The organism is Streptomyces sp. H27-D2 (assembly GCF_035828615.1).
Lineage (GTDB): Bacteria > Actinomycetota > Actinomycetes > Streptomycetales > Streptomycetaceae > Streptomyces.
Window position 1 is genome coordinate 1 of the sequence record NZ_JAYMZR010000064.1, and the last position, 44083, is coordinate 44083.

Genomic DNA, 44083 nt, shown 5'->3' on the forward strand with positions numbered 1-44083 from the left:
CCCAGCGCACCATGGCCCGCAGTTGCGCCCTGGTCTGCCCGACGGCGCGGCGCGGTTCGCGCCGGCTCGCTCACCGGCGGATGCGCCGGTGCGGCGGTCGCCGCTCATGACGGTGCTCCCTTCGTGTCGAAGGCCTTCAGCCGGTCGAGGACGCGCTCGGCGGTGGGGCCTGCCATCCGGTCGACGAGGCGGCCGTCGGCGAGGAAGACCACCTCGTCGGCGTGGGCCGCCGCCACCGGGTCGTGCGTGACCATGACGACCGTGCGGCCCATCTCCCGCACGGCCCGGCCGAGCAGCCGGAGCACTTCCGCACCGGAGCGCGAGTCGAGGTTGCCGGTCGGTTCGTCCGCGAAGACCACGTCGGGCCGGCTCGCGAGGGCGCGGGCGACGGCGACGCGCTGCTGCTGGCCGCCGGAGAGTTCGCTCGGCCGGTGGTGCAGCCGGTCGCACAGCCCGACCACGTCGATGAGCGTCTGGGTCCACTCGGGCTCGCCCCGGCCCCCGGCGAGGTCCTGCGGGAGGGTGATGTTCTCGGCGACGGTGAGCGTCGGGATGAGGTTGAAAGCCTGGAAGACGAAGCCGATGCGCTCGCGGCGCAGCAGGGTCAGCCGGCCGTCGTCGAGGCCGCTGAGCTCGGTCTCGGAGATGAAGGCGGCGCCCGAGGTGAGGGTGTCGAGGCCGGCCGCGCAGTGCATCAGCGTCGACTTGCCGGAGCCGGACGGGCCCATGATCGCGGTGAAGCGTCCGACGGGGAAGTCGACGCTCACCCCGTCCAGGGCCCGCACCTCGGTGTCGCCGCTGCCGTAGACCTTGACGGCGTCGACCACCCGGGCGGCGGTCACGGTATCGGTGACCGCGGCCCCGGCGGTCGTGGTGCCGGCGCTCATGCCGCACCGCCCTTGCCCTCGCGGCCGAACTCCGCGTCGAGGACGGAGAGCCGGCGCCAGTATTCGTCCTCGTCGATCTCACCGGCGGCGAACCGTCGGCCGAGCACCGCGACCGGTGACTGCTCGCTGTATCCGGCGCGCTGCTGCCGGGGGCCGCGGTTCCGGCCGCGCCATACGGTGCGGCGCAGCACGGTGACGACTCCGATCACGACCGCGGCCCAGATCAGCGGGAAGAAGATAATCCACGGGCCGGGCCCGTGTCCGTCGTTCCAGGCCAGGTTCAGCGTGTCCATCGTGGTTCAGCTCCTCGGTAGTGGGCTGTTCTCTGCCACTACCGAGCGTCGTCCTCCGCGCCGTTCAGGTCGTCGTACAGCCAGCGGCAGTGCGCGTACCACCGGGGAAGTACGCGCGCCGCCCGCGACTACCTCCGGTGCCCGCGGAGCGCCGGTCGGGAGGGCGCGCGGGGACCGGCCGTGCGCCCCGGCGCGCACGCGGCAGCCGGCTCAGAGCGTGATGGCGATGCCCACATGCGGTCGCTTGCCGAGCCGCATCAGCGCGCCGCCCGAGTCGATGATCCGGAACCTCAGGCCGTACTTCCGGGCCAGCGTCTTGCGCACCTGGGGAATCTCGGCCGCTCCCAGCAGCCGGGCGGTCCCCTCCGCGCTCACGGCCCCGTCCTGGATTCCGCCGCGTACGTCGCACACGGTGACCGTGACCCGGTCGTCCTTGCGCAGCCGCTTGACCTTCCAGCTGTCGTCCCTGGTCCACACGATCAACTCGGCGCCGTCCGAGGCCGCCCAGACGGGGGTCGGCACGGGGGTGCCGTCGCGGCGGAAGGTGACCAAGCTGATGTACGGGCTGCGGGCGATCTCATCGGGGATCATGGAGGGGAAGCCTAGTGGACGCGTTCGCACACCTCCTTGGGTAGCTATACACGCCATGTATACGTCGCATGTATAGTACTGCTCATGCCATCACCCTCGCCCTGCTCGGGGTGTTCGCTCGCGTCCGGTGCACGCCACGGACCAGAGCTACGAGCCTGCCTCGACCACCGGGACCGCCGGCCCTGACGGCCTAGAAGTCGGACCCGGTCCCGACCTCGACCTCGGCGCTCACAGCCTCCGGCCCAACCAGCGGTAACGCCACCACTCGTGCCGCCCATCGGCACATCCGACGCTTCTCCCTGCCGCAAAACAGGGCGCGGGCTCCAGCGCATCAGGCCGCCGCCGGGCCGCTTTTCCCCACCAACGCCGAAAGAAGACGCCACCATGCCCAAAAACATGTCCGCACGCCGAATACGGCTGGCAGCCGGCCTGCTGGCGGCCACCTCCCTGGCTCTCGTACTGGGCGGCTGCGCCTCGTACGAGAGCCACCTCCCCGCGCAGCGCCAGGGACGAGGCGTCGGACAAGGCCAAGGGCGGAGCGCAGGCGCTGAGCGACGGCGTCGACTGCGGCAAGGCCAAGTGCGTCGCCCTGACCTTCGACGCAGGGCCCAGCGAGAACACCCCCCGGCTGCTGAACATCCTCAAGAAGGAGAAGGTGCACGCGAGCTTCTTCATGCTCGGCAAGAACCACATCGAGAAGCACCCGGCCACCGTGCGCCGCATCGCGGCCGAGGGGCACGAGCTCGCCAACCACACCTGGTCGCACAAGATCCTGACCGATTCCGATGACGCCGAGGTCCGCGAGCAGCTCTCCCGCCCCCAGAAGGCCATTGAGAAGCTCACCGGCCGCAAGCCCGTCCTGATGCGCCCGCCGCAGGGCCGTACCGACGAACGGGTCACCAGGATCAGCCGCGAACTCGGCCTCGCGCAGGTCCTGTGGAGCGTGACCGCCAAGGATTACCGGACGAACGACTCCGCCCTCATCAAGAAGCGGGTGCTGGAGCAGACCGATCGCGACGGCATCATCCTGCTCCACGACATCTACAAGGGGACGGTGCCCGCCGTCCCAGGAATCGTCAAAGAGCTCAAGAAACGCGGCTACACCATCGTCACGGTGTCCCAACTGCTGGCACCGGCCAAGGCCGAGCCGGGCAAGGTCTACAAGCCCTAGAGGGTGACTGCGGGCGTCGGCCGCCCGAGCCCGGTCGGCCTTGGGACGTCAGTCCGGCGGCCGTGAACGCAGGGCTCCCCACGATCCCGCGCGCCCGCCCGCGAAGATCGCCGGGCAACGACGCTCCGCCCCCGCCGCCTACGATGGCCCCATGCGGCAGACGGAGCAGTGGCGGTGCACCGGGCTGCGCTGGCAGGACGGCGGCCCGGCATGGACCTGGTCGCATCCCGAGCACGGTGACCGCGAGAGCCCGATCCGGCTCGGCGAGCCGATGGCGCTCGCGGTCGGCCCCGAGGCGCGGCGGCGGTGCCTGGGCGTGCGGCGCTCGGGTCGCCTCACCCCGTGTCCGGACTCCGCCACCGTCCCGGCGCAGGCCCGCCGTGACCAGTGCGAGGTCTGCGCGGCCCTGGACCGCTCGCGGTCGGTGGCCGCCGACACCCAGTTGGACGACCCGCGCCCGTACGCGGTCTACCTCGCCTGGTTCGGGCCCGGCCTGTGCAAGGTCGGCATCACGGGGACGGCTCGGGGGCCGGCCCGTCTGCTGGAGCAGGCCGCCGTCTGCTTCACCTTCCTCGGCCGGGGCCCGCTGATGGCCGCCCGCCGGGCGGAGTCCGTCCTCGGCGGCGCGCTCGGCATCCCGGACCGCGTGTCGACGCCCGCCAAGCGCGCCGCCCGGCTCGCCCTGCCGGGCGTAGAAGACCGGGCGGCCGAAGTGCGCGCCCTGTACGAGGCGGCGGCCTCCGTGCCGGAGTGGACCGAGACCCTGAACCCCGACCCGTACGAACTCGTCGACCACGCTGAGCTGTTCGGCCTCGAACCGGACCCGCCGCGCCCCACCGGGCTCGTCACGGAGCTGGCTCCGGGCACCGGCGTCGGTGGCGTGCTGCGCGCGGTCGCGGGCACCGATCTGTATCTGGAACAGGGCTCGGGCGAGGGCCTGTTGCTCCTGGACGCCAAGCTCGCGTCCGGCTGGGTGCTCGGCAGAGCGGCTCCGGGCGAGCCGGCCACCGCGCCCGTCCGCGCGCTGGAGCAGCCGGCTGCTCCGCCGCAGACGCTGTTCTGAGCCGAGGGCCCGTCCGGGATCTGAGCCGAGGCCCGTCCGGGCGGACCGCCCCCGACCCGTCCCCGAGCTACCCCCCCAACGCGGCCAGCGGATCGTCCAGCACCGGCTGCCACGCCAACTCCGCCGCGCCGACCAGGCTGTTGTGGTCGAGCGTGCACGGCAGGATCGGCACGCTGCCGCTCTGCCCCCACAGGCTGCGGTCCGCGACGACGGAGCGCAGCCGGTCGGCGTCGGCGTCGAGCAGTTCGCGGTGCAGGCCGCCGAGGATGATCCGGTCCGGGTTGAGGATGTTCACCAGCCCGGCCAGTCCGATGCCGAGCCGGTCGATGAGGCTGTGCGCCGCGCTCCGTACGGCCGGGTCGGCGTACTCCGTGCGGAGCAGGTCGCGGGACTGCTGAAGCAGCGAGACCTCCGGGCCGGGTTCGCGGCCGGCGGCGGTGACAAAGGCCAGCGGGTCGGTCTCGACGTCGAGGCAGCCGCGGCTGCCGCAGTAGCAGAGCTGCCCCTCCGGGCACACGGTGAGGTGGCCGACCTCCAGGGCTAGGCCCGAACTGCCGCTGTGCAGCCGCCCGTCGAGGACGAGCGCGCCGCCGACGCCGCGGTGGCCGGTGGCGACGCAGAGCAGGTGCCGCGCTCCGCGGCCCGCGCCGTGCCGGTGTTCGGCGAGGGCCGCGAGGTTGACGTCGTTGCCGGTGACGCCGACGGCCGTCGCGCCGCCCGCGCCGGGGATGCCCGCGCCCGCGAGGCACTGGCTGAAGATCTCGCGGACCGGGGCTCCCTGGGGCCACGCGAGGTGCAGCGGGTTGAGCGCCTCACCCTCCGGTTCGGCGACCGCCGAGGGTACGGCGAGGCCCGCGCCGAGGCAGCGGCGGCCGGTCTCCCGCAACAGCGCGGCCCCGGCCGCCACGACCTCGGCGAGTACGTCCACCGGGTCGGCCGAGACCGTCACGCAGCCCGGCGCGGTCGCGACGATCGTGCCGCCGAGACCGACCAGCGCGGCGCGGAAGCCGTCGGCGTGCACCTGGGCGGCGAGGACGACGGGTCCGCCGGGCGCGACGGAAAGCCGGTGCGAGGGCCGCCCCTGCGATCCGGCGGCGGCGCCGGGCCGGGCGTCGACCTGGATGAGGCCGAGCGCTTCGAGTTCCGCGGCGACGGCCCCGGCCGTGGCGCGGGTCACACCGAGCTCAGCGGTGAGCACGGCGCGGGTGGGCGCGCGGCCGGTGTGTACGAGCTCAAGCGCCGGGCCGAGGGCGCCACGGCCTCTCTCCAGCCTTGTCCGAGTCAGGGTCACGCCCCTATTCTCACTTTGTGCCGACAATAAACAAACTCCGGACGGTCTTTCCCGGAGCGCGTCGCGGTGTGAGCGCCGACCCGGCCCTCTCCCGCCTCCGCCTCTCGCTGACCGCGTTCTTCGCCCTGGACGGCTTCATCTTCGCCGGTTGGGTGGTCCGTATCCCCGCGATCAAGCAGCAGACCGGGGCCGACACGGGCGACCTCGGGCTGGCACTGCTCGGCGTCTCCGCCGGTGCGGTGGCCACCATGATGGTCACCGGACGGCTCTGCCGCCGCTTCGGCAACCACCCGGTGACGGTCGTGGCCGCCGTTCTGCTGTCCCTCAGCATCGCACTTCCGCCGCTGACCCATTCGGTTCTCGCCCTGGGACTCGTGCTGTTGGTCTTCGGCGCGGCCTACGGCGGCGTCAACGTCGCGATGAACAGCGCGGCCGTCGATCTCGTCGCGGCGGTCCGCCGCCCGGTGATGCCGACCTTCCACGCCGCGTTCAGCCTCGGCGGCATGGTCGGCGCGGGGCTGGGCGGCCTGGTCGCGGGCGGCCTCTCCCCCGTCCGGCATCTGCTGATCCTCAGCGTCGTCGGCCTGGTCGTCACCGCGCTCGCCGGGCGCGTGCTGATGACCCGCCCCGCGCCGCGCCCCGGCGCCGCGCAGGACGCGCCGGTCGCTCCGGGAGCCGCCCGTACGACGGCCCGCACGACCCCCCGTACGGCAGCGGACCGGGCCGTGCGGCCCGCGCGGCCGGGCATGACCGGCCGGGCCCGCCGACTCGTCGTCATCTTCGGGCTGATCGCGCTGTGCACGGCGTACGGCGAAGGGGCGCTCGCCGACTGGGGCGCGCTGCACCTGGAACAGGATCTGCACGCGCACCCGGGGCTCGCCGCCGCCGGCTACTCCGTCTTCGCCCTCACCATGACCATCGGCCGGCTCTCCGGCACAGCGCTGCTCGAACGCCTCGGCCAGACCCGCGCGCTGGTAGCGGGCGGCTCGACGGCCGCCCTCGGGATGCTGCTCGGGGCCCTCGCCCCGTCCATCTGGCTCACCCTGCTCGGCTTCGCCGTCACCGGCATCGGGCTCGCCAACCTCTTCCCGGTCGCCGTCGAGCGCGCGGGCGCCCTGGCCGGGCCGAGCGGCGTCGCGGCCGCGTCCACCCTCGGCTACGGCGGGATGCTGCTCGGCCCGCCCTCCATCGGCTTCCTCGCCGACTGGTTCTCGCTGCCGGCCGCGCTCACCACCGTCGCGCTGCTCGCGGGCGTGGCCGCCGCCATCGCGTACGGCACCAGGCGCGCCACGGCGACGAGCCCCGGCTGACGCCCGGCAACCGCCTGTCGCCCCACCCCCGCACACCAACTGCCGCCCAGCGCTCCCCCATGCAACCGGCAGCGATGGAGTACCCGCACCCAGGGCCCGCACCGCCTCCGTTTACCATCCCTGACATGAAAACTGCCGACCACATCGGAAACCTGCGGCGGGACGGCCAACTCCTCGCCGACGCCGCACAGAAGGCCGGAGTCGAGGCCGAAGTCCCCGACTGTCCGCAATGGCGGGTGCGGGATCTGGTCGAACACACCGGTCTGGTGCACCGCTGGGCCACCCGGTTCCTCGTCGAGCGACTGACCGAACCGGTCCGGCCGCCGAGCGGCCCCGGTCTGGACGGCGAAGAGCTGATCAGCTGGTTCCGTGACGGACACGGCCTGTTGGTCGAGGCCCTGACCGCCGCCCCGCACGATCTCAACTCCTGGACGTTCCTGCCCGCCCCGTCGCCGCTCGCCTTCTGGGCGCGACGCCAGGCGCACGAGACGGCGATCCACCGGGTGGACGCGGAAGCCGCTCTGCGGACATCCCTCACCCCCGTCACGGCGGACTTCGCGAGCGACGGAATCGACGAGCTGCTGGTCGGATTCCACGGGCGCTCCAAGAGCAAGGTCCGCACCGATACCCCGCGCACCCTGCGCGTCCGCCCCACGGACGCGTCGGTGAGCTGGACGGTACGCCTCTCCGGGGAACCGCCGCGTACGGAACGCACGGAGCACCCGCGAGGGGCATCGGAGACGGATGCGGCACAGCGCGTGGACGCGAGCGCGGAAGCGGTCGACTGCGAGCTGAGCGGGCCGGCCGCCGACCTCTACTTCGCGCTGTGGAACCGCCTGCCGGTCACCGACCTCGCGGTCACCGGCGACCCTGCCCTCGCCCGGCTGTGGCTGGAGCAGTCGGCCGTCACCTGAGCCCGAGCCGCCGGCTGCGGGGCGGGGGCGCGGGCGAGCCCTGCCCCGCAGCCGAGCCTGCCCTGGTTCGAGAACGACATCATCGGCGCGGACGGCAAGGTCGTCGCGCGGGTGCGCAAGCAGCTCTACGTACGGCGCAAGCCCGCCAAGGACTAGGCGGGCAGCGGTGGCGAGGTGGCCTCGCGGGTCACATCGGAGACCAGTTCCACCACATCGGGGCCGTAGGCACGCGAGTTGACGACCTTGAGCAGCAGGCAGAAGGTGTCATCCCCGTAGCTGCGCGCCAACTTCGCGTGGTTGCGGGCCAGATACCGGACGGCGGCCTGATTGGCTATCGAGTGCTGTCCGCTGGAGAGGAAGACCGGGCGGTCCGTCGGCCCGGTGGTCAGCCGGGCGACGATGACGTGCTCGACCGCCCCCCGTTCCCAGCGGTAGCTCTCGCCGCCGACCCGGAACGCGCCTCGCTCGGGGCCCGGCCCGGAGTCCGTGTTGACTTCGATTCCGGGCAGCAGGGAGCGCAGATGGGCCGCCATCCGCTGGTTGGAGACGGGGCCGCCGACGCAGAACTCCGTCCGGTACCCGAAGCCCTGCTCGGCCGTGTCGTGCGCGACGATGCGCGCGTGCGCCCCGCAGTCCTTGATCAGCGCGGAGAGTTCCAACAGCGCGAACACGTCCCGCCTGGCGACGGTCCAATCACCGCCTCCGGCCGACCGGTTGACCACCAGCAGGCAGTCGGAGTGCGTGGGCAGGCCGAAGAAGCGCTGCTTACGGCGGAGCGTGCGCCGCCACAGGTAGGTCCGGGCGAACCAGCCCATCGCCGCGCTGATCCCGGCCGCGACCAGACCGAGGACGATGTTGCGCAGGTCGTCGTTCATGGAGAGGCATGCTAATGCCGTGACCGGCGAGGCTCATCCACCGGACTCCGTCCGGGAGGTGCCCCCAGGGTTACGCGCTCTTCGGCCGCGGTGTCCTCAATCGCCCGGGGTCCGGAGAGAACCTTGCCCGTCACGGCGCCAACGCGCTCACCGCAACGGTTGCCCCAGGCCATCCGGCGTCCGCCGCGCCGACACTCCGCCGCCCCCGCCAAGGGAATGGCAGACTGCGGGCATGTCCACCGCAGTCAGGCCGACCGCGACGTGATGACGGTCGAGATCATGTTCGCGGTCACCACCGGCGCGATACTGGCGGCCGTTCTCTTCCTCGTCATCGCGAGCCCCGTCTTCTTCGCGGACCTGCCCGGCACGACGGAGAAGCCGCTGCTCATGGCCGCCGCTGCTGCGGCAGCGCTGGGGTTCGTCGTACGGGTGGTGCGCGGGCTGTGGCGTCAGCCGAGCCAGCCGGGGCGGACCAGCCCCGACTCGTAGGCGAGGACGACCAGTTGGGCCCGGTCGCGGGCCGCTAGTTTGACCATCGTGCGGCTGACGTGGGTCTTGGCCGTGAGCGGGCTGACGACCAGCCGGCGGGCGATCTCCTCGTTGGAGAGCCCTATGCCGACCAACGCCATGACCTCGCGCTCGCGTTCGGTCAGCTGGTCCAGGCCCGCGACGCCGCTCGGCTCCTTGGAGCGGGCCGCGAACTCGGCGATCAGGCGGCGGGTGACGCCCGGCGAGAGCAGCGCGTCACCGTCCACCACGGCCCGTACCGCGCGGATCAGTTCCTCCGGCTCGGTGTCCTTGACCAGAAAGCCGGAGGCGCCCGAGCGGATGGCCTCGAAGACGTACTCGTCGAGCTCGAAGGTGGTCAGCATGACGACCTTCACCTCGGCGAGCTCCGGGTCCTCGGTGATGCGCCGGGTCGCGGCGAGTCCGTCGAGGAGCGGCATCCGGATGTCCATCAGGACGGCGTCCGGGCGCAGTTCGCGCACCAGCCGGAACGCCTGCTCGCCGTCGGCGGCCTCACCTGTCACCTCGATGTCGGGCTGCGCGTCGAGCAGCGCGCGGAAACCGGCGCGGACCAGCAGTTGATCGTCGGCGAGCAGGACGCGGATCACGGGCTCTCCTTCTCCGGGGTCTCCGGGGCGGGCCCCACCGTATCCGGAACGGGCGACAGTCCCGCTGAAACGGCCGGGGCCGCCGGACCTGTCGCGGTCACCGGCTCCACCGACTCGGTCGCAGGCTCGGTGTCCGCATCCGCATCGGCGTCCGTATCCGCGAGCGGGAGGCGGGCGAGCACCCGGAAGCCGCCGTCCGGACGCGGGCCCGCCTCGATCGTGCCGCCGAGCGCGGCGGCGCGCTCGCGCATGCCGACCAGGCCGTTGCCGCCGCCGCTCGGGCCGCCGCCGGTGGCCGGGCCGTCGTCGTCGATCCGGATGGCGAGCAGCCGGGGAGCGTAGTCCAGCCGGACCCGCGCGGCGCGCGAGCCGGAGTGCCGGACGATGTTGGTGAGCGCCTCCTGGACGATGCGGAAGGCCGCGAGGTCGGCGCCGGGCGGCAGTGCCGTACGCGCCCCCTCGACCGAGAGGTCCACCGACAGGCCCGCTCCGGCAGCCTGTTCGGTCAGCTCGCCCAGCCGGTCGAGGCCGGGCGCGGGCGAGCGGGGCGCGTCGCCGGGGGCGCGGAGGGTGTCGAGGACCTGGCGGACCTCGCCGAGCGCCTCCTTGCTGGCCGCCTTGATAGTGGTGAGCGCGGTGCGGGCCTGCTCGGGGTCCTGGTCGAGCAGCGCGAGGCCGACCCCGGCCTGCACATTGATCACGGAGATGCTGTGCGCGAGGACGTCGTGCAGCTCCCGGGCGATCCGCAGCCGCTCCTCGCCCGCGCGCCGCCGCTCGGCCTCCTCCTCTTCCGCGCGGGCACGGGCCAGTTGCTCGCGGCGTACCCGCGCCAGCTCGGAGGCGGCGAGGATCGCCACCACCCAGGCGGCGACCACCCCCTCCTGCCCCCAGGGAGCCGGCCCGTCGCCGGACGGCGGCAGCAGAGCGTAGAGCCAGTGCGCGATGAGCAGATGGCCGGTCCACAGCATGCCGAGCGCGCCCCAGACCGCTCTGCGGTGGCCGGACACGATCGCGGTGAAGGAGGCGATGACGACGCTGACCAGGACCGGGCCGTACGCGTACCCCGCGCCGAGGTAGACCATGGCCGCACCCGCGGCGACGAAGACCGTCGGCACGGGGTAGCGGTGGCGCAGCAGCAGCGCGGCCGGCCCGACGAGTACGAGCACCCGGGCGAAGGTGTCGAGCGGCTCCCGGTCGAGCTGGTTCTCGGAGGCGAAGTACGTGCCGACCATCTGGACGACCGCCACTGCCAGCGACGACATCCAGGGCAGTCCCAGCAGGGAGTCGCCGGAGCGGCCCCGCCGCCCCGGCGACGGCTTCCGGCCCAGCGGGCCCGCCCGGCGCGGGCCGGCGGCGCACCCCACCACCGGCCCCTGGCGCCCTCGCTCGCTCATTCCGTCTCACTCATACCGGCCACGCTAGCCCGCGACGGGCGCCGGGGCGTCAGCCCTGAGCTGCGATCGCGTCTACTCCCGCGGGAGTAGACAGCCCGATCTGCCGGGCCAGACCGGCGGCGGCGTGAGCGAACAATTCGGCGCGCGCGTCGACCACCCGGTTGAACTGGCCGAAGAGCTCGAAGTTGAGCAGCCCGAAGAGCTGCGCCCAGGCCGCGACCAGGGCCACGACGGCGGCGGCGGGCAACTCGGGGGCCAGTTCGGCCGCCAGTCGCGCCGCGTCCCGGTCGAGGCCGCTCGGCGGCGCGGCCCAGCCCGCCGGCACCCGCAGGACGCCCGCGGCGTGCGCGTCGCGCGCGACGCTGATCAGGGCGTGGCCGACGCGGGACGCGGGTGCGATCGTCTCGGCGGGGGCGGTGTAGCCGGGCACGGGCGAGCCGTAGATCAGCGCGTATTCGTGCGGGCGGTCCAGCGCCCAGTGCCGTACCGCCCGGCAGACCGCGAGCCAGCGGGCGGCTGGGTCGGTCCGGTCCGCCGTGGCCAGGGCGCGCTCGGCGGCCTCGCCGAGGGCGTCGTAGGCGTCGACGATGAGCGCGGTGAGCAGTTCCTCGCGGCTGGGGAAGTAGCGGTAGAGCGCGGAGGAGGCCATGCCGAGTTCACGGGCCACGGCCCGCAGCGAGAGCTTGGCCGCGCCCTCCGCGGCCAGATGCCGGCGCGCCTCGTCCTTGATGGCGGCGGTCACTTCTCTGCGGGCCCGTTCCCGGGCCCCCTTGATCGCGTTCATGCCGGACAGTCTGCCACCGAACGGAGCATCGACCAACAACGAGAGCACTGCTCTTGCTCCGACTCGCCGAGCGGTGGCACACTGCTCATGAGCGAGAGCACCGCTCTCGGTATCCGTGCGGGACCGCACGGCCGACATCGAGCACGACCCGGACCGGTGGGAGCCACCATGACGTACTACGCGAAGTCCAGCCGCCTCGCGACGCGGCTCAACGGCGGCATCGGCTGACTGGCCCGGCGCGGTGTCAGCCTCTACGGGTCCTCGGATCTGGCCGTGCGGGGCCGCAAGAGCGGCGAATGGCGGCGGGCGCCGGTCAACCCGATCACCTTTGAAGGCGAGCAGTACCTCGTCTCGGTCCGCGGCGAAGCCGAGTGGGCGCGCAACATGCGGGCCGCCGGCGGCGGCGAACTGCGGGTCGGACGCAGCCCAGCATTCGGCCGCGAGGTGCCCCCAGGCGCTTGAGGACAACGCGGCCGATCACTACGGCTTCTGCGGCTCCAACTCCGGTTCTGCCCGGGGCGCCTGCTTCGGCCGGTCCAGCGCTCCCAGCGCCCTCCGCGCCGCCGGATACGTGCGGACGATCTCGGCGAGGGTCGTCGTGCCGCGGGTGATCTTCGCGAAGGCGTTCCACGCGGGGCGGAAACCGGTCAGTACGGCGTGCACCACACCGGGCCGGCGCTCGAAGATGGCCAGCATCCGCCGGCCGACCCCCATCTCCACCCCGAGCCCCGCCTTGATCGCGAAGGCGTAGTTCAGGGCCTGGCGACGGGCGTCCACCGCGTCGTGCGCCTCGGCGACCCGTACCGCCCACTCCCCCGCCAGCCGTCCGGAGCGCAGCGCGAAGGAGATGCCTTCGCGGGTCCACGGCTCCAGCAGCCCGGCGGCGTCGCCGCAGACCATCACCCGGCCGCGGGACAGCGGCGAGTCGTCGGCGCGGCAGCGGGTGAGGTGTCCGGAGGAGATGCTCGGCTCGAAGCCGGCCAGGCCGAGCCTGGCGATGAAGTCCTCCAGGTAACGCTTGGTCGCGCCGCCCTCGCCGCGGGCGGAGATCACTCCGACGGTGAGCGAATCGCCCTTGGGGAAGACCCAGCCGTAACTTCCGGGCATCGGGCCCCAGTCGATGAGCACCCGGCCCGCCCAGTCCTCCGCGACCGTGGCCGGCACCGGGATCTCCGCTTCCAGACCGAGGTCGACCTGGTCCAGCTTGACGCCGACGTGCGCCCCTATCCGGCTGGCGCTGCCGTCCGCGCCGACCACCGAGCGCGCGAGGACGACCTCGTCGTCGGAGAGCACCACAGCGACGGTCCGCCGGTCCGGGACCGAGGAGCCGTGCTGTTCGACGCGGGAGACCGTCGCGCCGGTGCGCAGCACGGCGCCGGCCTGCTGGGCCGACTCGACCAGGGCCTGGTCGAACTCCGGCCGGTTGATCAGGCCGAAGAGCGTCTGCTTGGAGCGGCGGGTGCGGGCGAGCTTGCCGTTGAGTGAGAACGTCACGGCGTGCACCCGGTCGCGCAGCGGGAGTTCGAATCCCGGCGGCAGTGCGTCGCGCGACGGCCCGATGATGCCGCCGCCACATGTCTTGTAACGCGGTAGTTCAGCTTTCTCCAACAGCAGTACCCGACGGCCGGTGACGGCGGCGGCATAGGCGGCCGAGGCGCCGGCCGGGCCCGCGCCGACCACCACGACGTCCCAGACCGTCTCGTCGCTCGGATCTTCGTTGCTCCGGTCTTCGTTCTCGCTGCTCACGATGTTCTTCTGCTCCTGCTTCGATCACCGGCTACGGCTGCTGCCGCCCGCATCCTATGGCGCGCCGTACCGCGCTCCCGCTGTGGGAAGATCGGCCGTACATTCGTCTACCTGTACGAACTTAACGCCGCGCCGACAAGGAGCGTTCCATGGAGCAGAGCCGGCTCGCCGAAACCGTTGCCTCGCTGCAGTCCCGGGCCAGGACCGAACTGGCCGAGCTGGTCGCCTTCAGGTCGGTCGCGGACCCGGCGCAGTTCCCGAAGAGCGAGTGCGAGGCGGCCGCGAACTGGGTGGCCGAGGCGCTGCGCACCGAGGGCTTCGAGGACGTCGCGCTGCTCGACACCCCGGACGGCAGCCAGTCCGTCTACGGCTTCCTGCCCGGACCCGCGGGCGCCCCGACGGTGCTGCTGTACGCGCATTACGACGTGCAGCCGCCGCTCGACGAGGCCGCCTGGCTCTCCCCGCCGTTCGAACTGACCGAGCGGGACGGCCGTTGGTACGGGCGCGGCGCGGCCGACTGCAAGGGCGGCGTGATCATGCACCTGACCGCGCTGCGGGCGCTCAAGGCCAACGGCGGCGTGCCGGTCAACGTCAAGGTGATCTGCGAGGGTTCCGAGGAGCAGGGCACCGGCGGTCTGGAGCGGTACGCGGAGGCGCACCCCGAACTGCTGAGTGCCGACACCATCGTCATCGGCGACACCGGGAACTTCCGGGCCGGGCTGCCGACCGTCACCGCGACGCTGCGCGGAATGACCCTCGTCCGCGTCAAGGTGGACACTCTGGAGGGCAATCTGCACTCCGGGCAGTTCGGCGGCGCTGCCCCGGACGCGCTCGCGGCGCTGATCCGGGTTCTGGACTCGCTGCGCTCGGCCGACGGCTCCACGACGGTCGAGGGGCTCGACGCGGAGGCGAGCTGGGACGGTCTGCAGTACCCGGAGGACGCCTTCCGGCAGGATGCGAAGGTGCTCGACGGCGTCGGGTTGATCGGCTCCGGCACAGTCGCCGACCGCATCTGGGCGCGCCCCGCCGTCACCGTCCTGGGCATCGACTGCCCGCCCGTCATCGGCGCCACCCCGTCCGTACAGGCGGGCGCGCGGGCGCTGGTGAGCCTGCGGGTGCCGCCGGGCACCGACGCCGCCGGGGCGACGAAGCTGCTGACCTCGCACCTGGAGTCGGCCGCGCCGTGGGGCGCGCGGGTCGAGGTCGAACAGGTCGGCCAGGGGCAGGCGTTCCGTGCCGACACCGAGAGCCCGGCGTACGCGTCGATGGCGGCGGCGATGCGGGTGGCCTACCCGGGCGAGGAGATGCAGACCTCGGGCATGGGCGGCTCCATTCCGCTGTGCAACACGCTCGCCACGCTCTACCCGGAGGCGGAGATCCTGCTCATCGGGCTGAGCGAGCCGGAGGCGCGGATCCACGCGGTCAACGAGAGCGTCTCCCCGGAGGAGCTGGAGCGGCTCTCCTTGACCGAGGCGCTGTTCCTGACCGAGTACGCCCGCAGCAAGGCCTGACCCGCACACCTCCATCGGGCCGAGCGGCCCGCGCCGGTCAGCCGACCGGGACCCCCGCTTCGAGGTTGAGCGGGCGTCCCTGCTCGCGGGCCCGCAGCGCCCAGCGCAGCCGGTGCAGGCGTTCCGGGGGCAGCAGTTCGGCGGCCTCCTCCTCGGTGACGAAGCGCCAGCCGCGCAACTCCGCGCCGGGCAGCAGCAGGTCGCGGATCCGCGAGGCGTCGAGCCGGCCGCCGTCGAAGAGCAGCCGCATGCCGCCGTAGCCGGGCGGCCGGGGCGGCTCCCAGTCGATGACGAGCAGCCGGGGCGAGCCGTCCAGCCGTACGCCCAGTTCCTCGGCGACCTCGCGCACCGCCGCGCGGGCGGGCGGCTCGCCCGTCTCGACGACCCCGCCGGGGAACTCCCAGCCGGGTTTGTACGTGGGGTCGACGAGCAGCACCCGGTCCTCCTCGTCGAAGAGCAGCATCCCGGCGGCCAGCGTCTCGGCGGTCGGCTCGGGGGTCTGCACGATCTCGCAGGCCCCGGCCCCGGCACGGACGGCCGCCGCCACCCGCTCGGCGGTCTGCCGGGGGGTCAGCTCCGAGGTGTCCACGACGTGCGCGTCGGCGGTCAGCCACGGCAGCGCCGACCGGTACGGGGCGAGGTGATCGAGGGCCCAGTCGCGGACGGTTCCGGCGGCGGCCCCATCGGTGGCGCTCCCCCCGTGGCCGCTGTCGCCGTCCCGGTGACCGCCGCCGTCCCGGTCACCGCCGCTGCCGGCGGGTATCTCCCCGCGCCCGGCGATCCGGCCGCGCAGGATCGATTCGCCCGGGTGCAGCAGGACATGCCGCACCGCGATCCGCCGGGAGGCGAGGCCGCCGAAGATCTCGTCCCGGTACTCCTGCTTGAGCAGAGTCATCGGCACCACCAGCGGTCCGCCCGCCTCCGCGAGGAGGGCCGCTCCGGTCTCCACCACGAGCCGCCGCCAGGCCGGCAGGTCCTGGAAGTCCGGCACTTCGTCGAGGCGCTTGCTCGGGAGCATCGCGCGCAGGCCGTACCCGACCAGCTCCGGTTCGTATAGCACACTGCCCGGCAGCAGGTCCAGCAGTTCCCGCGCGGCGGCGCTCTTCCCCGCGCCGAACGCGCCGTTCAGCCAGACGATCACGGTTCCCCCTCTTCCGTAGCCCTCTGTGAGTTGCCCGGAACACCCTGCCACGGAAACCCGTTCGAGCGGCGATACGGCTCGCTGACGCGCGTACGTTCCGTCGCGGAGGGAACGGCGGGCGCGGGGAGACCGGTTCTCAGCCCTTGCTCGCTCCAGTTCTGTGCCCTCTCTACGGACTGAGGAGCGTGGGGAGTTCGGCCAGCGAGTCGATGCGCCAGTCAGCCTGGGTGGCGGCTGGGGTATCGGCCCAGAGGTGGCCCCAGGGTCCACGGCGGAGGTGTGCGGTGCGAAGTCCGGCTGCTGCTGCGGGGGCGACGTCGTTGGCGGGGTGATCGCCGACATACACGATCTCGTGGGCCGGTACTGCGGCGAGTCCGACGACCCGGCCGAAGAAGGCGGCGGACGGTTTGGCGACGCCCCATTCACCCGATGTGGCGATGGCATCCGCAGGCAGGTCGAGGTCGCGGAGAAGCTCACCGGCGCGGACGGTCTGGTTCCCGGCGACGATAACGCGGAACCCGGCGGCTCGGAGCGTGGTGAGGGTGGGGCGGACGTCGGGGTACAGGTTCGTGTCGTCGAGGGCTTCTCCGAGTCCTGCGGCTTCGCGGGCTGCGTATCCGGCGTCGACGTCGATGCCGGGTTTGAGGAGGCGGACGGCATCGGCGTTGTCGCGGCCTTGGGCGACGACGGCTCCGACGAGTGCGGAGAGCGTGTGCCGGGGGACGTCGAGCCAGTCTGCCCACGAGTTCCAGTAGCAGTCGTCGCGGGTGATTGTTTCGCCGATGTCGAGGGCTACGGTGCGGATCATGCGGTCAGGGTAGGGCGGGTATCAGGGGCCGCTTGTCGCCGTCCCCGGATACCAAGTGAGCCATGCCCCCTCCCCTCCCGCGTCTTGCTGCGGCCTGTCTCGCGATGAAGCGAACGACGCGATCCGCTTGTTTGTGCGGTCGCGTCGGGGGCTGGTGTGGACGGCGGAGGACCGCGCGGAGTACGCGCGCCTGCTGGAGGCGTGGTCAGCTGCGGCGCTCCGCCGCAACGCGTGTTCGGCCGCTTAAGATCTCGGCGGGACACAGCTTAGGCTGTGCCCGCCGGCGGGCAGATCCGAGGCCGCGGCGGCGGCTCCGACCAGGCCCGCGTCGGTTCCCATCCGCGCCGGGACCACGACCAGTTCGCGGACGAAGGACAGCGTCGCGTAGTCGCGCAGCGCACGCCGCAGCGGGTCGAAGAGGACGTCACCGGCCGAGGCCACGCCGCCGCCGATCACCGCGATCTCGATCTCGACCAGCGTCGCGGTGGCCGCGATGCCCGCCGCGAGGGCCCGCGCGGCCCGTTCGAAGGAGGCCAGCGCGATCGGGTCGCCGGCTCGCGCGCCCGCCGCGACCGCCGCCGCGGTGACGTCGCCGTCCGGGCCCGGCAGCCAGCCGTCCCGCAGCGCGCGCCGGGCGATGTTGGGGCCGCTCGCGATGCGCTCGACGCAGCCGCGTCCGCCGCAGGGGCAGGGGTCGCCGTCGAGGTCGACGCTGATGTGGCCGATGTGACCAGCATTGCCGGTGGGGCCGGGGTGCAGTTGGCCGCCGAGCACCAGCCCGCCGCCGACGCCGGTCGAGACGACCATGCACAGGGCGTTGTCCCGGCCGCGCGCCGCGCCGAGCCAGTGCTCGGCGGCGGTCATCGCCACCCCGTCGCCGACCAGCGTCACGGGCAGCCCGCCGACGCGCTCGCGGACGTGCTCGACGAGCGGGAAGTCGCGCCAGCCGGGGATGTTGACCGGGCTGATAGTGCCCCGCGACGCGTCGACCGGGCCCGCACTGCCGATGCCGACGGCGCTCGCCGCGGCCCAGCGCCCCGAGCGCGCGAGTTCGTCGAGCACCGAGGTGACCGCCCGCAGCACCGTCGCACCGTCCTCGCGGGCGGGGGTCGGCCGCTGGGCGCGTACGAGCAGTCGCCCGTGCCCGTCCACCAGAGCTCCCGCGATCTTGGTGCCGCCGATGTCCAGCGCGACGACGAGGTCGGTGTGCATGGGTGTGGAATCTCCTGGTGGGGGCGTAGGACCGTGCTCAGAGGGTCAGTCTTCCGTCTTCTGACAACGTTGTCCAGAGACTATGCTCGACGCCACTCCCCTTCTGCTGAGAAGTGGGCGCCGCACCCGTTCGACGACAGGACCCGCCACAGTGGCCGACACCGCCCGTACGCCCGAACGCCGTTACGGTACCCGGCCCACCATGAAGGACGTCGCCGCGCGCGCCGGGGTCGGTCTCAAAACGGTCTCCCGGGTGGTCAACGGCGAGACCGGGGTCACCCCGGACACCGAGCGGCGCGTGCAGGAGGCGATCACCGCCCTCGGCTTCCGCCGCAACGACAGCGCCCGCATCCTGCGCAAGGGCCGCACCGCCAGCATCGGGCTCGTCCTCGAAGACCTCGCGGACCCCTTCTACGCGCCGCTGTGCCGCGCCGTCGAGGAGGTCGCCCGCGCGCACGGCGCGCTGCTGATCAACGGCTCCAGCGCCGAGGACCCCGAGCGCGAACAGGAACTCGTACTGGCCTTCTGCGCCCGACGGGTGGACGGCCTGGTGATCGTCCCCGCCAGCGACGACCACCGCTATCTGGAGCCGGAGATCGCGGCCGGCATCGCCACCGTCTTCGTGGACCGCCCGGCCGGGCGGATCGACGCCGACGTGGTGCTCTCCGACAGCTTCGGCGGCGCCCGCGACGGCGTCGCCCACCTGATAGCGCACGGCCACCGCAGGATCGGCTTCATCGGCGACCAGCCGCGCATCCACACCGCCAAGGAGCGGCTGCGCGGCTACCGCGCCGCGATGGCCGAGGCGGGGCTCGACGTGGCCGACGCGTGGGTCTCGCTGGGCCCCACCGAACCCGAGCGGGTGCGCGACGCCGTGGTCACGATGCTCGACGCGCCCGAGCCGGTCACCGCGCTCTTCGCGGGCAACAACCGGGTGACCGTGACGGCCGTCAAGGTGCTGGCCCAGCGGACTCGCAAGGTCGCGCTGGTCGGCTTCGACGACTTCGAACTCGCCGACCTGCTCTCCCCCGCCGTCAGCGTGGTCGCCCAGGACGCCGTCCAACTCGGTCGCACCGCCGCCGAGATGCTCTTCCGTCGGCTGGACGGGGCGGCCGAGGCCCCGCGCCGGGTCGAACTGCCCACCCGGCTGATCGCGCGGGGCTCGGGCGAGTTGCGGCCCTGAGCCCGCGCGGCGCGGCTGGTGGGGTGACCGTGGTGGTCGATCAGCCCGCCGGTGGGGGGTGTCCTCAATCTCCCCCAGACTTCGTCCGGGGGTGCCCCCAACGGGCTGAATTCAGCCCCGCCCCGCAAGCGTGTCCAGATCCGCCCGTGTCATCCCCGTGAGGCGTGCGACCTCCGCGACGTCGACCGCGCCGCAGTCGAGCCCGCGCAGCAGATAGCCGCTGAGCGCCTTGGCCGTGGCGGGCTCGTCCATCACGGCGCCGCCCGCGCGGCCGACGTAGGCGGTCAGCCGGGCCGCGGCCTGCTCCAGGCCCTCGCGGTAGAAGGTGTAGACGGCGGCGTAGCGGGTCGGCAGGTGGCCGGGGTGCATGTCCCAGCCCTGGTAGTAGGCGCGGGCCAGCGAGCGCCGGACCAGGCCGTGGTGCAGCCGCCAGGCGTCGTGGACCTGCTGGGTCGGGCCGACCGGCAGCACGTTGGTGGAGCCGTCGGAGAGCCGGACGCCGGTGCCGGCCGCGGCGACCTGCATGACCGCCTTGGCGTGGTCGGCGACCGGGTGGTCCAGCGACTGGTACGCGGCGCTGACGCCGCAGTAGGCGCTGTAGTCGAAGGTGCCGTAGTGCAGGGAGGTGGCGCGGCCTCGCGCGGCCTCGATCATGAGGGCCACGGTCGCGCGGCCGTCGGGGCCCAGGATGGACTGGGTGGTCTCGATCTGGATCTCGAAGCCGATCCGGCCGGCCACGAGCCCGTGCGCCTTCTCGAACTCCTCGCACAATCGCACCATCGCGGTGACCTGCTCGGCGTAGGTGACCTTGGGCAGCGTGAGCACCAGCCCGTCGGGCAGTCCGCCGGCCTTCATCAGGCCGGTGAGGAAGATGTCGAGGGTGCGGATGCCGCGGTCGCGGACGGCGGCTTCGAGGCACTTCATGCGGATGCCGATGTACGGGGGCACGGAGCCGCTCCCGGCCCCCGGGGCGGCGCTCCCCGCGACGGCCTCGGCGACGAGGCGCGCGGCCCGCGCGGCGGCGGCGTCCTCCTCGGCGTCGGGGCGCGGCCCGTAGCCGTCCTCGAAGTCGATCCGCAGATCCTCGACCGGCTCGCGCAGCAGCTTGGCGCGGACGCGGTCGTAGACGGCCTCGGCGAGGTGGTCCGGCAGCCCGAGGACGCCCGCGAAGGCCTCGGCGTCGGGGGCGTGCTCATCGAGCGCGGCGAGCGCCTGGGCGCCCCACGAGCGGACGGTGCCGGCGGCGAAGACGTCGCCGGGTACGTAGACGGTGTGCACGGGCTGGCGGGTGCCGGGATCGCCCGGGAAGCGGCGCGCGAGCTCCGCGTCCACGCCCGTCAGCGACGCGCCGACACTCTCGCTCACCGCACCCGCAAGGGTTGTTGCCACCGTCTCCTGCTGCCCCATTCCGCACCTTCCTATTTTCCGCTTCATGGAATCAACTATCCGTAGAGCGAAGTTATCCGCGCCTCGTCCGCAGGTCAACACCCGTCCGGCACGTGCGAGGCCCCCGCATGACCGGCATGCGGGGGCCTCGGTGCGAGCAGGGCTCGTGAACCCGGCGCGGTCGGTCGACGGGGTCAGCCCTTGCGGGTCTTGACCTCGTCCGTCAGCTGCGGGACGACCGCGAAGAGGTCGCCGACCACGCCGTAGTCCACCAGGTCGAAGATCGGGGCCTCGGCGTCCTTGTTGATGGCCACGATCGTCTTCGACGTCTGCATGCCGGCGCGGTGCTGGATCGCACCGGAGATGCCCGCCGCGATGTAGAGCTGCGGCGAGACGGACTTGCCGGTCTGGCCGACCTGGTTGGTGTGCGGGTACCAGCCGGCGTCGACGGCGGCGCGGGAAGCGCCGACGGCCGCGCCGAGCGAGTCCGCGAGGCCCTCGATGACCGGGAAGTTCTCGGCGCCGTTGACGCCGCGGCCGCCGGAGACCACGATCGCGGCCTCGGTCAGCTCCGGGCGGCCGGTCGACTCGCGCGGGACACGGGAGACGACCTTGGTGCCAGTGGACTTCTCGTCGAAGGCGACGGCGAGCTGCTCGACCGTGCCGGCGGCCGGAGCGGCCTGCGGAGCGGTCGAGTTGGGCTTCACGGTGATGACCGGGACGCCCTTGCTGACCCGGGACTTGACGCTGAACGCGGCCGCGAAGGCGGACTGCGTCGCCACCGGGCCCTCGGCGCCGGACTCCAGGTCCACCGCGTCGGTGATGATGCCGGAGCCGAGGCGCACCGCGAGGCGGGCCGCGATCTCCTTGCCCTCCGCGGAGGACGGGACGAGCACCGCGGCCGGCGAGACGGCCTTGACCGCGGCTTCGACGGCGTCCACCTTCGGCACGACGAGGTAGTCGGCGAACTCGGCCGCGTCGACGGCGAGCACCTTCACCGCGCCGTACTCGCCGAGCACCGAGGCGGCGGCGTCCGCGCCCGCGCCGAGGTACAGGGCGACCGGCTCGCCGATGCGGCGCGCGAGCGTCAGCAGTTCGAGGGTGGGCTTGCGGACGGCGCCGTCCACGTGGTCGACATAGACGAGAACTTCAGCCATGGGATGGGTCTCCTGCGAGTGCGAAGAATCTGGGGAGGTCGGGAGGGGCGCCGGAGCCCGGAGGAGCTGCCGGCCCGCGAGGCGGAGCCGCTAGATGAACTTCTGGCTCGCGAGGAACTCCGCGAGCTGCTTGCCGCCCTCGCCCTCGTCCTTCACGATCGTGCCGGCCGTGCGCGCCGGGCGCTGGGTGGCCTCGTCGACCTTGGTCCAGGAACCGGCGAGGCCGACCTCGTCCGCCTCGATGCCGAGGTCCGACAGGTCGAGCGCTTCCACCTTCTTCTTCTTGGCGGCCATGATGCCCTTGAACGAGGGGTAACGCGCCTCGCCCGACTGGTCGGTCACGGACACGACGGCCGGCAGCGCGGCTTCGAGCTGCTCGGTCGCGCTGTCGCCGTCGCGACGGCCGGTGACCTTGCCGTCGGTCACCGAGACCTCGGACAGCAGCGTCACCTGCGGCACGCCGAGCCGCTCGGCGAGCATCGCCGGCAGGACTCCCATCGTGCCGTCGGTGGACGCCATGCCGCAGACCACGAGGTCGTAGCCGACGTGCTCGACGGCCTTGGCGAGCACCAGCGAGGTGCCCAGCGCGTCGCTGCCGTGCAGGCCCTCGTCCTCGACGTGCACACCCTTGTCGGCGCCCATGGACAGCGCCTTGCGGATCGCGTCCTTGGCGTCCTCCGGGCCGACGGTCAGCACGGTGATCTCCGCGTCATCCGCCTCAGCCGCGATCTGCAGCGCCTGCTCGACGGCGTACTCGTCGAGCTCCGACAGCAGTCCGTCCACGTCGTCGCGGTCGACGGTCAGGTCCTCGGCGAAGTGCCGGTCGCCGGTGGCGTCGGGCACGTACTTCACACAGACAACGATCCTCAAGCTCACGCCGGCTCTCCTACTGCATCGTCTTCGGGCCCGGGGGCGTCCCCGGTCAATCCTGCTGGCTGCGTTCTCTTGGCAGCATAGGCGTCCTGTTCGGCGATTCCCGGCCGGGACGGCCTGCGCTCCGACCAGAATATTACTCGCCAGTACATCCAGCACATTCCCCGGAATCAAGCCCGCGGAACTGTGATCTGGCCAACGAATCAAAAACGGGACGTCTCAGTCCCGCAGCTCGTTGAAACGACCCTGGTGGTAGAGCAGCGGCCGGCCGCCGCCGTCGGGGAGCGCGTCGAGCGAACCCTCGACGACCTCGGCCAGGACGACGCGGTGGTCGGCGGCGGGCACCCGGGCCACGATCCTGCACACCAGCCAGGCCAGCACGCCGTCGAGCACCGGGACGCCCTCGGGGCCGGTACGCCACCGGGTGGGCTCCGCGAAGCGGTCCGCGCCGCTGCGGGCGAAGGACGTGGCCAGCCTGCGCTGGTGCGCGCCGAGGATGTGCACGCCGATGTACTCGGCCTCGGCGATCACCGGCCAGCTGGAGGAGCCGGCGCCGACGCCGAAGGAGATCAGCGGCGGCTCGGCGGCGACCGACGCCAGCGAGGTCGCGGTGAAGCCGACCGGCCCCGAGCCGCTCGCGGTGATCACGGCGACGCCCGCGGCATGCTGCCGGAAGGCCGAGCGGAAGAGATCGGGGGCTGCGAGCGGTGGGGCGACGAGATCGTGGGCGGCCGTCATGGAGTTGTCCTCGCTGTGGGTACGAGCCGGTGCCGGGCTGGAGTCGTGGACGCTCAACAGCTCGGACAGCGCGCGCTCGCAGTCCGGACGAGGTCGACGTGCACCCGCCCGTACAGAAGGATTCCTGACCGCATCATGTCAGCCTGACGACACCCGGAGGGGGCCGTCAAGTGCTCTCCTGGAGATGGGAGATGCGTCACGCGACGATCATGAAATTTCCGTCGCTCGCGGGCTTATCGGCCCAAACGGCCCGCCTGTCACAGGGCCCCGAGCCTCCTGCGGCCCCGCCCGTCCCGCTTCCCCGCCGCTCACCCGGCCCCGGCCGCCGTACGACACCGCGTCACACGACCAGGCCGAGCGCCGCGATCACATCCGCGGTGCGCGGCTGCCCCTGGGCCCGGCGTACGACCCGGCCGTCGGCGTCGAGCACCATCACCGTGGGGGTGCCCTGGATCTCCAGCCGTCGGACCAGGTCCAGCTGCGCCTCGGCGTCGACCTCGATATGCGCGACGCCCTCCAGCATCCCGGCGACCTCCGTCAGGGTGCGCCGGGTCGCCCGGCACGGCTGGCAGAACGCGCTGGAGAACTGGACGAGCGTCGCCCGCTCGCCCAGCCGCTCGGCGGCCAGTTCACCGGCCGTCAGTCGCAGAGTCATCTCCCCAGGATGCCGCACCGGCCTGACCTGTGCGGACGCCCGCCGGTGTCCGCCGGGTGTCCGCCCGGCGGCCCGCGGGGGCCGCGAGTCGTGATGAGGATCTCGTCGTAGCACGCCGACGGGGGTAGCCGATAGGCCCGACATCAGGCACGATCAGCTGATAGCCGATACCTACGGCCGCGTAACTTGAGCTCGGAAATACCCATTCCCCCGGGCACAGAAGGGTCTCCCCCGACATGGCAGAGCTTGTCTATCCGCCGGTGATCGCTGTCGCCCGCACCATGTTCAAGGCGCTCGATCTGCGCTTCGACATCGACGGCACCGACAACATCCCGCGTCGTGGCGGGGCCGTCCTCGTCAGCAATCACGTCAGCTACCTCGACTTCATCTTCTGCGGCTACACCGCCCACCCCGCGAAGCGGCTGGTGCGCTTCATGGCGAAGGAGTCGGTCTTCCGGCACAAGGTGTCCGGGCCGCTGATGCGTGCGATGAAACACATCCCGGTGGACCGCACGCAGGGCGTGCACGCCTACGCGAACGCCCTCAAGGCACTGCGCTCCGGCGAGATCATCGGGGTCTTCCCCGAGGCGACGATCTCCCCCTCCTTCACCCTCAAGGGCTTCAAGTCCGGTGCCGCGCGGCTCGCCCAGGAGGCCGGCGTCCCGCTGCTGCCGATGGCCCTGTGGGGCACTCAGCGACTGTGGACCAAGGGCCACAAGCGCGAGATGGGCCGCAACCACATCCCGATCACCGTGCGGGTGGGCGAGCCGATCCCCGCCGACCCCGACGAGCCCACCAACACGATCACCGAGCGGGTGCGCGGCCGGGTGCAGGAGCTGCTGGAGGCCGCCCAGCGCGCCTACCCGGTACGCCCCAAAGGCCCGGACGACACCTGGTGGGTCCCCGCCCACCTCGGCGGCACCGCCCCGACCCCGGCGGAGGCCGCGGCCCGCGACCGAGGCTGAGGCTTACGGCTGCGGCCGACCCGTAAGCCCCGGCCGGGGGCCATTGCGCGCCGTGCGCGCCCCGGTCCCGCGCTAGTTCGCCTCGCTCATCTCATGAATCTCGATGCGCGCCTCAGGAACGGCCTTCGCCAGCGTTTCGGCGAGTTCGGCTGCCGCCGCCGCCAGTTCGTCGAGCGGCATCGGGTCCAGCCGCTCCAGCAGGAACACCGCGTTCACCGACTCCTCGGTCAGCCGGGTCCGTACGCCCTGTCGCCAGTTCCACCGCCGGCAGGTGACCCCCGTGTCGTCGCGCCAGACAGCCTCGCCCGCGTCCGGCCGCTCGATGACCGGCTCGCCGCCCGCGGCGGTCTCGAACGTCTCGTCGCCCACGGCCCGTACGAGCCGCATGGCGCCGTCGATCCGGTCGGTGTCCTCGCCCCCGACGGGGATGAGGTGCGCGACGCTGACCGCGTTGTAGAGGTCCACGAGCCGGTTGACGCGGGGCAGTCCGCCGTCGGCCAGCGCCCGTCGGGCGAGCGCCTCGGCCGAGTTGCGGGTACGGGAGGGCTTCGCACCGAACGCCGAGTACGCGGCACGCCAGGCGATCATGTGGGGGTGTTCGTGCGGAGCCTGTCCGCCGAGGCGCTCCGCGAGGCGGCGGCCGGCCTCGTCCAGCAAGGCCGAACCGTATGCATCGCTCGGCCCGTTGACGAGGCCGCTCGCCCGTACGGCGAGATAGCGGAAGCTCGGCGACAGGGCCCGCATCTCGTCGGAGACGGTCAGGGTGAGGGGCATCGCTCGCCTTTTCTCTTCGGTCCGGTCCAGGCTTGCGAACCGGGTGCTGATCCGGGTGGTTCGGCGCTTCCGCGCGGGGCGCTTCAGAGCTCCGTCGGGAGCGTCCGCCACAGCTGCGGCCCGTCGACGCTCTCCTGGAGGGATTTCAGCACAGCGGGCGGGGGCGTCGCGTACAGGGTGGGGTAGTCGACCTCGCCGTGCTCCGGCCGCGACACCGAGGCGAGCCGCTCCTCGTCCAGGCAGAAGCGCGCGTCCACACCGGGCTTGTTGCCGCGCGGGTCCTGCCGGGCCCACTGTTCGCGGCCGGGGAGCCTGAGCGCGACGAGCCCGTGCAGCACCGGGTTCGCGCCGTCCTCGTCGGCCAGCCGCTGATAACAGAGCCCCGCCGGGATCGACTCGGCGCGCAGCAGCGCGGTGAGCGCGTGCGCCTTGGCATAGCAGATGCCGGTGCGCTGCTCCAGGACGTCGGAGGCGCGCCAGGTGACCCGCGGGTCCCCGCTGTCCGCCGAGTGCGGGACGGTGTCGCGGACGAACTCGAAGGCCGCCTCGGCGTAGGCGTACGGCTCCGGCGCACCGGCCCGCAGCCGGGCCGCCGTCTCGCGGACCAGTGGGTGGTCGTGGTCGATGGCCTCGTCCGCCGCGAGATAGGCGGACGGGTCCGGGTTTTCCGGGATCAGTTGCATGGCTCGGGAGCGTAGCCATGCGCCCGACCGCACGTCAATGACTTTACGGTCGAGCGCATACCTATGCATTGCTACTGCTGCGGAATCCCCCGGTGACTACTTGGCCATCTCCTCGGCGAGCGCCGCCGTGAAGGCGTCCACATCGGCCTCGGTGGTGTCGAAGGCGCACATCCAGCGCACGACGCCCGCGGGTTCGTCCCAGAAGTAGAAGCGGTAGTTCTTCTGCAACCGCTCGCTCACGTCGTGCGGCAGCGCCGCGAAGACCGCGTTGGACTGCACCGGGTGGATGATGTCCACGCCGTCGACGGCCCGCGCCGCCGTCTCCAGCCGCTTGGCCATCGCGTTCGCGTGCGAGGCGCTGCGCAACCACAGGTCGCCGGAGAGCAGCGCCTCGAACTGCACCGCGACGAACCGCATCTTGGAGGCGAGCTGCATCGAGAGCTTGCGCAGATGCTTCATGGCGCGCACCGCGTCCGGGTTGAGCACCACGACGCACTCGCCGAAGATCAGGCCGTTCTTCGTGCCGCCGAACGACAGGATGTCGATCCCGGCGTCGGTGGTGAACTCCCTGAGCGGGACGCCCAGCGAGGCCGCCGCGTTGGCGATCCTGGAGCCGTCGAGGTGCACCTTCATGCCGTGCTCGTGCGCGTGGTCGCAGATGGCCCGAATCTCCTCGGGCGTGTAGCAGGAGCCGAGTTCGGTGGTCTGGGTGATCGAGACGACCTGCGGCATCGCGCGGTGCTCGTCGTCCCAGCCGTACGCCTGGCGGTCGATCAGCTCGGGCGTGAGCTTGCCGTGCTCGGTCGGCACCGTCAGCAGCTTGAGCCCGCCGACCCGCTCGGGCGCGCCGCACTCGTCGACGTGGATGTGCGCGCTCTCGGCCGCGATCACCGCACCCCAGCGGTCGGTGACCGCCTGGAGCGCGACGACGTTCGCGCCGGTGCCGTTGAACACCGGGAAGACCTCGGCGCGCGGCCCGAAGTGGCCCCGGAAGACGTCCTGGAGGTGCGCGGTGTAGTCGTCCTCGCCATACGCGACCTGGTGGCCGCCGTTGGCGAGGGCTATCGCCGCCAGGATCTCCGGGTGCGCGCCCGCGTAGTTGTCGCTGGCGAAGCCGCGCGCGGCGGGGTCGTGGCGGCGTTTCGCGTCGGTGCCGGGCGCGCCCTCGGCGGGTGCGCCGGGCGTCACGATTGCGGAGTCAGCCACAGGCGCTTTCCATTCACTTCCTGAGCGGGCTTCTCCCACGCGCCGGCGATGGCCTCGGCCAGCTCCTTGACGTCCGTGAAGCCCGCGAACTTCGCATTGGGCCGCTCCGCGCGCATCGCGTCGTGCACCAGTGCCTTGACGATCAGGATGGCAGCCGCGGCCGGCGGGCCCTCCTCGCCCCCCGCCTTGCGGAAGGCGTCGGCGAGGGCCAGGGTCCACGCCTCGGCGGCGGCCTTGGAGGCCGCGTAGGCGGCGTTGCCGGCCGTCGGCTTGCTCGCTCCCGCGGCGCTGATCAGCAGGTAGCGGCCGTTGCGGCTGCGCTGCAGGCTCTCCTGGAAGGCGAGCGAGGTGTGCTGCACGGTGCGGACGAGCAGGTTGTGCAGCACATCCCAGTCGGCGAGGTCGGTCTCGGCGAAGGTCGCCGAGCCGCGCCAGCCGCCGACGAGATGGACGACGCCGTCGACCCGGCCGAACTCCTTCTCGGTGCGGTCCACCCAGGCGCGGGTCGCACCGAGATCGAGCAGGTCCACGGTGTCGCCGGTGACAGTGGCGCCGCCGTGGGCGTAGCGGGCCGCGTCGACGGCCTCGGCGAGCCGGGCGGGGTCCGCGTCAGCGGCGACGACGGTCGCTCCGGCCTCGGCGAGCCGCAGCAGGGTGGCCCGGCCCGCGGGCCCGGCCGCGCCGGCCACCGCCACCACGGCGCCGTCGAGCCGTCCGGTCGCGTACGTCGGTGTAGTCATGATCGTCGTCCTTCGTGGCAGGCGGCGGGAGAGGGTCACTCGCTCAGACGGCCGCTGGTACGGCCGGCTCCGCGGTGATCCCCTTGGTCGAGGCGATCACATCACGGAGCTTCTTGGCGAGCGCCTCGTAGAACATGCTGAGCGGGAACTCGTCCGGAAGCACGTCGTCCACGAGCTTCCGCGGCAGCTTCGTCAGGTCGAGGGCGTCCGGGCCCTTGGCCCATACGGAACCGGGGTGCGGGGCGAGGTACGTCGAGACCAGGTCGTACGCCGCGAACCAGTGGACCAGCTTGGGCCGGTCGATGCCGTCGCGGTAGAGCTTCTCGATCTCGGCGCACAGCTCGTTGGTGACCTGCGGGGCGCGGTCCCAGTCGATGTGCAGTGTGTTGTCCGTCCAGCGTACGACGTCATGCTTGTGCAGGTACGCGAAGAGCAGCTGGCCGCCGAGGCCGTCGTAGTTGCGCACCCGGTCGCCGCTGACCGGGAAGCGGAACAGCCGGTCGAAGAGGACGGCGTACTGCACGTCGCGGCCCTGGGCGACGCCGTCGGCCTCCAGCTTGACGGCCTCCTTGAAGGCGGTCAGGTCGCAGCGCAGCTCCTCCAGGCCGTACATCCAGAACGGCTGCCGCTGCTTGATCATGAACGGGTCGAACGGCAGATCGCCGTGGCTGTGCGTGCGGTCGTGGACCATGTCCCACAGCACGAAGGCCTGCTGGCAGCGCTGCTGATCGCCGATCAGCTCGCGGACGCCCTCGGGGAGCTGGACGCCGAGCGTCTCGACGGCCGCCTCGGTGACCCGGCGGAAGCGGGCCGCCTCGCGGTCGCAGAAGATGCCGCCCCAGGTGAAGCGCTCCGGCGCCTTCCGGACGGCGATCGTCTCCGGGAAGAGCACCGCGGAATTGGTGTCGTAGCCGGAGGTGAAGTCCTCGAAGGTGATGCCGACGAACATCGGGTTGTCGTAGCGGGTCCGCTCCAGCTCGGCGAGCCAGTCGGGCCACACCACGCGCAGCACGACCGCTTCGAGATTGCGGTCGGGGTTGCCGTTCTGGGTGTACATCGGGAAGACGACGAGGTGCTGGAGGCCGTCCGCCCGCTGCGCGGCGGGCTGGAAGGCCAGCAGGGCGTTCAGGAAGTCCGGCACGCCGAAGCCCGCGTCGGCCCAGCCGCGCAGGTCCGCGACGAGCGCCTGGTGGTAGGCGGCGTCGTGCGGGAGCAGCGGGGCGAGCGCCTCGACGGCCGAGACGACGTGTCCGAGTTCGAGTTCGGCGTCGACCCGGGTCGGGGCCTCCGCCGCCTCGAAGTCGATCGAGCCGTCCTTCGACTGCCAGCGGCGGATGACTTCCACCGCTCCCTTGAGCGCCGGCCAGGCCGGCTCGTCGATCACGCGCTCCGCAGGCGAATCGATACCCTGCACGACTGCAGGCGAAAGAATTTCCGTCATCACAACCCCTCCACGGGAGAACCTCGCGTCTGGACACCGTATCCGGGCATGCTTCTTCTACTCAAGTGGGGAGGCGGCAAATTATCCTGCCTACCCCCAGTCCGGACCGCTGTTTTTCCTGCCCGAGGCCGCTCCGACAAGAGCGGTGGCCAATCGGGCCATGGCCTCACGCGCCTCGTCGAGCGCTTCGGACCGTGCGAGAAACCCGTGAAACATTCCGGAAAATCGCTCCTGCTCCACTGGCACCCCAGCCCACTGGAGCCGCTCCGCGTACGCCTCGCCCTCGCCGCGCAGCGGGTCGCAGCCCGCGGGGATCGCATACGCGGGCAGCGGTCCGGCCGGACCGGCGGGCTCCCGTCGCCCGGACGTCAGCCTGCGGAGGACTCGCCCACGCACGGGTGAGGGAACTCGGCGGTAGCCGCGGACGGCCGGTAGGACAAGGGTGTTCCGGCTTTTCCGCCGCCTTCTGGAGTTGACCCCCTTGAGCACTCGTGCCGTCGTCCTCGCCGCCGTGATCACCGGCCTGATCCTGGGGGTCGCAAGCACCCGAACGGGCCATTCCGCGCCCTCCCCCGGTGCCCGTTCCGCTGTCACCTCGGCCCGTTAGGCTGTGCGCCGCCGTACAGAGCCGCATACGGCCGTGCTCGGCCGGCAGCGGGCGAGAGCGGCCGACGTCGACGGAAGCGAGAGAGTTTTGACTTTCCTGACCATCGGACACCGTGGAGTGATGGGCGTCGAGCCGGAGAACACTCTGCGCTCCTTCGTCCGCGCCGAGCAGGAGGGTCTGGACGTCATCGAGCTGGACCTGCACCTGAGCAAGGACGGCGCGCTGGTCGTGATGCACGACGCCGACGTGGACCGCACCACCGACGGCAAGGGGCCCATCGCCGACTTCACCCTCGCCGAGCTGCGCGAACTGGATGCCGGCCGGGGCGAGCGCGTCCCCGTCTTCGAGGAGGTGCTCGACGCGGTGCGCTCGCCCGTCCAGGCCGAGATCAAGGACGTGGCCGCGGCCCAGGCGCTCGCGGAGGTGATGCACCGCCGGGAGTTGGTCGACCGGGTGGACGTCATCTCCTTCCACGACGCCGCCCTCGCCGAGACCAGCAAGCTGGTGCCCGGTGTACGCACCGCGCTGGTGGCCAGCCGGTACGGCCTGGACGTCATCGACCGGGCGCTGGCGGTGGGCGCGGGCATGCTCGTGCTCAACATCCGCAGGCTGACCCTGGAGCTGGTCGAGCGCGCGCACGCGGCGGACCTCAAGGTCATCGGGTGGACCGTCAACACCCCCGATCACCTGAAGCTCGCCCGCGGCCTCCGGCTGGACGGCGGCACGACCGACTTCCCCGAGATCAAGAGCGCCGCGCGCTTCACGGCCTGAGTCCGGCGCTCCGGTCGCCCCTGGGTCCCGTGCCGCACCGCCCGGGGCCCAGGGGCGACCGGCGTTACGGGCCTCGCCGCCCGTACCGCACCGTCGCCGTCCGCGGGGATGCTCCTACGGGTGTCAGGCGGCGCTGTCCCGGGCGGCGGGCCCGGCCAGCGGCTTGACCAGCAGCTCGAAGGCGAGGTCGGTGCGCTGCGGGATGCCGAAGCGCTCGTCGCCGTACGGGAACGGGGTCATCGTGCCGGTACGGACGTAGCCGCGCCGCACGTACCAGGCGATGAGGTCCTCGCGCGCCGAGATCACGGTCATGTGCATCTCCCGTGCGTCCCACTCGGCCCGGACGAGCCGCTCCGCCTCGGTCAGGATCACCTTGCCCAACCCCGCGCCCTGCAACTCCGGGCGCACCGCGAACATGCCGAAGTAGGCGTTGTCACCAGTGGCCCCGGTGACCCCAGTAGGCCCAGCCGCCCCACCGGCCGCGCCGGGCCGCTGTTCGAGCTGACAGCACGCGGCCAGCTCGCCGTCCAGTTCCACCACCAGCATCCGGCTCGCGCTGTTCGCCACCACGGCCGCGACCCCCTCGGGATCGGTCCGCTGCCCCTCCAGCAGATCCGCCTCGGTGGTCCACCCCGCGCGGCTGGCGTCCCCGCGATAGGCGGACTCGATGAGTCCGACCAGGGCCGGGACATCAGTGGCGACGGCGGTCCTGAAGGTCGGCTCGGCGGTGCGGTGGTCAACGGCGTCCATGAAGTTCAGCGTCCTCTCGTACGGTCGGCCTGCTGGCTCGGCAGGAGGCTAACAAGCCGCGACCGGCCGGTCGACCGGTGCCCGTCCGGGCCCGGCGCGGGCGGGTCGGGGCCGCCGGCGAGGTTTTGTACCGCGCGCTGCCGTGCAGAGTCCTGGGCATGGTGCATGTACTGAGCAGTCGGATGCTTCTGCGGCCCACCGACTTGGAGCGCTCACGGGCGTTCTACGGCGAGGCGCTGGGGCTGGCGGTCTACCGGGAGTTCGGGACCGGGCCGGAGCGCGGGACGGTCTACTTTCTCGGCGGCGGGTTCCTGGAGGTGTCCGGACGGTCGGACGGGCCGCCCGCGCCGGGGCTCCAGCTCTGGTTGCAGGTCGCGGACGCCGCCGCCGCGCACCAGGAGCTGGTACGGCACGGGGTGAAGATCCTGCGGCCTCCGAGGAAGGAGCCCTGGGGGCTGGTGGAGATGTGGATCGAGGACCCGGACGCGGTGCGCATCTGCGTGACCGAGGTGCCCGAGGATCATCCGCTCAGGTATCGCCCCTGACGGGCGGCTGAGTGGGAACGGGCCGCACCCGGCCGCTCCGAGCCGTAGCGGCGGCGGCCGAGGCGGCTCACGCTCCCCCATGTTGCGCCCGTGCGCTCCCGTGTGCGGGCGCGGGCGCGGGAATCTTCCGGACATACCCCGTTCGGGAGGTGCGCCGTGCACGGATCGCCATGGGTCGGCTGGCCGCTAGTGCTGCTGTGTGCCCTCACCGGCGGGTACTGCCTGCTCAGAAGGCGTGCGGGGCCGCCGGAGCTACGGCGGACCGCGGGCGGTGACGCGCTGATGGGCCTCGGCATGGCGGCGATGGCACTGCCCGCCGCCGTACTCGATCCACGGCCGTGGGGGCCGGTGCTGTTCGCCGTCGTATTCGGCGCGGTGGTGGCGCGGGCGCTGCCGCTGGTGCGGCGCGACCGGCATCAGCTGCACCACGCGGTGGGCGCCTTCGCGATGGTCTACATGGCGCTCGCGATGACCGGCGCTCCGGCCGGCGCGCACACGGCCGGTCACGCCGGGCACGGCATGGGGCAGCCTGCCGGCGGAGTGCCCGCGCTGACCGGGGTGCTGCTCGGCTATTTCGCGGTGTACACGCTGGTCGTCGGGGTGCGGATGGTCCCGCTGCGGATGAGTGCGCCGGTGGCCGTAGCGGGCGGCGGCGACGGAAACGGTGGCGGCGACGCGCTGGAGCCGAGCGGCGCCGGCTGGCTGTCCCGGCCGGAACTGGCGACCGCCTGCCGAGTGGTGATGGGCATCGCGATGTTCGCCATGCTGCTGACGCTGTAGAGCGGTGGCTCTGTGGGCTCTGTGGACGCTGCCCCCGCCCCCGCCCCTCCCGGAGAGCCGTGGGATGCGTCACTCCGCGCACGCGAACATACCCATGAGTAGCCGCCCACTCGTAGGCTGACGCCATGATGGTCCCGCTAGCACTGTTGCTGCTCGGCGCACTGGCCGCGGCAATGGCGCCGCGCCTCCTGGCCCTTTCCGATTGGCCGGACCGCGAGCCGGTGCTCGCGCTGTGGGTGTGGCAGTGCGTGGTCGCCGGTGTCCTGCTGTGCTGCGTGCTCGCCATGGCGCTGAGCGCGGCGGCGGCCTGGACGGCCGTACGCGGCCATGTCTTCGCCCCCGCGCCGCACGGCGTGATGGAGGCGTACGCACTCTCCGCATACGCCCCCTGGGCCGCCCCGGTGGCCCTGCTGCTCGCCTGCGGGGGCGTGTGGACGGCCGTGATGCTCACCCGTGAGGTGCGCGCCGCGCGCGCACGGCGGAGTCAACGGCGCGCGGAGCTGCTCGTGCGCTCCCCCCTGCTGCCCGGCGAAGAGCCCTCGGGCGAGCGGCTGGTGGTGCTGGAAGGCGTCCGCCCCGAAGCCTGGTGGCTGCCGGGAACCGCTCCTCAGCTGGTCATCACCACGGCCGCCCTGCGGCGTCTCAAGGGCCGCCAGTTGGACGCCGTGCTCGCGCACGAGCAGGGCCACGCACGCGCCCGTCACGACTGGTTGCTGTACTGCTCCGGCGCGCTCGCGACCGGATTCCCGCAGGTGCCGGTCTTCGCGGGCTTCCGCGACCAGGTCCACCGGCTGGTGGAACTGGCCGCCGACGACGTCGCCTCGCGCCGCTTCGGCAGGCTGACGATCGCCCTCGCGCTGGTCGAACTCAACGAGGACCGCGGGGTGTTCGGCCCGTGCCCGACCCACTTCGCCCAGGTTCCGCAGCGGGTCGACCGACTGCTGTCCCCGACCCGGCGGTTCACCGCGGGGCGCCGGCTGCAGATGACGGCCGCCGCCGCGCTGGTCCCGGCCGTTCCGCTGCTGGTGGCGTTCGTACCGGGCCTGCGAGCGCTGACATAGCATCCGGGGCGGATGATCGGGGAGGATCGCCCCATGCAGGCACCAACGCTCCCCTCCTCAGCACCGACCGGTTCGCCCTCCGGCTCCTTCGTCGCGTACGTCCGCGCCGGGGTGCTGCTCACGGTCCTGAGCACCGTCCTCCTGGTGCTGGTAGCCGTCGAATGGGGCCCCTTGCTCACCGCGGACCGGTGGATCGCTGAGACCCTGCACCGCTCCGCGGTCGAATCCCCGGGCTGGGTGCGCGCGAACCGGGTGCTGTCCGACTGGGTGTGGGATCCCTGGACGATGCGCGTCCTGCTCGCGGCGACGGCCCTGTGGCTCATCCGGCGCGACGAGCGGTGGCTCGCCGTGTGGGTGGTGGCCACGGCCGCGCTCGGCACCGCGCTGCAACAACTGCTCAAGGCCGCGGTGGGCAGGGAGCGCCCGCAGTGGCCCGACCCGGTCGACTCGGCGCATTTCGCGGCCTTCCCCTCCGGCCACGCGCTGACGGCGACCGTCACCGCCGGACTGGTCATCTGGCTGCTCCGGTCGCACGGGGTCCGAGGGCGCTGGTTCCATAACGCCGTCGCGGTGGCCGTGGTGTCCGTGCTCGGCGTCGGCTGCACCCGGCTGTACCTCGGGGTGCACTGGCTCTCCGACGTGGTGGCGGGCTGGCTGCTCGGGCTCGCGCTGGTGGCCCTGGCCGCCGCGGCGTTCACCCGTTGGGGCCCGGGACCCGGCCCCGGGCAGCCATCGCGCCCGGCGCACCCGCCCACCCCTTGCGCGCCCCCCGACAGCGACAAGCCGACCTTGCCCGGCGGGAAGTGAGCGGGAAGGATCGCAGGCATGGCGATCAAGGCGGTTCTCTTCGACTTCTCGGGCACGCTCTTCCGCATCGAAACGACGGCCTCCTGGCTTCGGTCGGTTCTCGACTCCGCCGGGATCAGCGTTCCGGAGAGCGAGTTCGCACGCTGCACCGAGCGGCTGGAGGTGGCCGGCGCGCTGCCCGGCGGGCCGGCGCCCCGCTCCGTACCGCCGGGGCTCGCGCAGTTGTGGCACGACCGCGACCGCACCGCCGAGTTGCACCGCGCCGCCTACACGGGCCTCACCCGGGAGGCCGAACTGCCGTGGCCCGGCGTCTGCGAGGCGTTGTACGAGCGCCACAGGGAACCCGCGGCCTGGACGCCCTACCCGGACGCCGCCGGGGTGCTCGGCGAACTGCGCGGTCGCGGCGTCGGCGTCGGGATCGTGAGCAACATCGGCTGGGACCTGCGGCCGGTGTTCCGCGCTCACGGCCTGGACGCCTTCGTCGACAGCTATACGCTGTCGTACGAGCACGGCGTCCAGAAGCCGGACGGGCGGCTGTTCGAGACGGCGTGCCAGGCGCTCGGGGAGGCGCCGCAGGACACCCTGATGGTGGGCGACGACCGGCACGCCGACGGCGGCGCGGCGGCGCTCGGCTGCGCGGTGCACTTCGTCGACCATCTGCCGGCGGCGGAGCGGCCGGACGCGCTGCGGGCGGTGCCGGCCCTGGTCGGCTGAGGACCGGCTACGGGATGACCACCTCGGTCTGTATCGCGAGTTTCAGCTCCGCGAACATCAAGGGCGTCGCGATCCGCTTGTCGCCGGCCGCGCGGGCGCTGATCTTCAGTCCGACCGGCGTTCCCGGCCGCACGAACATCTGCCACATGTAGTTCTTGTACTGCCCGCCGCCGGTCTTCGAGGTGTCGCAGGTGGCGGTCGAGTTGTAGCCGGTGGACTCGCCGAGCGGGTCCCGGACGAAGCGCGCCCGGTACTCGTGCGGCACCGGGTCCGCCGCCCAGAAGACCATGGCCGAGAGCGTGCCCCACCCGTCATGGCTCGGCCAGATGAGACCGGAGCGGGGGTCGGGGAAGGTCGAGAGCTCGCCCGCGGGCTCGTCGAGACCGTTGCCCGCGTCGTGCATCTTCCACGGGTCGTACGACTCCCCCACCGGATCGTAGGGGAAGCGCACGAGGTGATAGCCGTCGCTGTCATAAGCGACGCGCTGCGGGCCGGTGCCCGGGGCGCCGGGGTTCCAGATGAGCGAACAGACAGCGACGGCCATCACACACTCCTCATTCAGGGCCCGCCCGCCGAAATCAGGGGCCGTGCCCTATCTATCAGCCCCCGGCGACCAGCGGATAGTGGTCTGACAGGTTGGTGTAGGTGTATTTCTTGCCCCAACTCGACACGGTCCAGGGCGCGGACTGCTCCTTGATCACGTCGTTCTTCCAGTTGGCCGGGCGGGCGTGGCCCGCCCGGTGCAGCACATAGTCGAGGTCCTCGCGCGGGTCGTCCGGATAGCGCTCGGCCGCGATGGAGTTGTCGCGGGTGTCGAACGAATAGGCGTGCCCGGTACGCGCGTCGGCGCCGACCATGCCAGCGTCGTTGATCATGCTCGCGTACTCGGCGCTGTGCGAGTCGACGTTCAAGTCGCCCGCCACCATGACCTGTTCGCCGGCCGGGATGTTCTTGGCCGCCAGGAACGCGTTGATCTGACGGAACTGCTTCGCGCGCGTCGCGACGGCCTCGCCGGCCCCGCAGCCCGGGTCCGTGGACTGGGTGTGGGTGCCGACCATGTGCACCTTGGCGCCGTTCACATTGAGAACGGCGTACGCGAAGCCCTTGTTGGACATCCAGTCCGAGCCGCAGGCGTCCTTGTAGACGTACTGCTCCTTGCGCAGGATCGGCCACTTGCTGAGGATCGTGACGCCCCCGTCCTCGGGGGTCGTGGCCGAGTAAGCGCCGCCGGTGGCGTCCCAGCCGCTCTTGCTCCGGCCCACGACCGGCGTCTGGTGCGGGTACTGGCCGGCCACGGTGCTCTTGAGCGCGTCGGAGGCGGAGTTGTCGAACGCCTCCTGGAGGACGACGACGTCATTGCCCTGGACGAAGTCGGCGCCCGCTATCGCCTTGGCCCGGTAGTCCTGGCCCCAGTTGGGGTAGAGATTCTTGCTCATCAGGAAGGCGTTGTACGTCAGCACCTTCAACTGCGGCACAGCGGCTGCCGACGGACCCGTCACCGGGTCGGCCGACGGAGCGGCGACGGCTTGCGGGGCCCCTGCCGCGAGCGCGGAGGCTGCGAGTGCGGCGGCGAGGAACGCGCCGTGCGCTCGGCGGGACGTGGGATGCGGCACTGCATCTCCCTGCTGGTGGGGGAAAGACTGGCGCCGCACATCAAATCAGCTGTAGTTACTCCCTGGTAACCGGTGGGAGGTACTTTCCGCGCACGGCAGGTGAATTCGCGTGCGGCAGAGCCCGGTTCGGCGCGTCGAGTTCGGCGGGTCCGGTTCGGCGAGGCCCGGTTCAGCGAGGCCGCGCCGGCCGCCCCGCCGGCGTGTACCCGGCCGGGCGGGGCGGACGGCGCGGCGGGGGCCACCGTCGGGGGAAGCGGCGACCCGGCCCCGTACTCGGCGGATCCAGGTCCGCCGGCACGTCGAGTGAACCGCGCCCCCGCCGGGCGCGGGACCGTGTGAATCTCCCGACTTCGGGTGCGCCGTTCACACCCCGTGCGAATTCCGCGCGCCCCACGCCCCGCAGGCCCCACGCCCCTCGCAACAGGCGCGCCGCGTCAGCGCCGGCCGGGCCAGGGCGAGCGCCTCACCAACTCGGCCCACTCCAGGTCGTCCTGCCCCGGAACGAAGCGCCCGGCCCCCGACCAGCGCCGGATCAGCGAGTCGTAGATCGGCGTACCACCCGGCTGAGGAACCGATTCTCCTGACTCGGCGGGAGGAGGCCACCGCTCCCACCGCTGCTTTGTCGTCGCGTTCACACACAACCAACGGAGGGAGAACCTCTGGAGACACCACGGGGAGCCGCTATCACCCGCACGAAGGACCCGTCGATCCGGCGGCTCCCCCGACCCGCAAACAAAAACCACCGATTTCGGGCGATCCCCCGCGCCGCCCGAAATCGGTGGTTGTACCGGATTCCTTCCTTGACGGGAGGGACATCCGGACACCTCCTGAGTATATTGGCTCAGAGCCAGTCAACGCAGGAGTTACAGCATGTCCCCGCGCAGCGCATCGGTCAATGAAGAGTTGCGTCGACGTTCCCGCGATCGGCTGCTGCAGGCGACGGTGGAACTCGTCGGGGAGCGCGGGTACGAGGCGACGACGCTCGGTGACATAGCCGACCGGGCGGGCTCCGCGCGCGGCCTGGTCTCGTACTACTTCCCGGGGAAGCGCCAGCTCCTGCAATCGGCGGTGCACCGGCTGATGCACATGACGCTGGCCGCGGAGCTGACACGCGAGCCGTGCGTGGATGCCGGTCCCGAGCGGCTGGCGCGGGCGATCGACGCGATCCTGGGCCTGGCCCGCGACCATCCCAAACTCATGCGGACCCATATGGCGGGCATCCTGCAGGCCGAGGGGTTCATCCAGTGCCCCGAGCAGCAGCGGCTCGCCGCCCTGCTGCGCGACACCGTCGTACGCTACGGCTCTCCCGACCCGGACCCCGATTACAGCCTGCTCCGCGCGTTGCTGATGGGCGCGGTGGTCGCGGTGCTGCTGCCGGGCGCCCCGATGCCGATCAGCCGGCTCCGCGCGGAGCTGTTCCACCGGTACGGCCTCGCGTGGGAGCTCGGGCGCCCGCCGGGCGAGCTGCCGCCCGGCGGGTTCCGGTTGCCGGCGGCCGATCCGCGGTGAGGGATCAGCGCCGGGTCTCTTCGCGCGAGTGACGCGCGTGGGTGATCAGCGGTAGTCGGGCTGGGTCTGGACGTTGAGCTCGCCCAGCCGCACCTTCTTCGCGCTGTCCGTGCGACGGTCGTTGATCTTCAGAACGTCGAAGCCCTTGGCGATGTCGTTCGAGAAGATGTAGCCGTTGTAGTAGTACGCCGACCAGGAACCGCCGGTGACCATCGAGTCCGTGGAGATCGGGCCGCGCTCGAAGTAGCCGATCTCGTGGGGCTTCGAGGAGTCGGTGAAGTCCCAGACCGAGATGCCGCCCTGGTACCAGGCCTGGACCATGATGTCGCGGCCCTTGACCGGGATCAGCGAGCCGTTGTGGGCCACGCAGTTCTCGGTGTCCGCCTGGTGGCGCGGGATCTTGTAGTAATTCTTGAAGACGAGCTCGCGCTTGTCGCCCTTGCCGACCAGGTCGTAGATGCCGTCCGCGCCGCGCTTCGGGCCGACTTCGGCGTTGCAGGTGGCCGCGCCGCCGCCGCCGAGCTCGTCGGTGAAGACGACCTTGGTGCCGCGCTCATTGAACGTGGCCGAGTGCCAGAAGGCGAAGTTGGCGTTGTCCGTGACCCGGTCGATCACCTTGGGCGCGGCCGGGTTGGAGATGTCCATCAGGATGCCGTCGCCCATGCAGGCGCCCGCCGCCAGCTTCAGCTTCGGGAAGGTCGTGATGTCGTGGCAGCCGGAGGTCTTGGTGACGCCCGGGTTGGTGGGGCCGCCGGGGTTGCCGCCGTCCGGGAAAAGCACCGGGAAGTCGACGATCGCGGCCTGCTCCGGGGCCTTGCGCGGCACCTTGATGACGGAGATGCCGTCGTGCGGCGGCCGGCAGTCCGGGAAGGTCTCGTTCGGCGCGTACGACGAGACGTACACGTAGACGTCGCGGCGGTCCGGCGCCAGCGTGTGGGTGTGCGAACCGCACGCGGTCTCAACGGCCGAGACGTACTCGGGGTTCTTCTTGTCGCTGATGTCGAAGATCTTCATGCCCTCCCAGGAGGACTTCTCCGTCGCCGGCTGCGAGGTGCTGTTGCAGGAGTTGTCACTGCGCGACGAGTCCGTGGAGAGGAAGAGCAGGTTCCCGGAGACCGAGATGTCGTTCTGCGCACCCGGGCACAGCACCTGGCTGACGGTCTTCGGCTTCTTCGGGTTGCTGACGTCGTAGATCACGAAGCCGTCGTAGTTGCCCGCGAAGGCGTACTTGCCCTGGAAGGCCAGATCCGAATTGGTGCCCTGGAGCGCCTGCTTGGGAAGGCTCGCGAGGTGTTCGATGTTCTTGCTGTGGACGATCTCGTCCACCCCGGGTATCTCGCCGTCCTTGATGGCGCCCCTGGTGTCGGCCGCCTGTCCCTTGGACACCTCCTTGCCGGCCCGCTCGCCGGGATCGGGGGTGGCTGCCGCCGGACCTGCCACCAGCAGCGCGGCGACCAGGCCGCATGCGGTCGCTGCCGCACCGAGGTATCTGCGCCGTACGCGGGTTTTTTGCAACAACGTCACTGTGGCCTCCCTGGGTTCCGTTCGAAATCGAACGGTTCACGAACCCCGGCAGTATCGCGCTAAGCATGTACGTCCCAACAGACGGCAACGAACACGTAATGAAGTTTTTCAATCATTCGCGAACCCCTACGTGCTATTACGGTCTCCAATGACCGTGTACGCCCCAGGAGGCCCCCGTGTTCCACCGCCGATTGACGCAGCGCGCCCGCTCGTTGGCCGTCGCGGCGTCGCTCGCCGCGACCGTGCTCGCCCTCGGCGGCTGCACCGCTGACGCGGACGGCAGGGCCGACGGGGGTAGCGCGGACCATCGCGCGGGCGGCGGGCCCTCGGTCGTCGCGCCCGGCAAGCCCGGCGAAGCGGCCCGGACGCTGTCAGCGGACGAGGCGAGGAAGGCGCGCCCCGACGACACTCCCAACTCGGCGGACTTCGACTACGTACGGATGATGATCCAGCATCACGAGCAAGCCATCGTGATGACCGAGCTCGCCGCGAAGCGCGCGGACTCGACCAAGGTCGAGCGGCTCGCGGACCGGATCGCCGCGGCCCAGGGGCCGGAGATCAAGGCGATGGAGGGCTGGCTCAAGACGCACGGTGGCGCGAAGAAGCGGGCCGGCGATCATGACCACACGGGCATGCCGGGCATGGCCACCGAGAAGCAGCTGGACGCACTGCGGGCGGCCCGCGGGGCGGAATTCGACGAGCACTTCCTGAAGCTGATGATCACCCACCACACCGGCGCGATCAGCATGGCCACGACTGTGCTCTCGGACGGCAACAACGTCCTGGTCGAGGAGATGGCCGGCGATGTGATCGCGCAGCAGACGAGCGAGATCGGCCGGATGCGGAAGCTGGCCTGAGAGCCGAGGATCAGCGCCTGACGTGCGTTGCCTGACGTGCCTGGCAACGAGGCCGCCCCATCCGGCTGCGGCTGGCCTGGGGAGTAAAAATAGCACTTTACGTCACAATCGGAACATGATGGAACAGTGGGGAGCCCCGGCAACGGCACGTGCAACGAGTCCCAGGGCAGCCCGTTGGGCCGCGCCCGGCCGGAGGCCCACTCCCGCAAGACCACCCATAGTGCGATCCTGGACTCACCCTGCGGGAAGGAGTCCGCTGTGCTGCGCGTCGCGGTAATCGGTTCGGGACCGAGCGGGGTCTACACCGCCCAGTCCCTGATCCAGCAGCAGGTCGTGCCTGACCTGGAGGTGCACGTCCTGGACCGGCTGCCCTGCCCGTACGGCCTGGTGCGGTACGGCGTCGCACCCGACCACGAGAAGATCAAGTCGCTGCAGAACAATCTCCGCGCCGTCCTGGAGCACCCGGCCGTGCACTTCCTGGGCAATGTCCGGATCGGCGCGCCGGGGCTGGAGCCGGCCGATCTGCTGCGCGGCTACCACGCGGTGGTCTACTGCGTCGGCGCGGCCACCGACCGCCGGCTCGGCATCCCCGGCGAGGAACTGCCCGGCAGCGTCTCCGCCACCGACTTCGTCTCCTGGTACAGCGCCCACCCTGACGCGGCGGGAAGCGGCTTCGCGCTCGGCGCCCGCTCCGCGGTCGTCATCGGAGTCGGCAATGTCGCGGTGGACGTGGCTCGCATCCTCGGGCGCGGGGCGGACGAACTGCGCGGCACGGACATCCCGCACGCCGCCCTGGACGCCCTCTCCGGCAGCCGGGTGGCGGACATCCACATGGTCGGGCGGCGCGGCCCCTCCCAGGCCAAGTTCACCACCAAGGAGCTGCGCGAACTGGGCGCGCTGCCCAGCGCGAGCGTCCTCCTGCGGGCCGACGAGCTGTCCATGGACCCGGACTTCACCGACCCCGCCGGGCTGCCGACGGCCAACCGCCGGAACGTGGAGGTCCTGCGCGGCTGGGCCGCCGTGCCACCTTCCGACCGGCCGCGCCGGCTCCATCTGCGGTTCTTCCTTCGGCCGGTGAGCGTGCTCGGGTCCGAGCAGGGGGTGACCGGCGTGCGCTTCGAGCGGACCCGGCCGGACGGCCGGGGCGGAGTCGTGGGGACCGGGCGGTTCGAGGTCGTCGAGGCACAGTTGGTGCTGCGTTCGGTGGGCTACCACGGGGTGCCGGTGCCCGGGCTGCCGTTCGACGCGGAGCGCGGCACGGTGCCGCACGCCGCGGGGCGCGTGCTGCGCGATGGCGCGCCCTCCCCGGGCGAGTACGTCGCGGGCTGGATCAAGCGCGGCCCCACCGGGGTCATCGGCACCAACCGGCCGTGCGCCAAGGAGACCGCCGGTTCCGTGCTCGCGGACGCGGCGGCGCTCGTCGGGCGAGCGCTGAGCGCCGATCCGCGCGAGGTCATGCGCGCCGCCGGTCAGGAGCCGGTCGAGTGGCCGGGCTGGCGGGGCATCGAGGCGGCGGAGGCCGCGCTGGGGCGGGAGCTGGGACGTAACAGCGTGAAGATCCCCGACTGGGACGGATTGCTGACGGCGGCCCGTACGGGCGGCTGAGCCGTCAGGCGTCGCCGAGCCGCGAGGCCTGCCGGCCGGCCGCGGTGAGCACGCTCTCGAGCAGGCCGGGGAACAGTGCGTCCAGGTCCGTCCGGCGCAGCCCGTTCATCTTGGCCGTTCCGCGGTAGACCTGCTGGATGACTCCGCTCTCGCGCAGCACCCGGAAGTGGTGCGTGGTGGTGGACTTGCTGACCGGAAGGTCGAAGAGCGAGCAGGACAGCTCCTCGCGGGCCGTGGCCAGCGTGCTCACGACGCTCATCCGCATCGGGTCGGACAGCGCGTGCAGGACGGCTTCCAGCCGGATGTCATCGCGCGGCGGGTGCTCCAGCGAACGGGAGGGCTGCGCGGGGGCCTGCGTACGGAGGTGCGCCCCGGGCCGGGCCGGCGGGCTCGCCGCTGTCGGTGTCCGCGGTGCCTCTACGGGTGCCTGCACGGTGGGACTCCTTCCGCTGTCCGGTGCGACGCCCCGGCATTCCCGATTGTACGAGACCTCTCGTATTTTGACATCCGCCGTAGTACGCGTGGATCACGATCGAGACGCGGACCGACCGACCGGCCGGCCGGCTTCGGGACCACGCCGATCCCGCAGCCCGACGGCGCGGCCGCCCCATTCCCCGACGGGGAGCGGAGAGCGGGACGGCCGGGTGCCGCCTGTCGGAACCCTTCGGACAGTGAACGCGGTTGGGCACACGGAATCCGCCTTCGCGCCCCGGGCGGGGTGCGCGAAGGCGGGTACGGAGACCCCGCCACTACCTGAGGTCCTCGTGGCGTCGGCGGTCCTGGCGATACCAGCGGCTCCGGCGATCACGGGCGTAGCGCCGGCCCCAGCGGTCCTGACGATCGCGGTGGTCCCGGTAGTCGCGGTAGTCCGGGTAGTCCGAATCGCCGCGATAGCCCCGGCGTCGGGCTCCCCCTCGGCCGTAATGGACGGCCCCGTAGACGACCACGGCCGCGGCCACCCACCAGAGGGGATTGAGGAACCCGAGGCCGAACAGGACCACGACGGGAATGAGCAGCAGAGCGAGCATGGAGG

The 44083-nt window shown here is 72.1% G+C and carries 47 protein-coding genes and 2 pseudogenes; 19 read left to right on the forward strand and 30 right to left on the reverse strand.

Going from position 1 to position 44083, the window contains the following annotated elements:
• Positions 1 to 104: 104 nt before the first annotated feature.
• The 3 genes from QMK28_RS22815 to QMK28_RS22825 form a co-directional block, all read right to left on the reverse strand.
• A complete protein-coding gene (locus QMK28_RS22815; RefSeq protein ID WP_326440933.1) occupies positions 105 to 887 on the reverse strand; it encodes an ABC transporter ATP-binding protein in 783 nt (260 codons plus the stop codon).
• A complete protein-coding gene (locus tag QMK28_RS22820; RefSeq protein WP_326440935.1) occupies positions 884 to 1180 on the reverse strand; it encodes an SHOCT domain-containing protein in 297 nt (98 codons plus the stop codon). The genes QMK28_RS22815 and QMK28_RS22820 overlap by 4 nt, the downstream gene beginning before the upstream one ends.
• A gap of 210 nt (positions 1181 to 1390) precedes the next feature.
• A complete protein-coding gene (locus QMK28_RS22825; RefSeq protein WP_326440937.1) occupies positions 1391 to 1771 on the reverse strand; it encodes a PPOX class F420-dependent oxidoreductase in 381 nt (126 codons plus the stop codon).
• Between the two features lie 384 nt (positions 1772 to 2155).
• Here QMK28_RS22825 and QMK28_RS22830 point away from each other — a divergent pair.
• Positions 2156 to 2942, forward strand: a pseudogene (locus tag QMK28_RS22830) (polysaccharide deacetylase family protein).
• A gap of 151 nt (positions 2943 to 3093) precedes the next feature.
• Positions 3094 to 4005: a DUF2797 domain-containing protein gene (locus QMK28_RS22835; RefSeq protein WP_326440939.1), complete on the forward strand. Its 912-nt coding sequence runs from the start codon at positions 3094 to 3096 to the stop codon at positions 4003 to 4005.
• A gap of 67 nt (positions 4006 to 4072) precedes the next feature.
• On the opposite strand, the gene QMK28_RS22840 is transcribed toward QMK28_RS22835, so the two are convergent.
• Positions 4073 to 5296 carry an ROK family protein gene (locus QMK28_RS22840; protein ID WP_326440941.1) on the reverse strand — a complete coding sequence of 408 codons (1224 nt, stop codon included), beginning with the start codon at positions 5294 to 5296 and terminating at the stop codon, positions 4073 to 4075.
• A gap of 17 nt (positions 5297 to 5313) precedes the next feature.
• Here QMK28_RS22840 and QMK28_RS22845 point away from each other — a divergent pair, with 17 nt between their 5' ends.
• Both QMK28_RS22845 and QMK28_RS22850 read left to right on the forward strand, forming a co-directional pair.
• Positions 5314 to 6606, forward strand: coding sequence for an MFS transporter (locus QMK28_RS22845; protein ID WP_326440943.1), 1293 nt, complete (start codon positions 5314 to 5316; stop codon positions 6604 to 6606).
• A gap of 125 nt (positions 6607 to 6731) precedes the next feature.
• Positions 6732 to 7520 (forward strand): maleylpyruvate isomerase family mycothiol-dependent enzyme, encoded by a 789-nt coding sequence (locus QMK28_RS22850; protein ID WP_326440945.1) that lies wholly within the window; start codon positions 6732 to 6734, stop codon positions 7518 to 7520.
• A gap of 152 nt (positions 7521 to 7672) precedes the next feature.
• Here the strand turns inward: QMK28_RS22850 and QMK28_RS22855 are convergent, their stop codons facing one another.
• Positions 7673 to 8395, reverse strand: a complete 723-nt coding sequence (locus tag QMK28_RS22855) for a hypothetical protein (protein WP_326440947.1) — start codon at positions 8393 to 8395, stop codon at positions 7673 to 7675.
• Positions 8396 to 8659: 264 nt separating this feature from the next.
• Between QMK28_RS22855 and QMK28_RS22860 the strand changes: the two genes are divergently transcribed.
• Positions 8660 to 8884 carry a DUF6332 family protein gene (locus tag QMK28_RS22860; RefSeq protein ID WP_326440949.1) on the forward strand — a complete coding sequence of 75 codons (225 nt, stop codon included), beginning with the start codon at positions 8660 to 8662 and terminating at the stop codon, positions 8882 to 8884.
• Here QMK28_RS22860 and QMK28_RS22865 read toward each other — a convergent pair.
• The 3 genes from QMK28_RS22865 to QMK28_RS22875 are packed head-to-tail and all read right to left on the reverse strand — an operon-like array spanning position 8845 to position 11688.
• The gene (locus QMK28_RS22865; RefSeq protein ID WP_326440951.1) at positions 8845 to 9510 is read right to left on the reverse strand and encodes a response regulator transcription factor; all 666 of its coding nucleotides are present in this window, start codon (positions 9508 to 9510) and stop codon (positions 8845 to 8847) included. The two genes, QMK28_RS22860 and QMK28_RS22865, sit on opposite strands and share 40 nt — an antisense overlap.
• Positions 9507 to 10904 (reverse strand): sensor histidine kinase, encoded by a 1398-nt coding sequence (locus tag QMK28_RS22870; protein WP_443050794.1) that lies wholly within the window; start codon positions 10902 to 10904, stop codon positions 9507 to 9509. The genes QMK28_RS22865 and QMK28_RS22870 overlap by 4 nt, the downstream gene beginning before the upstream one ends.
• Before the next feature lie 49 nt (positions 10905 to 10953).
• Positions 10954 to 11688: a TetR/AcrR family transcriptional regulator gene (locus QMK28_RS22875; protein ID WP_326440953.1), complete on the reverse strand. Its 735-nt coding sequence runs from the start codon at positions 11686 to 11688 to the stop codon at positions 10954 to 10956.
• Between the two features lie 87 nt (positions 11689 to 11775).
• Here QMK28_RS22875 and QMK28_RS22880 point away from each other — a divergent pair, with 87 nt between their 5' ends.
• A complete protein-coding gene (locus QMK28_RS22880) occupies positions 11776 to 11916 on the forward strand; it encodes a hypothetical protein (protein WP_326440955.1) in 141 nt (46 codons plus the stop codon).
• Positions 11917 to 12111: pseudogene (locus tag QMK28_RS22885) on the forward strand (nitroreductase); the annotation flags it as partial.
• Between the two features lie 57 nt (positions 12112 to 12168).
• Here the strand turns inward: QMK28_RS22885 and QMK28_RS22890 are convergent.
• A complete protein-coding gene (locus QMK28_RS22890; RefSeq protein WP_326440959.1) occupies positions 12169 to 13434 on the reverse strand; it encodes a geranylgeranyl reductase family protein in 1266 nt (421 codons plus the stop codon).
• Positions 13435 to 13583: 149 nt separating this feature from the next.
• Here QMK28_RS22890 and QMK28_RS22895 point away from each other — a divergent pair, with 149 nt between their 5' ends.
• A complete protein-coding gene (locus tag QMK28_RS22895) occupies positions 13584 to 14945 on the forward strand; it encodes a dipeptidase (RefSeq protein WP_326440961.1) in 1362 nt (453 codons plus the stop codon).
• Between the two features lie 37 nt (positions 14946 to 14982).
• On the opposite strand, the gene QMK28_RS22900 is transcribed toward QMK28_RS22895, so the two are convergent.
• The 3 genes from QMK28_RS22900 to QMK28_RS22910 all read right to left on the reverse strand — a co-directional run bounded on the left by QMK28_RS22900 (position 14983) and on the right by QMK28_RS22910 (position 18106).
• Positions 14983 to 16086, reverse strand: coding sequence for an NUDIX hydrolase (locus QMK28_RS22900; protein WP_326440963.1), 1104 nt, complete (start codon positions 16084 to 16086; stop codon positions 14983 to 14985).
• A gap of 169 nt (positions 16087 to 16255) precedes the next feature.
• Positions 16256 to 16894: an HAD family hydrolase gene (locus QMK28_RS22905; RefSeq protein ID WP_326440965.1), complete on the reverse strand. Its 639-nt coding sequence runs from the start codon at positions 16892 to 16894 to the stop codon at positions 16256 to 16258.
• Between the two features lie 243 nt (positions 16895 to 17137).
• Positions 17138 to 18106 (reverse strand): ROK family protein, encoded by a 969-nt coding sequence (locus QMK28_RS22910; RefSeq protein WP_326440967.1) that lies wholly within the window; start codon positions 18104 to 18106, stop codon positions 17138 to 17140.
• Positions 18107 to 18257: 151 nt separating this feature from the next.
• Between QMK28_RS22910 and QMK28_RS22915 the strand changes: the two genes are divergently transcribed.
• Positions 18258 to 19289: a LacI family DNA-binding transcriptional regulator gene (locus QMK28_RS22915; protein WP_326440969.1), complete on the forward strand. Its 1032-nt coding sequence runs from the start codon at positions 18258 to 18260 to the stop codon at positions 19287 to 19289.
• A 111-nt stretch (positions 19290 to 19400) separates the two neighbouring features.
• On the opposite strand, the gene QMK28_RS22920 is transcribed toward QMK28_RS22915, so the two are convergent.
• The 6 genes from QMK28_RS22920 to QMK28_RS22940 form a co-directional block, all read right to left on the reverse strand.
• The gene (locus QMK28_RS22920) at positions 19401 to 20696 is read right to left on the reverse strand and encodes a DUF6986 family protein (protein WP_326440971.1); all 1296 of its coding nucleotides are present in this window, start codon (positions 20694 to 20696) and stop codon (positions 19401 to 19403) included.
• A gap of 173 nt (positions 20697 to 20869) precedes the next feature.
• Complete coding sequence (locus tag QMK28_RS22925) at positions 20870 to 21832, reverse strand: electron transfer flavoprotein subunit alpha/FixB family protein (RefSeq protein WP_326440973.1); 963 nt, start codon at positions 21830 to 21832, stop codon at positions 20870 to 20872.
• Positions 21833 to 21922: 90 nt separating this feature from the next.
• Complete coding sequence (locus QMK28_RS22930) at positions 21923 to 22708, reverse strand: electron transfer flavoprotein subunit beta/FixA family protein (RefSeq protein WP_326440974.1); 786 nt, start codon at positions 22706 to 22708, stop codon at positions 21923 to 21925.
• Between the two features lie 216 nt (positions 22709 to 22924).
• Positions 22925 to 23443 carry a flavin reductase family protein gene (locus QMK28_RS22935; protein ID WP_326440976.1) on the reverse strand — a complete coding sequence of 173 codons (519 nt, stop codon included), beginning with the start codon at positions 23441 to 23443 and terminating at the stop codon, positions 22925 to 22927.
• A 53-nt stretch (positions 23444 to 23496) separates the two neighbouring features.
• A complete protein-coding gene (locus QMK28_RS34350) occupies positions 23497 to 23580 on the reverse strand; it encodes a putative leader peptide (RefSeq protein ID WP_443050795.1) in 84 nt (27 codons plus the stop codon).
• Positions 23581 to 23783: 203 nt separating this feature from the next.
• Entirely contained in the window at positions 23784 to 24098 is a 315-nt protein-coding gene (locus tag QMK28_RS22940) for a TlpA family protein disulfide reductase (protein ID WP_326440978.1), read from the reverse strand.
• A 236-nt stretch (positions 24099 to 24334) separates the two neighbouring features.
• Here QMK28_RS22940 and QMK28_RS22945 point away from each other — a divergent pair, with 236 nt between their 5' ends.
• Positions 24335 to 25063, forward strand: a complete 729-nt coding sequence (locus QMK28_RS22945) for a lysophospholipid acyltransferase family protein (RefSeq protein WP_326440980.1) — start codon at positions 24335 to 24337, stop codon at positions 25061 to 25063.
• A gap of 72 nt (positions 25064 to 25135) precedes the next feature.
• On the opposite strand, the gene QMK28_RS22950 is transcribed toward QMK28_RS22945, so the two are convergent.
• From QMK28_RS22950 to QMK28_RS22975, 6 genes are all read right to left on the reverse strand, one after another.
• Positions 25136 to 25837, reverse strand: a complete 702-nt coding sequence (locus QMK28_RS22950) for a B3/B4 domain-containing protein (RefSeq protein WP_326440982.1) — start codon at positions 25835 to 25837, stop codon at positions 25136 to 25138.
• 83 nt (positions 25838 to 25920) lie between these two features.
• A complete protein-coding gene (locus QMK28_RS22955) occupies positions 25921 to 26520 on the reverse strand; it encodes a transglutaminase-like domain-containing protein (protein WP_326440984.1) in 600 nt (199 codons plus the stop codon).
• Positions 26521 to 26616: 96 nt separating this feature from the next.
• Entirely contained in the window at positions 26617 to 27726 is a 1110-nt protein-coding gene (locus QMK28_RS22960) for a threonine aldolase family protein (protein ID WP_326440986.1), read from the reverse strand.
• Entirely contained in the window at positions 27705 to 28466 is a 762-nt protein-coding gene (locus QMK28_RS22965; protein ID WP_326440988.1) for an SDR family oxidoreductase, read from the reverse strand. The genes QMK28_RS22960 and QMK28_RS22965 overlap by 22 nt, the downstream gene beginning before the upstream one ends.
• Before the next feature lie 43 nt (positions 28467 to 28509).
• Positions 28510 to 29907 carry a DUF6421 family protein gene (locus QMK28_RS22970; RefSeq protein ID WP_326440990.1) on the reverse strand — a complete coding sequence of 466 codons (1398 nt, stop codon included), beginning with the start codon at positions 29905 to 29907 and terminating at the stop codon, positions 28510 to 28512.
• 90 nt (positions 29908 to 29997) lie between these two features.
• The gene (locus tag QMK28_RS22975; RefSeq protein WP_326440992.1) at positions 29998 to 30501 is read right to left on the reverse strand and encodes an alpha/beta hydrolase fold domain-containing protein; all 504 of its coding nucleotides are present in this window, start codon (positions 30499 to 30501) and stop codon (positions 29998 to 30000) included.
• 100 nt (positions 30502 to 30601) lie between these two features.
• Here QMK28_RS22975 and QMK28_RS22980 point away from each other — a divergent pair, with 100 nt between their 5' ends.
• Positions 30602 to 31285, forward strand: coding sequence for a glycerophosphodiester phosphodiesterase (locus QMK28_RS22980; protein ID WP_326440994.1), 684 nt, complete (start codon positions 30602 to 30604; stop codon positions 31283 to 31285).
• A 123-nt stretch (positions 31286 to 31408) separates the two neighbouring features.
• On the opposite strand, the gene QMK28_RS22985 is transcribed toward QMK28_RS22980, so the two are convergent.
• The gene (locus QMK28_RS22985; protein WP_326440996.1) at positions 31409 to 32035 is read right to left on the reverse strand and encodes a GNAT family N-acetyltransferase; all 627 of its coding nucleotides are present in this window, start codon (positions 32033 to 32035) and stop codon (positions 31409 to 31411) included.
• Between the two features lie 158 nt (positions 32036 to 32193).
• Here QMK28_RS22985 and QMK28_RS22990 point away from each other — a divergent pair, with 158 nt between their 5' ends.
• The 5 genes from QMK28_RS22990 to QMK28_RS23010 all read left to right on the forward strand — a co-directional run bounded on the left by QMK28_RS22990 (position 32194) and on the right by QMK28_RS23010 (position 35942).
• Entirely contained in the window at positions 32194 to 32580 is a 387-nt protein-coding gene (locus QMK28_RS22990) for a VOC family protein (RefSeq protein ID WP_326440998.1), read from the forward strand.
• Between the two features lie 156 nt (positions 32581 to 32736).
• Positions 32737 to 33360 (forward strand): DUF5134 domain-containing protein, encoded by a 624-nt coding sequence (locus QMK28_RS22995; RefSeq protein WP_326441000.1) that lies wholly within the window; start codon positions 32737 to 32739, stop codon positions 33358 to 33360.
• Between the two features lie 125 nt (positions 33361 to 33485).
• A complete protein-coding gene (locus QMK28_RS23000; RefSeq protein WP_326441002.1) occupies positions 33486 to 34421 on the forward strand; it encodes a M56 family metallopeptidase in 936 nt (311 codons plus the stop codon).
• A 33-nt stretch (positions 34422 to 34454) separates the two neighbouring features.
• The gene (locus QMK28_RS23005; protein WP_326441004.1) at positions 34455 to 35228 is read left to right on the forward strand and encodes a phosphatase PAP2 family protein; all 774 of its coding nucleotides are present in this window, start codon (positions 34455 to 34457) and stop codon (positions 35226 to 35228) included.
• 18 nt (positions 35229 to 35246) lie between these two features.
• Positions 35247 to 35942, forward strand: coding sequence for an HAD family hydrolase (locus QMK28_RS23010; RefSeq protein ID WP_326441006.1), 696 nt, complete (start codon positions 35247 to 35249; stop codon positions 35940 to 35942).
• Between the two features lie 7 nt (positions 35943 to 35949).
• Here QMK28_RS23010 and QMK28_RS23015 read toward each other — a convergent pair whose 3' ends face one another.
• Together QMK28_RS23015 and sph are read right to left on the reverse strand one after the other, a co-directional pair.
• The gene (locus tag QMK28_RS23015; RefSeq protein WP_326441008.1) at positions 35950 to 36486 is read right to left on the reverse strand and encodes a hypothetical protein; all 537 of its coding nucleotides are present in this window, start codon (positions 36484 to 36486) and stop codon (positions 35950 to 35952) included.
• 55 nt (positions 36487 to 36541) lie between these two features.
• The gene (gene sph / locus QMK28_RS23020; protein WP_326441010.1) at positions 36542 to 37555 is read right to left on the reverse strand and encodes a sphingomyelin phosphodiesterase; all 1014 of its coding nucleotides are present in this window, start codon (positions 37553 to 37555) and stop codon (positions 36542 to 36544) included.
• Between the two features lie 870 nt (positions 37556 to 38425).
• On the opposite strand from sph, the gene QMK28_RS23025 reads away from it, so the two are divergent.
• Positions 38426 to 39064 (forward strand): TetR/AcrR family transcriptional regulator, encoded by a 639-nt coding sequence (locus QMK28_RS23025; RefSeq protein ID WP_326441012.1) that lies wholly within the window; start codon positions 38426 to 38428, stop codon positions 39062 to 39064.
• 45 nt (positions 39065 to 39109) lie between these two features.
• On the opposite strand, the gene QMK28_RS23030 is transcribed toward QMK28_RS23025, so the two are convergent.
• Entirely contained in the window at positions 39110 to 40588 is a 1479-nt protein-coding gene (locus QMK28_RS23030) for an LVIVD repeat-containing protein (RefSeq protein ID WP_326441014.1), read from the reverse strand.
• A 176-nt stretch (positions 40589 to 40764) separates the two neighbouring features.
• Here QMK28_RS23030 and QMK28_RS23035 point away from each other — a divergent pair, with 176 nt between their 5' ends.
• Both QMK28_RS23035 and QMK28_RS23040 read left to right on the forward strand, forming a co-directional pair.
• Positions 40765 to 41445, forward strand: a complete 681-nt coding sequence (locus QMK28_RS23035) for a DUF305 domain-containing protein (protein WP_326441016.1) — start codon at positions 40765 to 40767, stop codon at positions 41443 to 41445.
• A gap of 258 nt (positions 41446 to 41703) precedes the next feature.
• Entirely contained in the window at positions 41704 to 43050 is a 1347-nt protein-coding gene (locus QMK28_RS23040; RefSeq protein ID WP_326441022.1) for an FAD-dependent oxidoreductase, read from the forward strand.
• 4 nt (positions 43051 to 43054) lie between these two features.
• Here QMK28_RS23040 and QMK28_RS23045 read toward each other — a convergent pair whose 3' ends face one another.
• Positions 43055 to 43378, reverse strand: a complete 324-nt coding sequence (locus tag QMK28_RS23045) for an ArsR/SmtB family transcription factor (RefSeq protein WP_326441024.1) — start codon at positions 43376 to 43378, stop codon at positions 43055 to 43057.
• Positions 43379 to 43799: 421 nt separating this feature from the next.
• On the reverse strand, positions 43800 to 44083 hold a 284-nt coding region (locus QMK28_RS23050; RefSeq protein WP_326441018.1), incomplete at its 5' end, for a hypothetical protein.

What these genes read in the sequence shown, in the direction of transcription:
- QMK28_RS22815 (WP_326440933.1), bottom strand. Translation starts at nt 887, where the DNA reads ATGAGCGCCGGCACCACGACCGCCGGGGCCGCGGTCACCGATACCGTG.
- QMK28_RS22820 (WP_326440935.1), bottom strand. Translation starts at nt 1,180, where the DNA reads ATGGACACGCTGAACCTGGCCTGGAACGACGGACACGGGCCCGGCCCG.
- QMK28_RS22825 (WP_326440937.1), bottom strand. Translation starts at nt 1,771, where the DNA reads ATGATCCCCGATGAGATCGCCCGCAGCCCGTACATCAGCTTGGTCACC.
- QMK28_RS22835 (WP_326440939.1), top strand. Translation starts at nt 3,094, where the DNA reads ATGCGGCAGACGGAGCAGTGGCGGTGCACCGGGCTGCGCTGGCAGGAC.
- QMK28_RS22850 (WP_326440945.1), top strand. Translation starts at nt 6,732, where the DNA reads ATGAAAACTGCCGACCACATCGGAAACCTGCGGCGGGACGGCCAACTC.
- QMK28_RS22855 (WP_326440947.1), bottom strand. Translation starts at nt 8,395, where the DNA reads ATGAACGACGACCTGCGCAACATCGTCCTCGGTCTGGTCGCGGCCGGG.
- QMK28_RS22860 (WP_326440949.1), top strand. Translation starts at nt 8,660, where the DNA reads ATGACGGTCGAGATCATGTTCGCGGTCACCACCGGCGCGATACTGGCG.
- QMK28_RS22870 (WP_443050794.1), bottom strand. Translation starts at nt 10,904, where the DNA reads ATGAGCGAGCGAGGGCGCCAGGGGCCGGTGGTGGGGTGCGCCGCCGGC.
- QMK28_RS22875 (WP_326440953.1), bottom strand. Translation starts at nt 11,688, where the DNA reads ATGAACGCGATCAAGGGGGCCCGGGAACGGGCCCGCAGAGAAGTGACC.
- QMK28_RS22880 (WP_326440955.1), top strand. Translation starts at nt 11,776, where the DNA reads ATGAGCGAGAGCACCGCTCTCGGTATCCGTGCGGGACCGCACGGCCGA.
- QMK28_RS22895 (WP_326440961.1), top strand. Translation starts at nt 13,584, where the DNA reads ATGGAGCAGAGCCGGCTCGCCGAAACCGTTGCCTCGCTGCAGTCCCGG.
- QMK28_RS22905 (WP_326440965.1), bottom strand. Translation starts at nt 16,894, where the DNA reads ATGATCCGCACCGTAGCCCTCGACATCGGCGAAACAATCACCCGCGAC.
- QMK28_RS22910 (WP_326440967.1), bottom strand. Translation starts at nt 18,106, where the DNA reads ATGCACACCGACCTCGTCGTCGCGCTGGACATCGGCGGCACCAAGATC.
- QMK28_RS22920 (WP_326440971.1), bottom strand. Translation starts at nt 20,696, where the DNA reads ATGGGGCAGCAGGAGACGGTGGCAACAACCCTTGCGGGTGCGGTGAGC.
- QMK28_RS22925 (WP_326440973.1), bottom strand. Translation starts at nt 21,832, where the DNA reads ATGGCTGAAGTTCTCGTCTATGTCGACCACGTGGACGGCGCCGTCCGC.
- QMK28_RS22935 (WP_326440976.1), bottom strand. Translation starts at nt 23,443, where the DNA reads ATGACGGCCGCCCACGATCTCGTCGCCCCACCGCTCGCAGCCCCCGAT.
- QMK28_RS34350 (WP_443050795.1), bottom strand. Translation starts at nt 23,580, where the DNA reads ATGATGCGGTCAGGAATCCTTCTGTACGGGCGGGTGCACGTCGACCTC.
- QMK28_RS22940 (WP_326440978.1), bottom strand. Translation starts at nt 24,098, where the DNA reads ATGACTCTGCGACTGACGGCCGGTGAACTGGCCGCCGAGCGGCTGGGC.
- QMK28_RS22945 (WP_326440980.1), top strand. Translation starts at nt 24,335, where the DNA reads ATGGCAGAGCTTGTCTATCCGCCGGTGATCGCTGTCGCCCGCACCATG.
- QMK28_RS22950 (WP_326440982.1), bottom strand. Translation starts at nt 25,837, where the DNA reads ATGCCCCTCACCCTGACCGTCTCCGACGAGATGCGGGCCCTGTCGCCG.
- QMK28_RS22955 (WP_326440984.1), bottom strand. Translation starts at nt 26,520, where the DNA reads ATGCAACTGATCCCGGAAAACCCGGACCCGTCCGCCTATCTCGCGGCG.
- QMK28_RS22965 (WP_326440988.1), bottom strand. Translation starts at nt 28,466, where the DNA reads ATGACTACACCGACGTACGCGACCGGACGGCTCGACGGCGCCGTGGTG.
- QMK28_RS22970 (WP_326440990.1), bottom strand. Translation starts at nt 29,907, where the DNA reads ATGACGGAAATTCTTTCGCCTGCAGTCGTGCAGGGTATCGATTCGCCT.
- QMK28_RS22985 (WP_326440996.1), bottom strand. Translation starts at nt 32,035, where the DNA reads ATGGACGCCGTTGACCACCGCACCGCCGAGCCGACCTTCAGGACCGCC.
- QMK28_RS22990 (WP_326440998.1), top strand. Translation starts at nt 32,194, where the DNA reads ATGGTGCATGTACTGAGCAGTCGGATGCTTCTGCGGCCCACCGACTTG.
- QMK28_RS23000 (WP_326441002.1), top strand. Translation starts at nt 33,486, where the DNA reads ATGATGGTCCCGCTAGCACTGTTGCTGCTCGGCGCACTGGCCGCGGCA.
- QMK28_RS23005 (WP_326441004.1), top strand. Translation starts at nt 34,455, where the DNA reads ATGCAGGCACCAACGCTCCCCTCCTCAGCACCGACCGGTTCGCCCTCC.
- QMK28_RS23010 (WP_326441006.1), top strand. Translation starts at nt 35,247, where the DNA reads ATGGCGATCAAGGCGGTTCTCTTCGACTTCTCGGGCACGCTCTTCCGC.
- QMK28_RS23015 (WP_326441008.1), bottom strand. Translation starts at nt 36,486, where the DNA reads ATGGCCGTCGCTGTCTGTTCGCTCATCTGGAACCCCGGCGCCCCGGGC.
- QMK28_RS23025 (WP_326441012.1), top strand. Translation starts at nt 38,426, where the DNA reads ATGTCCCCGCGCAGCGCATCGGTCAATGAAGAGTTGCGTCGACGTTCC.